At 73.0% G+C, this 43,612-nt stretch carries 18 protein-coding genes; 9 read left to right on the plus strand and 9 right to left on the minus strand.

From position 1 onward, the window contains the following. Window positions 1-1,739 (plus strand): hydroxysqualene dehydroxylase (locus ABD296_RS35010; protein ID WP_344277401.1); only part of this gene is annotated, 1,739 nt, incomplete at its 5' end. 256 nt (window positions 1,740-1,995) lie between these two features. Beyond that, complete coding sequence (locus ABD296_RS35015) at window positions 1,996-2,856, plus strand: hypothetical protein (RefSeq protein WP_344277406.1); 861 nt, start codon at window positions 1,996-1,998, stop codon at window positions 2,854-2,856. On the opposite strand, the gene ABD296_RS35020 is transcribed toward ABD296_RS35015, so the two are convergent. Further along, on the minus strand, window positions 2,787-3,656 hold the full coding sequence (locus tag ABD296_RS35020; protein WP_344277409.1) for an acyl-CoA thioesterase domain-containing protein: 870 nt from the start codon (window positions 3,654-3,656) through the stop codon (window positions 2,787-2,789). The genes ABD296_RS35015 and ABD296_RS35020 overlap by 70 nt on opposite strands. After that, a complete protein-coding gene (locus tag ABD296_RS35025) occupies window positions 3,653-4,276 on the minus strand; it encodes a TetR/AcrR family transcriptional regulator (RefSeq protein ID WP_344277411.1) in 624 nt (207 codons plus the stop codon). The genes ABD296_RS35020 and ABD296_RS35025 overlap by 4 nt, the downstream gene beginning before the upstream one ends. A gap of 212 nt (window positions 4,277-4,488) precedes the next feature. Here ABD296_RS35025 and ABD296_RS35030 point away from each other — a divergent pair, with 212 nt between their 5' ends. From ABD296_RS35030 to ABD296_RS35040, 3 genes are all read left to right on the plus strand, one after another. Then, window positions 4,489-5,784, plus strand: a complete 1,296-nt coding sequence (locus ABD296_RS35030; protein ID WP_344277413.1) for a cytochrome P450 — start codon at window positions 4,489-4,491, stop codon at window positions 5,782-5,784. A 323-nt stretch (window positions 5,785-6,107) separates the two neighbouring features. Beyond that, complete coding sequence (locus tag ABD296_RS35035; protein ID WP_344277417.1) at window positions 6,108-6,884, plus strand: VOC family protein; 777 nt, start codon at window positions 6,108-6,110, stop codon at window positions 6,882-6,884. Window positions 6,885-7,670: 786 nt separating this feature from the next. Next, window positions 7,671-8,864 (plus strand): DUF1996 domain-containing protein, encoded by a 1,194-nt coding sequence (locus tag ABD296_RS35040; protein WP_344277420.1) that lies wholly within the window; start codon window positions 7,671-7,673, stop codon window positions 8,862-8,864. Between the two features lie 214 nt (window positions 8,865-9,078). Here the strand turns inward: ABD296_RS35040 and ABD296_RS35045 are convergent, their stop codons facing one another. Beyond that, window positions 9,079-10,992 carry a class I SAM-dependent methyltransferase gene (locus ABD296_RS35045; RefSeq protein WP_344277423.1) on the minus strand — a complete coding sequence of 638 codons (1,914 nt, stop codon included), beginning with the start codon at window positions 10,990-10,992 and terminating at the stop codon, window positions 9,079-9,081. A gap of 173 nt (window positions 10,993-11,165) precedes the next feature. Next, a complete protein-coding gene (locus ABD296_RS35050) occupies window positions 11,166-12,281 on the minus strand; it encodes a PucR family transcriptional regulator (RefSeq protein WP_344277426.1) in 1,116 nt (371 codons plus the stop codon). A gap of 416 nt (window positions 12,282-12,697) precedes the next feature. On the opposite strand from ABD296_RS35050, the gene ABD296_RS35055 reads away from it, so the two are divergent. Both ABD296_RS35055 and ABD296_RS35060 read left to right on the plus strand, forming a co-directional pair. Continuing rightward, window positions 12,698-13,738, plus strand: coding sequence for an alpha/beta hydrolase (locus ABD296_RS35055; protein WP_344277429.1), 1,041 nt, complete (start codon window positions 12,698-12,700; stop codon window positions 13,736-13,738). 40 nt (window positions 13,739-13,778) lie between these two features. After that, entirely contained in the window at window positions 13,779-15,062 is a 1,284-nt protein-coding gene (locus ABD296_RS35060; RefSeq protein WP_344277432.1) for a PucR family transcriptional regulator, read from the plus strand. 74 nt (window positions 15,063-15,136) lie between these two features. Here ABD296_RS35060 and ABD296_RS35065 read toward each other — a convergent pair whose 3' ends face one another. Beyond that, a complete protein-coding gene (locus ABD296_RS35065; protein ID WP_344277435.1) occupies window positions 15,137-15,805 on the minus strand; it encodes a cutinase family protein in 669 nt (222 codons plus the stop codon). A 308-nt stretch (window positions 15,806-16,113) separates the two neighbouring features. Here ABD296_RS35065 and ABD296_RS35070 point away from each other — a divergent pair, with 308 nt between their 5' ends. Then, window positions 16,114-16,806 carry a hypothetical protein gene (locus tag ABD296_RS35070; protein WP_344277438.1) on the plus strand — a complete coding sequence of 231 codons (693 nt, stop codon included), beginning with the start codon at window positions 16,114-16,116 and terminating at the stop codon, window positions 16,804-16,806. 37 nt (window positions 16,807-16,843) lie between these two features. On the opposite strand, the gene ABD296_RS35075 is transcribed toward ABD296_RS35070, so the two are convergent. Both ABD296_RS35075 and ABD296_RS35080 read right to left on the minus strand, forming a co-directional pair. Beyond that, entirely contained in the window at window positions 16,844-17,146 is a 303-nt protein-coding gene (locus ABD296_RS35075) for a hypothetical protein (protein WP_344277441.1), read from the minus strand. A gap of 111 nt (window positions 17,147-17,257) precedes the next feature. Further along, window positions 17,258-18,394: a cupin-like domain-containing protein gene (locus tag ABD296_RS35080; protein ID WP_344277444.1), complete on the minus strand. Its 1,137-nt coding sequence runs from the start codon at window positions 18,392-18,394 to the stop codon at window positions 17,258-17,260. 147 nt (window positions 18,395-18,541) lie between these two features. Between ABD296_RS35080 and ABD296_RS35085 the strand changes: the two genes are divergently transcribed. Beyond that, window positions 18,542-19,960: an amino acid adenylation domain-containing protein gene (locus ABD296_RS35085; protein WP_344277447.1), complete on the plus strand. Its 1,419-nt coding sequence runs from the start codon at window positions 18,542-18,544 to the stop codon at window positions 19,958-19,960. A 60-nt stretch (window positions 19,961-20,020) separates the two neighbouring features. On the opposite strand, the gene ABD296_RS35090 is transcribed toward ABD296_RS35085, so the two are convergent. Together ABD296_RS35090 and ABD296_RS35095 are read right to left on the minus strand one after the other, a co-directional pair. After that, window positions 20,021-42,127 carry a non-ribosomal peptide synthase/polyketide synthase gene (locus ABD296_RS35090; RefSeq protein WP_344277449.1) on the minus strand — a complete coding sequence of 7,369 codons (22,107 nt, stop codon included), beginning with the start codon at window positions 42,125-42,127 and terminating at the stop codon, window positions 20,021-20,023. Further along, a partial coding sequence (locus ABD296_RS35095) for an AMP-binding protein (protein WP_344277452.1) occupies window positions 42,124-43,612 on the minus strand: 1,489 nt, incomplete at its 5' end. The genes ABD296_RS35090 and ABD296_RS35095, both read right to left, overlap by 4 nt.

The following is a 43,612-nucleotide window of genomic DNA, read 5'->3' on the forward strand; positions in this document are numbered from 1 at the left end:
CCGCCGCCGGCGCCCTCGGCACCGGACGCGCCCCGGCGGCGTCCCCGGCCGCGCGCCGCGCGTCCCGCACCGGGCGCGCCGCCCAGGCCGGACGCCGGGTCGCGATCTTCGGCGGCGGGATGGGCGGCCTGTCCACCGCCCACGAGCTGGCCGAGCGCGGGTTCGACGTCACGATCTACGAGCGGAAGGCCTGGGGCGGCAAGTGCCGCAGCATGCCCGTCCCGAACACCGGCGGCGGGGGCCGCCAGGACCTGCCGGCCGAGCACGGGTTCCGATTCTTCCCCGGCTTCTACCAGAACCTGCCCGACACGATGAGCCGGATCCCGCTGCCCGGCGGCGGGAAGGCCTTCGACAACCTGGTCGCCGGCACCGAGGTCGCCGCGTTCTACAACGGCACCAAGCTCGTCCTGCCCGCCCGCGGCACCATCGAGGGCACGCTCAGCCCCGACTCGCTTCTGGCCTTCCTGTCCACCGGGATCAACCTGCTCGGCACCGTCCAGGCGTGGGAGGCCGGCTACTTCCTGCAGAAGATGATCGCGTTCGTCACCAGCGGTCCGCTGCGCCGCTACAACCAGTGGGAGAACATGAGCTTCTCCGAGATGGTGCACGCGGAGAAGATGGACAAGCCCTACAACGAGATGCTGGTGCAGCTGTTCACCGGCACCCTGGTGGCGGCCAAGCCCGACAAGGCCAACGCGCACACCATGGGGCTGATGGCCGAAGCGTGGGTCTACAGCACCCTCGGCCTCGGCGGCTACAAGGCCCCCGACCGGCTCCTCAACGCCCCCACCAACGAGGCGCTCATCGACCCGTGGGTGGCCTACCTCAAGTCCCTCGGCGTGAAGTTCCAGTCCGACGCGACCCTCACCCGGCTCGACGTGACCGACAAGAGGATCAGCGGCGCGCAGATCAGCGGTAGCGGCGGCACGAGCAACGTCGACGCCGACCACTACGTCCTGGCGGTGCCGATCGAGCGCGCCGTCCCGCTGCTCAACGACCAGATCCTCGCCGCCGACCCGAACCTGAAGAGCCTGTCGCAGATCACGACCGACTGGATGAACGGCATCATGATCTACCTGCGGCAGCCGATCGACCTGGCCAAGGGGCACGTCGCCTACGCCGGGCAGCCGTGGGCGCTCACCTCCATCAGCCAGGCCCAGTTCTGGAAGAAGAAGTTCGGCACGACCTACGGCAACGGCGACGTCAACGAGTGCCTGTCGATCGACCTGTCCTCCTGGGACACCAAGGGCGTCCTCTACGGCAAGACCGCCCGCGAGTGCACCTCCGACCAGATCTTCAACGAGGTCAAGGAGCAGCTGCGCCGGGCGATCCCCTGGGGCGGGGTCGTGCTCAACGACGCCAACATCCACTCCTACTACATCGATCCGGCCATCACCGGCAACGGCACCCCGCAGGCCGCCAACGACGAGCCGCTGATGATCAACAAGCCGAGTTCGTGGAACTACCGGCCCGAGGCGGCCACCGCGCTGCCGAACCTGTTCCTGGCCTCCGACTACGTCCGCGCCGACATCAACCTCGCCACGATGGAGGGCGCCAACACCGCCGGCCGCAAGGCCGCCAACGCGATCCTGGACGCCTCCGGCGCCGGCGGCACCCCCGCCGAGATCTTCAACCTGTACCTGCCGAACGAGTTCAAGGGCTTCTACGACGACGATGACCGGCGCTTCAAGGCGGGCCAGCCCAACGCCTTCGACCTGTACGACCCGGCCAAGCCGTAGCACCGGCGGATCGTCCGTCCCACCCCTCGAGCCGCCGCCCGCGGTCCGGTTCCAGCGCGCCGACCGGCCGGGCCGCGGGCGGCACGGAAGGTCGCGCCATGCACGTGCAGGCCATCCAGGTCCAAGCCATGCACTTCCAGGCCGGGCAAGCGCAATACCAGGCAATCGCCACCCTCTCCACCGGCATCTACCCATCCTGGGTGAGCGCCTCACCCCGCGCGAATGGGGATGCGTTCTCGCCCTGGCCGCCGCGACGGTGCTGTTCCTGGACGCGTCGGACGGCGCGCCGGGAACCGCGCACCGCGGCGGCGGCGCGGCGGTGCTCACCTCGGCCGTCAAGGCGTCCGGCGCCGGCGTGGGTGCCACCGTCCCGTGGTGGCTGCTCGGGACCGTGGCGGCGCTGTCGCTGCTGGTCCCGTGCGCCGGGTTCCTCGCCGCCGACCTCACCCGCAAAGGCGCGCACGCCCGCCCGCTGACCGGCGTCGCGCTCGCCATCGACGTCGGGCTGCTCACCGGCACGGCCGAGCTGATGCTGAAGGGCGCCGCCGCACAGTTCCCGCACCCCTGCACGCCGGCCATCGCCGTCTACCTCGCGTTGTTCGCCGTGACTGCGCCGCTCGCGCTCGGCCAGCTGCAGATCGCCCTCCAGCGCAGCCGGCTGGTCGTCACCGGGCTCGTCGCCACCGCGACCGCCAAGACGTACCTGCTGCTGGTAGGCACGCTGCTCTTCCGCGAACCGTGGCCGGACGGGGCTACCGCCGAGATCGCGGCGGCGCTCACGCTGTCGGTGCTGGCCATCGCCGCAGTTCCGCACCATGAACGGTCGGCGGCCCGCACCCGAATCCACCACTTGCCCAGCCGTGCAACGCCTGGCGCGACTGGGATGATCAGGAAGTGCGGTTCCGGGCTGCAGCCCGTGCTGCGATTGGCCCGGTGTTCTGAGCACCGATCTATCGGTTATGGCCCGGAGCGGTGCGCGCTGCCACTTGCTCGGCCCAGGCGTGTGCCAATGACGACCTGGCGAGGGCCGCGGTGTGCTGGGCGGGTTCAGTCCCTGGGCCTTGCTTCGACCACCAGTGCCTGCGCGGACTGCCCGAGCCGTCCGGCGGAGTCATAGAGGGTCGCGGAGCTGAGCCCGCTTCCGACGGGCTGGACGACGCCGGTGGCCACCAGGCCGACCCAGGGGCCGGCCGGCTCCCGCGAGACGTGCAGGCTCAGCTCCGCGTTCATGAAGCTCCACCGGTCGAAGGGCAGCCGCGCGTTCGTGGCGACGGACCCGTAGTCGGCCGCGGCCGCGACCCGGGCGATGGCGGAGGTGCTCTGGCCGGCGACGACGGGCACCAGAAGGCGGACCCATACCCCGATGGCGCCTTCCCCGAGGTCGGACGACTCCAGCGGATGCACGCGCACCGCCCCGCTGTCGAAGCTGTCCCAGCCGACCGCCTGGCGGGCGCCCGGAGTGGGACGGCTCAGATCCGGCACGGGGACGTCGGCGAACGGGTTGCGGTGATCGGTGACGCCGTCGGGAAGGTCGAGCCGGGTCCGGCGCACCGCCAGGCAGTGCGCGCGCGCCACCGGCACGTCCCCCGCCAGCAGAGTGATCACCTGGCGCTGCACGCGGCTGCCGCCCTCGGGGCGGGTCACGGTCAGCGTCATCGGCGTGTCACGGACCGGCGCCAGCAGGTCGAAGGTGATGCGCACGGGAGTCCATCCCGGTATGTCGATCGAGTCGGCCAGCAGCGCCGCCACGGCGCCGCCGTGCAGGGTGTCCCGGCGCCAGGGGCCGCGCGCGTGGGCCGTCGGCACGACGCGTGCGCCGTCCCGCTCGAAAAGCGCGGTGTCACCCGCGGCGGTTCCATCGGATGCGGCGGATTCCGCGGTGCCGGCGGTGTCGGCGGGCCGGCTTCGGAGGGTCATGAGGCCATCCTCGGGTCGGTGTCGGCGCGGTGCATGGCGGCGTCCACCGCGGGAGCGAGCCAGCGCCGCAGGAAGGCGCGCAACTCGGCCGGACTCCTGACCGGATCGCCGGGATCGAGGAGGAAGGACTGCACGACCCGCAGCGTCCATTCGATCAGCTCGCCGCGTCGGGCGGCGTCGATTCCCGTCGCGTCCCAGTCCACCGCGCTCTGGTCGAGCAGGGAGCGGCCTATGGCCCGCGCGGTGTCGGAGGTGACGTTCGGCAGCAGGGAACTCCCGTTCAGCAGGAGTTCCAGGTAGGGCTCGTGAGGTATCTGCTGAACGGTGTAGGCGACCGACTCGACGAGCGCCTCGCCCGGCTCGGTGACGGAGCGAAGCCGGCGCGCCATGCGCGCCAGGAAGTCCTGGGTTCCGTCCAGGGCGGCGGCGGTCAGCATCGCTTCGGTGCTGGGGAAGTACCGGTAGACGGTCTGCCGGCTGACCCCGAGTGCCGTGGCGACGTGCGCGATGGTGGTGGCGCCGCCGAGATCCCGGACGCAGCGGTGCGTCGTGGCCTTGATCCTCGCGATCGCCTCGTCGTCGCTGGCGGGCGGCGAACCGCCCCATCCGTGTGTCCGCACGCAGCCGAATGTAGCGCACACTCTTGACATGACACAAAAACAAACGTGTATGGTCACTATGTTGGGCCATTTCGTCCACCACCGTCCACAGGGCTCGTTATCGCGCTTCAGCGCCGGCCGGGCCCGCACCCGTCGAACTTTTCCATTCCGACGCAGGCGGGACCCCGGGCAGCGGGGCCACCCAATGCGGATCCCATCCCATTGGACGTGAAATGCAAGAGGTAAAGCAGCCGGAGACCGCTCCCCCGGGCGCCGCGCGGGTCGCGGACCTGTGCGACGCCGACCTGTCGGACGCCCGCACGTTCACGGCGGGCCCGCCGCACGCGGCGTTCGACACGCTGCGGGCCCAGGCCCCGGTCGCCTGGCAGGACGAGCGCCGGACGGCGAACCGGGCGAGCGAGGCGTCCAGCGGCCTGCCCGCTCCCCCGTCCCCCGGCTTCTGGGCGGTGACCGGCCACGAGATCGTGCACGAGATGTCCCGGCAGCCCGCCGCCTACTCCAACTACCTGGGCGGCGTCCAGATGTTCACCGCCGACGAACTCACGCTCGCGGGCCTGCGCCTGATGATGCTGTTCATGGACCCGCCCGAGCACTCCCGACTCCGCAAGATCATCTCGCCGGCGTTCGCGCCACGGGCGATGGCGGCGCTGCGCTCCTCCATCGGCCGGCAAGCCCGTGAGATCGCCGACGAGATCGCGGGAGCCGGGTCGGTGGACTTCGTCACCGCCGTCGCCAAGGAACTCCCGACCCGCGTGCTGGCCGACCTGCTCGGGATGCCGCCGCAGGACCGTCATCTCATCATCCGGTGGTCCGACGCGATGATCGGCTTCGAGGACGCCGAACTCAGCGGCGATCCGACGGCGGCGGTCGAGATGTTCGGCGAGGCCATGGAGTACGGCCGGCAGGTCGCAGCGGACCGCCGCGCCCGTCCCACGGACGACATCATGTCCGCGATCGCCAATGCCGAGGTCGACGGTGAACGGCTCACCGACGAAGAATTCTGCATGTTCTGGATCCTGCTGGTCATCGCCGGAAATGAGACCACCCGCAATTCCCTCTCCGGAGCGGTCATCGCACTTCAGGAACACCGGCTGTGGGGAGAACTCGCCCGCGATCCCGGACTGCTGGCAGCGGGCACCGACGAGCTGGTCCGTTACGTCTCCCCCGTGATGCAGTTCCGGCGCACCGCGACCAGGGACGTCGAACTCGGCGGCCAGCACGTCCGCGCCGGCGACAAGATCGTCATGTGGTACTCGGCCGCGAACCGGGACCCCGCGGTGTTCACCGACCCGCACACCCTGAACCTGACCCGCGACCCCAACCCCCACCTGGCCTTCGGCACCGGACCGCACTTCTGCCTCGGCTCCCGCCTGGCGAAGCTGGAGATCTCCACCATGCTCACCGAACTGGTCACCAGATATCCCCGCCTCAGCATCGACGGCGACGTCTCCCGCATCACCTCCAGCTTCATCGCGGGCATCGAACACCTTCCGGTAACCCTCGGATAACACCGGGCACCACCGCAGACGCCGCTCCGCGAGCACTGCCCACAGCCCGACATCGCCCCACTCGGCTCACCGCCCGCCCCCACTGACGAAGCCGACGACCAGCGGCCGTCCGGCCCACGACTCGATCGACATCGAGAACGGCGCTCCGCGGTTCCCATCGGATCGTTTCAGGTGGGAAGGTCTTGGCAGATTCCGTAATCGCACGTCCGATGCTGTTTGCGTGACCGCTCATAGTGTGGTGTGCATGCGCGCTGCGCGGGCCGGACGATGCCCGGATCGACGTGGTGCGATCCTTGTCCGGCTTCACGGCGGGAGGTTCGAGGATGCCTGAGGCGGCCATCCCTCTCGGCTGGCCGGGGTGGGTCGACCTGGCCAGCCCCGACGTGCCGGTGTCCAAGGGCTTTTACCGCGACTTGTTCGGCTGGTCGGACTTCACCCTGGCCGTACCAGGCTACGGCGACTACGAGATTTTCACGCTCGGCGGCGACCAGGGGCCGGAGGTCGCGGGCATGCAGCCGCTGACCGACGATGCACAGCCGCCGACGTGGACGTGCTACTTCCGGGTCGAGGACCTCCAGGTCACCGCCGACGCCGTCGATGCAGCGGGCGGGCAGGAGTTGATGCCGCCGACCAACGTCGCCGATCTCGGGCAGCTGGCGCTCTTTCAGGACTGCCAGGGTGCCGACTTCGGTGTCGCGCTTCCCGGCATCCTCAGGGTCCGAGCCGGTACCGAGCCGTCAGCCGTGCGGTGGGTCGAGCTGATGTGCCCCGACACCCGGCAGGCGCGCCATTTCTACAGCGCGGTGTTCGGTTGGCAGGCCGTTGACAGCGTCTACCGCGGCCGCCCTTTTATCGACTGGAGGATCGGCGACCGTTCCTTCGGCGGCACGGTCACCACGGACGAACTGCCCCCGCATGCCCCGGCGCAGTGGATTCCCTACTTCCGGGTCACCGACTGCGACGCCTCGGCCGCCAGGGCAGCAGAGCTCGGTGCCCGTATCCAGGTCCCTCCCACCGACACCCAGCCCGGCCGCTCTGCGAGAATGATCGACCCCACCGGCGCCGGCCTCGGCATCATCGCTCCCACGGATGCTTCTTGACCTCCGCCCGGTTGACCTCGACGCCGAGGCGTGCGCGCACCTCGCGCAACCAGACCGATGTGGCGGATCTGCGACGCGTCCGACCGGCCGGTCTTGGCCAGCAGGATCATGCCCTGGAACTGGGCCACCAGGATCTCGGGCAGAAGGCCGGGGTCGGCGCCGTCGCTCAGCACGTCCTGGTCGGCGGCCACCCGGCACAGCACCGCCAGCGCCGTCCCACTCGGCGAACACAGCGGCGAGGTGCTCGCGCATCTGCAGGGTGGCAGACGATCTCACATGCGGGCGGCCGTTCCGCACGGGACCGGTACACGGTCTCGTACGGAAGGCCACCGTAGATCTGCGCCACCTCCAGAGAAAGGACCGACGGCCAGCGCGTCTGGGGCCGGGTGAGGTGGAAGGCGCGTCGGCTGCGTCGGGAGTTACGACATCAGGGACGGTAGCCCGGCGTGGAATTCAGCGGAATTCCTTAAGGCTGTGTTGAAGCAGGGCTGAGTGATCGCTAAGGCATTGCCGCGAACCACGCCGTCCGGAGGTTTTCGCCATCCCCTTGAACCTTCGTGCCGATGCAGTGCGTACCAACGGATTGGAGCCGGGTGGACTTCCTCACACCCTTCAAAATGGAGGAAACTCATGGGGCATGCTCGCCGCCCGCTCTCGGTCCTGCGTTCCCTGGCCTTGGCCGCCGGGAGCGGTCTCGTTGTGGCACCCTTCGCCGTTTTGGGGGTGGCACCGGCCGGCGCTTCGACTCCCACCGCTTCCCGGGCGCAGGCCATCACGTGCCCGACCGTGGCCGATCGGCTGCCGTCAGTGCCGGCGCAGGCCAAGGCTGAAGTGGACCGCAACCTCGCCCTTCTGGACACGCAGATCAAGGAGGCGAATACGCGGCTGGTCTCTTCGGCGGGGCAGGGAGGCCCCAACTTCGTGCAGAACGCCATCCTGGGGCCGCTGAAGGACAAGCGTGTCGCGACGATCAACCGGATCGCGACCGCGATCGGCCGGGTCACTCAGCGCCCCGCCGGCCTTGACGCACTGGCACCCTGCACCCTCACCGGGGGCGGCCAAGCAGGCAACGGGCAGCAATCCGCGGCCAGTCCGACGGCCGCGGACTTCATCGACATCCGGAAGGTGCCGCGTAGCGCCGGCCGCGCCAAGACCACCCGCAAAGGGTCCCGCGGCACGTTCACCTCCCGATGCGGACGCAACCAGAACGGCCATCACAACTCGGCCAACTTCCTCGTCGCGCCCGGGGTCGAGAACGGCGCGCACCATATCCACGACTACGTGGGCAACCTGTCCACTGACGCGTTCTCCACCGACGGCAGCCTCAGCCGGGCCGGCACGACCTGCAGCAACGGCGACAAGTCGACCTATTACTGGCCTGTCGTGCGGCTGCGCAGCGCCGCGGACCCCGCCCAGCACGACTCCAGCGCCGCAGACCTCAACATCGGCCGCGTTCTGGTGCCCGCCACGGTGTCGATCCAGTACCGCGGCAACGCCCGCAGCAAGGTCACCGCGATGCCCCGGTTCCTGCGGGCCGTCACCGGTGACGCCAAATCCCTGACCAACGGCACCGCCAACGCCCGGGCGCACTGGACGTGCACCGGCTTCACCGCCCGGACGACGGCCGACAAGTACCCGATCTGCCCGGGCGGCAGCAGGGTGACCCGGGTCCTGGACTTCCCGAGCTGCTGGGACGGCCAGAACACCGACAGCGCCAACCACCGCGCGCACATCGTGTTCCCCGACGCCGCGGGCGCCTGCCCGTCCGGGACGAAGGCCGTGCCGCAACTGCGCATGACGCTCGGCTACACCATCAAGATCAGCAAGGCGCAGATCGCCAAGGGCACCCTCTACGCCCTGGACACCTTCCCCGAGCAGCTCCACAAGCCGATCACCGATCACGGCGACTTCGAGAACGTCATGTCGACGCGCCTGATGCGCAAGGCCGTCACCTGCATCAACACCGGACGGCGATGCTGAGACAAAGCGCGCGCCGACGCCGGGCACGGAGGTCGTACCCGGCGCCGAACGGTCGGCACCCGCGCTAGGCGTGTCCGGTGGATCATGTGTTGATCCAGAGCAGGGCTGTGACCAGGACGATTGCTGCCCAGTAGTTGCGGGCGAGCTTGTCGAACCGGGTGGCGATGCCGCGCCAGTGCTTGAGGCGGCCGATGCGGCTCTCGCGAGCGCGGCGTCATTCGTGGCCGTTGGGGAGTCGCTGGGCGAGTATCCGGTAGGTGTTGGAGTGCTCGCTTCGTCTAATGACCGGGTGGACGAGCTGGTCGGCCATCGCCGCGGCGAGCATGAGCGGGCCGGCGGCGAGGTAGACGGCGGTGCGGGCGGCGACGCGGGTCCGCCGCCAGCGGGGGTCGCGCCAGGGCTTGGCCGGGTCCGGCACGATCCGGTGCACCAGCAGGTGAACGATCATGAACAGGTCGATCGGCTGGTGGGCGGCGCCTCGGTGCACGGCGACGGGACGGAACCCCAGTTCGGCGAGCATCATCGAGAGATTTCCCAGGGAGACGAGGTTCAGGTGCTGCGGCTGGAACCAGGCGTGCCACCAGCGGCCTGCGAGCCGCGCGATGATCCATTGAGGATCGGGCACCTCGATGAGCAGGTGACCGCCCGGTTTGAGCACCCGCGCGGCGGCGTTCAGTTCCCGGCGCGGCGCGATGGTGTGCTCCAGGTAGTGGTGCATGCTGACGACGTCGTAGGCACCGGTGAGCTTGTCGGCCAGTTCCGGGAACGTGCCGATGTGGCCGGTGTCGATCCACCCGCGGCGTTCGGCCTCTTTGATGCCCTCGTTGAGGTCCAGCGCATCGAAGCGGGTCTGCGGCCACACGTCTCTGGCGGCGTTGCAGAAGTGGCCGTGCCCGCCGCCGACGTCGAGCCAGTTCCTCGGGGCCGCGTGGCCGCACAGCATCCTGGCGCGGTCGCGGTAGATCGGGGCCGCGAGCCGGAAGGCGCGCTCTACTTCGGCCGCGCCGGACCCTTCGTAGTAGTCCCGGTAATAGAAGCCGAGCCCATCGGTGTTCAGCCTCGGGTTCTGGAAGACGTGCCCGCAGGCGCGGCACCTGTGGAGGTGGAAGACACCGGGCCGGTGGTGCTGGTGGTCGCCGCTGGACAGGAATCCGCGCAGGTCGGTGCCGCCGCAGCATGGGCAGGTGCCGGTGGGCTGGTCGAAGAAGCGCCCCAGTCCCCTGCCCAGCTCGTCGGCGTACTCTCGGCGAAGCCGCGGCAGATCGGGATCCGCCGGTTCCGGCGCGGTGGCGACGCGCAGGTACCGTACGAGCGCCCCGAAAGTGCCGGTGAGCGCTGACCGCATCAGATCATCAGGGTGTAGTGGTGTGCCCGCCGTGACGATGTAGGGACGCGCGCACACCCCGGCGAGCGTGACCGCGGCACGTACCGCGGCGCGCCGGCGGCCGCTTCCTCGGTACCGCGTACGCAGGCCGGGTCGTCCTCCGCCCGGCGCCGGGTGTCCGTCCTGCGCGTGTCCGGTCGCGACCGAACCGGCGAGCCAGGCTCCCAGTAAGCAGAGGCCGAGGATGTTTCCCGCCAGGTAGACCGGCAGGTCCGCGACCCACCGGTGGCGCAGGATCATCCTGCGCTCGCGGGGCGTCCACGGCGCCGGCGCCGGACCTGGGACGACCGCGACGTCCGTGGCGACCGGCGCGTAGCACTTCAGCCGGACTGCGAGCTCGTCCATCTCGATCTGGGAGAGCCCGGCGCGCCGCGTGACGTCCGCTTTCTCGAGGACCTCGACGTCGACGAGCATCGCGTATCCCGCCCCGATGCCTCGGGCGAGACGCGCGGTCCGGTACGAACGGGGATGCAGGCGGCGAACCAGGTCCATGGCACGGGCGGTGTCGAGGCCGTCCGGCACCAGTTCCAGCACGGCCAGCCCGTGGTCGCCGGCGTACGCGCTGGCGGCCCGCTTGGTCGCCTCGTCGAGCCGCGTTCCGGCCGCGGTGACGAAGCGATGCCGTGCGGCGACCGGCCGGTCGGAGGGCGGCAGCGCATGGAGTCCGGTAGTCCGGCTCCGCCGCAAGAGCGCCTCGATGACGAAGCCTGCCGGGATCAGCAGCGAAACCGGTCGCATCTGCATGGTGGTCCTCCTGGAACGGCCGGGGCTGGGACGCCCGGTGCCGGCTCGACGTCGCGGTGGTCAGCGATCCTCATCGCGCCCGGGGCCGACGGCCACTGTCACTCGTGCCAAAGCGGACGCTCGTAACGGCTCACCAAGTGAGCGGACAGCGCCGTCCCCGCGGACAGCGGGGATCAGGCCGGCGGCCTGTCCTTGGAGAAATGCAGAAAGGCGTTCAGCGCCAGCATCATGTCGAGGCGGTTGTCGGGGCCGACGAGGTCGTCGTGGTAGAGCTTCTGGATGGTGCGAATCCGGTAACGCACGGTCTGCGGGTGAACGTGCATCCGCTCCGCCGTGGTGATCGCATTCTCACCGCAGCTGAGAAAGGTCAGCAGCGTCGACACCAGGGTCTCCCGGCGTCTGGCGGGAAGGTCCAGCAGCGGGCGCAGATGCCGGGCAGTGGCGGCATGGACCAGGTCCTCGCATTGTGAGGCGGCGAGTACGGAGAGGTGCTCCACGCATCGCACGACGCCCCGCTGTGAAAGCACGCCGCGCTGCATGAGCCGGGCCGCCTCCCGGGCCCAGTGCAGGGAGACGGCGCCCTGGTTCAACGGGACGGTGGGCCCCATCACCCCGGGATGCCCGCGGAAGAGCGCCGACAGCAACCGGTCCTGCCCGGGGCCGTCCGGATCGGGCACCACCAGATACGGCTCCGGGCCGTCCCAGTCGGCGAGGACCGCCGGCGATGTGACGCGTGAGGCCGTGGCCGGTGACGAGAGCAGCGCGACGACACCGATGGTGTGCGGCGGTTCCCAGTCCGCCGCACGGGCCAGGGTGATGAGCGCCTGCCGGCTGGTGGGCGGATCGGCGACCAGCAGGTCGCGCAGCCGGTTGCGGTGGCGCTCGCGCTCGGTCGCCATTTCGCCCTGAGCGGCGGCGTACCCCTCGGCGGCGGCGTTGACGGCCTTTTCCAACAGGAGGAACAGCGAGTCGGTGAGCAGAGCCAGCGTCTCGCTGGTCCAGTCGAGCCGATAGGCCTGCCTGATGAACCGCCTGCAGGCGACCTGACTGCCCAGCCGCATGGCGGCCTGCAGGCTGTCCAAGCTGCGGCCGTTGCGGGCTTCATGCGCGCCCAACCGCCGGTACGTCACGGTCAGGATGCCGATGTCCGCCGCCGTCCCGCCCAGGGAGTCGACGAACTGCCCGACCGTCGCGGAAATGTTGCGGCGCAGCCGACGGCCGTAGTCGCTGTCGGGCGGCTGCGCGTACTCGGGCACGTGCTTCCGGATCTCCCTGACGACCTCGTCCACGACCGAGTTCGTATGGGGCCGGAGCAGGTCACCGAGACCGTCATGCGAACGGCCCCGGTGAGAAATGAAATGGGGCCTTCGGGCCGGCATCCTCCTTGTCGGCACGAGCGTCCTCCCATTGGTCGAAGCCCCCGCCTGACTATCTGACCATGTCAGTGTCATCAGCGCGGCGATCTGGTCAAGGCGGGTGACCGATCTCTGTGCGAGCGCACCGCCGTCGTGGGCGCGGGCATCGTCGCCGGTCTCACCGGCGTGATGCGCGAAGAGGCGTGCCGACCTGCTCGTTGCCTCCCACATTTCTGCCGCTACTGATCAAAATGACAACAAAAACGTCCGATCTTGTCACTGGTGTGCAAGGCGGAACCGTACCGGCGACCTAATGTTTCACCACACGAAAAGCGCGAGCATGGAGGTCGATGATGCTGGGCGTGCGGTCCATGGTCTTCCCGGCCGCGGCGGCCACAGTGATGCTCTCGGCCATGACCGGCCCCGGGGACACGGCCGCGCCGCCGCCCGCATCCGAAGCCGGGGCGACGCCTTCGGCCCTGGTCCCGGCCGATGACGGGGCAAGGATCATCGCCACGGACCAACTGGACGGACGGACCTTCGACCTCACGGTGTCGTCGCCGGCCTTGGCAGAGAAGAGCAAGGTGCGCGTGCTCGTTCCGAAAGGATGGTCGCGCGACGCCACCCGGCGGTGGCCCGTCGTCTACGCCTACCACGGCGGTCGGGACACCTACGTCTCATGGACCCGGAGCACCGACATCGAGGAGGTGTCCGCCCGCTACGACGTCATGGTGGTGATGCCCGAGTCCGACGACGGCGCCTTCACGGATTGGTGGAACTACGGCAAAGGGGGCCCGCCGAAGTGGGAGACGTTCCATACCGCGGAAGTGCTCCAACTCATGGAGCGCAACTACCGAGCCGGTCAGGACCGCGCCGCCATGGGCATTTCCTCGGGCGCCTACGGCGCGATGATCTACGCGGCGCGCCATCCCGGCATGTTCCGGTACGTCGCGTCGTCGAGCGGAACCCTGCACCTGACCAGGCCGGGAATCCCATTAGTGACGCTTTTCGTCCAGGGCTTCCTCACCGACAGCGGCGACCCGTTCCGGGTTCTGGGCGTCCCCGGGGTGGACGAGAACAATTGGAGGGCGCATGACCCCTACGTGCTCGCCGAGAACCTGAGAGGAACCGGCCTGTACGTCTCCAGCGGCACCACCGGCCTTCCCGGTCCTGCCGACCATCCGGAACCGGGACAGGAGCACTCGGTTCAGGTGCAGGAGGTCTTCTGCGGGATGACGTCGGTCGACTTCCTTCAGCGCCTGCGCGAATTGAACATCCCGGTCACCGCACACGTATATGGCGATGGATGGCACAACTGGGAGATGTGGGAGCTCGAGATGCGCCGGTTCTGGCCCCTGATGATGGCAAGGCTCGGTGTCCCGCAGCAGTGAGCCGGCCCGCGATGCTCGCTCCGGGGAGACAGATGTGACGATGCCCGGACCATTCCAGGACGAACGACAGCACATCATCGTCCAGAGCGCGGTTCGAGCACTGCACGACCGGCTTCCCGAAATGTCCGACCAGCTCGTCCTCCGGCTTCAGGAAGCAGAGGGCCCAGACGGGCGGCGGACCTTCGGCAGCCCGGCGTTCCGGAAGTCCGCGCGTTCCGGCCTGCGATCGGTGCTCGAGGCCATCGCCACACGCGGCCTGAAACGTCCGGACATCTCCTTCGCGCAGCGCATCGGACGCCGCTCCGCCGAATCCGGCCTGCCGCTGGAGACGGTCCTGCGCACCTACCGGCTGGCCGGCGGCCTCCTGTGGGAGCACCTGGCGGACGTGGTCACCGAGCGGTATCCGGACGACCTGGCGGTGCTCGTGACCGGAGCCCGCCGAACCCTGACCATGATCGAACAGCTCTCGGACTCGATCACCGAGTCCTACCACCAGACCTGGCGCGACATGCGGAAAGCCGAGGTGGAAACCGCCCTGGAGGCGCTCGACGACCTTCTGGACGGGCACGAGGACCACACCGACCGCGTCCGTTCGGTCGGCGGGCTGCTGGGCCTTCCCGAGCACGGACGCTACGTGGTCGTCGCCGCGAGCGCCCGTACGGAACCGGCTCCGCCCGATGAAGTGGCGGGAACGCGACTGATCTGGCGGTCCCGTCCCGGCACTCTCCTCGGTGTCGCCCTCCTCGACGCCATCGGTATGGACCGACTCGCCGCTGACCTGCGCCCGTTGATCCGTAAGCCCGCCGGGATCGGCCTGCCGGTCGACCGCCTCGCGGACCTGGGAAGGGCACGTTGGCTGGCCGACCTCGCCCGCTCGGTCGCCGCCGCGGAGGACTGCGGCGCGGAGGGCGGCGAGCCCGTCGGGACCGGTCCCGAACCCGGCACCCGGCCCCTCCGCGCGAACCGGCTCGTGCGCCTGGACGAGCATCTGCCGGCCGCACTCGTGGCCGCCCAGCCCGAACTCGCCCGCCATCTGCGCGACACCGTGGTGGGGCCGCTCCTCGATCTCGATCGCGGCGAACGCGAGTCGCTCATGCGGACCGCGGCGGCATGGCTGGACTGCCATGGGTCGACGGCGCGCGCGGCCCAGCGGCTCTTCTGCCACCGCAACACCGTGCTCGGCCGGCTCCGCCGGATTCAGCGGTTGACCGGCCGGAGGCTCGACCATCCGCGCGAGGCCACGGAACTCGTCCTGGCTCTGGAGGCGGTCAAGATCTTCCAGGCCCCGGGCGCGATCCCCGAACGCGGAACGGACGGCCATTAGCGGACCGGCCGCCCACCGCCGTTTCGACCGCGGTTCGCACGGCGGCTCGTCGGCGGCGGGCGGAGTCGGAACGGTCAGAGCTTCCCGGCCGCGAACGCGGCGGCCTGGGCGGCGTCATTGCCGTAGCTCAGGTGTGCGGTGATGTCGATGCCGTTCCCGCAGATCGGGTCACCGGTGGCGCAGGTGTCGAGAGTGCGGCCGGCGTACGCCCCGGTCACCTTCCGCCCGATGGCCCGGATCGGGTTGCCGAAGAGCAGGACGGCGGCGACGCGGGGCTCGGCGGAGGCGGGGATGGTGGCGGTGATGGGGCCGCCGACCAGAGCGCCGTCGCTGCTGACCCCGATGGAGTTGTCGACCACGTTGGCGCCCTGGGAGTAGCCGACGAGGACGAACTTCTGGTTGGGGCAGGACGCCGCCTGGCTCTTGATGTGGTTGACGAGGTCGGTGTTGCCCTTGGAGGCCGACCCGATGCTGAGGTCGGCAGGGTAGTTGACCGGATACCCCATGAACGACTTGAAGGCGATCTTGTTCTTGAGCGCGGCGTAGACGGGGTCGCCGACGATCCAGCCCAGGGTTCCGGGCTCGCCGGTGCCACGGGCGACGACCACGTCGATGTCGGTGCACGCCGCGGAGGCGGGAGCGGCGGTCACGGCCGCGGTCGCGGCGGCTCCGGACGCGACGCAGGCCAGGACCGTGAGCTTGGCGACCAGACGCGACCGGACGGTGGGGCGGGAAAGGCGCATGAGGGGCCCTTTCTGAAGCGGTTCCTCGCGGCTGTGGCGATCGCCGCGAGATGTGCTGCAGATGATCAGCCTTGGCGGGGAGGCCGAAAATGCGCCTCCCTCTAAAGAGCTGGCCCTTCACCACTCATCCAGATGACTAGTGGACGACGTCGAGCACGGCGAGACCGCGTATGATGATCACGAGGCGGGGTGAACGAGAATGGCCGCGGCCGGGTGGCGGGAAGCCGAGCCGATCAGCCGGGTCGGCATCAGCGCTGCTGGTCGCGCCGTCCCGGAAGAGGTCGATCGCACGGAACGAGGGCCGACTGATGGATGCCTCAGTCCCATCGCCCGCCTGGCGCCCTCCCTACCTGTCCTACCGGACCCTGGTCTGGTTCCTCGACCACGAGATCCGCAGCGCGCCGGTGCCGCCCCGGATCGACCGCAGCTACCTGCACGGCTACGCGGTGACCACCCAGGCGCAGCTGCTGAAGATCCTCGGGCTGCTGGGGCTGGTCGACCTCGCGACCGGAACGGTCCGGCCGCGGCTCGGGACGGTGACGGGCAAGCCCGACGTGCGCCGCGACGTGATGCGCCAGTGGGCCCGGTCGTTCTACCGGGAGCAGCTCGAGCTCGCCGACGAGCACGCTTCCTCGATGGCGCTGTACGCCAGCTTCACCCGGCATGGGATCACGGGCGCCACCTTGCGCAAGGCCGTGGCGTTCTTCCTGGCCCTGTGCGGCGACGTGGAGCTGGCCTGCAGCCCGCATTTCCGGCCGGTTCCGCAGAACGGCGCGCTGATCCAGGCCCAGCCGGTCGCCTCGCTGGGCTCGTCCGACGCCTCGATCCGGCACGAGGAGTTCACGTTCGGCCCGGCCGGCGGCATCGCCGTGTGGACCGACCTCGACTGGTCGCAGCTCCCGCAGGAGACCGTTGATCGCCTTCAGCGCCTGCTGAGGGAGCTCGGGCGGCTGGCGGGCCCGCCGCCGGCCGGGAACGGCGACCCGGCCGGTACCCCATAGTTGAGCCTCCAGGCCGTTCAGATCCGGCTGTGCAGTACTAGCGGGTCAGCCACAGCGCACCGGGGACGGGGCGGTCCGCGAGCTGGACGTCGCTCGCCGGCCAGTTGACCGACGGCGCGTCCGGCCCGTGCTCGCGGTAGTCGTCGATCGACGCCGTCGGCACCGACAGCCAGCACAGCAGGTAGGCCGAGTCGTCGTCGTAGCGCAGGCCGCCGAGCGCGACCCGCTTCACCCAGCCGCGTCCGAGGGCGTCACGGCACCAGACCCGGTCACCGGCCGCCAGCACCGGCAACTCTCCGGTGAACGCCTCCCGCGGGCGTCTGTGCCTCTTGCCTGCCAACGTTCTCGCTCAGCTCCGCTAGAACATCCCGGTCCAGCCAAACTACGCGAACTTTTACATGAAGTAGAAGCAGGTCCGCAGAAGAGGTCCGTCGGTGCAGGTCGTCTCGGATCAGCCGGTCGTCAAGGTCGGGTTGGAGACGCGGAGTTGGGCGATCAGGTCGGCCGCCTCGGAGGAAGGACGGCCCGGGCGCGCCCGCAGCGCGGCGGTGATGCAGCGGCGGGCGGGATCGTGCTCGGGCCCCAGGGCCGCCACGAGGGAGGGCACGTCGGCCTCGGGGAGGCCGAGGCCTTCGCGCAGGGACGCCACCGTGATGCCGCCGCAGATGCGGGCGGCGGCTCCCGGTTCCCCGTGGGCCAGGGCCATCTCGGCCAGCGCGAGAAGTGCGGCGGAGCCGGTGCCCAGTGCACTGAAGTCGAACGCCTCGAAGAGTGCGTTGACGTCCTCCAGGTTGAGGTTCAAGTAGAGCTGCCGGAGGAACGCGGGGCAGAGGGCGTCGCGGACGTCGGGCCGCCACCAGTAGTTGACCGAGACGGAGACGTCCTGGGACGAGACGTGGTGCCACCAGTAGGCCGGCATGAAGAGCAGGTCGCCGGGCCGGACGACCGCCTCCCAGTACTCCACGTCGGCCAGCTTCGGGAACCGCTGGAAGTCGGGCTTTTTCAGATCGACTCTGCTGAAACTCTCGGACCGGGTGTTGAGCGGCCCGGGGTAGAGGTCCTCGAACTGGCCGGGGTTGAACAGGACGAACCTCTTCCGGCCCTCGATCTGCGCGAAGAGGTTGTGCATGTCGTCGTAGTGGAGCGGCGTCCTGGAGTCCGGGGACGCCATCCAGAGGTTGATCTCGTTCAGCTCGGCCGCCGGGACGACGGGCGGCACCGACATCTCGCCGGCCAGTTCGGGCACCCGGGCGTCGATCGGGAGCTGCTGGAGGCAGAGCTTCCGGGTGACGGGGACGCGCCGGAACTCGGCCGCGAGCGTGGCACCGCGCATCGTCTCGAAGCGGAGGCCCGTCTCGGAGTCCGGGTCGTATCTGAACGTGCCGTCCGGGTCGGCCACGCTGATCGAGACCTCGCGGTCGGCGAACCGCTCCGAGATGTATTCGGGGGTCCAGCCGGCGACCCTGCCCAGGGCGCCGGAGCCGCGAATTATCACCGGCGTGGTGGTCGTGACGGGGGCACGCTCTATCGGCGTGCCGGGAAATGTGGACGTGACTTCGACATGGCCAAGCCTGGTCGGTCTCCGCATTGCGTCAGCCCATCCTCGGGAAAGCCCCTCAGGCAATCTAAAATCCCTCCCCGAGCCGGCACAAGCCGCCACCAGCAGGGCTCCAGCCAAGCGCCACCGAAAATATTGGGTCTGTACGCATAAAAAGGAGTTGGATAATATTCTGCCGTGACCATTGAGAGCCGTCTCCTCGATGTCGAACGACTTCCGGAATTGAATGTCACCGATGCCGGGCGGGCGTGGCGGCTCCGTTCGCACCGGGCGGAGGACCTTCCGCTCGACCGGCCCCTGATGAGCTGGATCCGGGGCGACCGCGTCGCAGTACGGGACGGGGAACGGGTCCTGACCTACGACCGGCTGGGAGAAGAGGCCCGGCGGATCGCGGGGCTGCTGGCGGAGGCCGGGGTCGGCCCCGGCTCGGTGGTGATGGTCGGCGGACGGCGCGGGGGGATGCTCGTCCCGGCGTTCCTCGCGATCGAGCTGCTCGGTGCCGTCTACCTGCCGTGCGACGCCTCGTGGCCGGCGCGCCGCGTCGAGTCCACGCTGATCAGGACGGACGCGGCCGTGGTGTTGACGGTCGATGACGATCCGGACGGTTCGCCGGAGGTGGTCGCCGGCGCCGCGGCGGCGGGACGTCCGTTGCTGAGGGCCGGGGACGCCGCGAACGCGTGGGAGGGCGAGGCGCGGCTCGGCGATCCGCGCGCGCCGCGCTACGTCCTGTTCACCTCCGGGTCGACGGGTGCGCCGAAGGGCGCGGTGGTCGAGCACCGCGGCATGCTCAACCACCTGTTCAGCAAGGTCCGCGACCTCGGGCTCGGCCCGGACGACGTCGTCGCGCAGACCGCGCCGCTCGGGTTCGACATCTCGATCTGGCAGTTGCTCGCGCCGCTGCTGGCGGGCGGCCAGGTGGTGGTCGTCGGCGACGAGACGGTGGCCGATCCGGAGGCGCTCGCCGCGGTGGTGCGGCGAGAGGGCGTGACCGTCCTGGAGCTGGTCCCGGCGATGCTCCGCCTGCTGCTGGACGTGACGGCCGAGGCGCCGCCGGCGCTGCGCTGGCTGATGGCCACCGGCGAGGAGCTGCCGCCCCGGCTCGCCCGCCGGTGCCTGGCCCGGCTCCCCGGGGTCGGGCTGATGAACGCCTACGGGCCGACCGAGTGCTCCGACGACGTGACCCATCACGTCGTCACGGCCGGCGATCTGGTGCTGCGGCATCTGCCGGTCGGCACGCCGGTCGCCAACACCGACCTGTACGTCCTCGCGCCGGAGGGCGATCGGTGGCGGGCCTGCGGGCCGGGCGAGGCCGGCGAGCTCTTCGTCGGCGGAGCCGGCGTGGGGCGCGGCTATCTCGACGAGCACGACCGCACGCGCGAGGCGTTCTTCCGCGATCCGTTCGGCGCCGCGGACGGGCGCGTCTACCGCACCGGTGACGCGGTGCGCATGCTCGGTCCCGGCGGCCCGCTGCAGTATCTGGGGCGCGTCGACCGGCAGGTGAAGGTCTCGGGTGTACGGATCGAGCCGGGAGAGGTCGAGGCCGCTCTGCGCGCCCACCCCGAGGTGAGCGACTGCGCGGTCGTCGCCCGGGAGTGACCGCGGTCGCGGGCGCCTGAGGAGGGACGGCCACCCGGACGGGTGGCCGGCCCTCCTTCCTTACGCCCGACCGCCCATCTGTGCCTCGCCGCTCAGGTGGGCCGCTATGGCGTTGGCCCCGAGCCCGTGGATCACGGTCTTGTGCTCGCCGGGCACCCAGACGATCTCCGGCTCGGAGGCCAGCGCCGGCCGCCACTGGGCGAGCACCGCGTCGTTCAACGCCTTCGGGTCGCCCTCGGGCAGGTACAGGACGACCCTGCCGCCATAGGGTTCTCCGCCGCGCATGACGGTGTCGGAGTAATGGCGGGCCGCGTGATGGTTGATGACGCCGATCCGGCCGGTGCGCAGCACCTGCGGGTCGCCCACCCGGAGACCCTCGTGCCCGCGGTCGTCGACGTCCCACACGTCGAGCAGCCGCTTCCGGTAGGCCGGTTCGAGCGGGGTCCCGTCGCGCAGAGCCCGGTCGATGCGGTCGAGCAGCCTCCGGGTCGGACGGTCGATCGGGCGCCTGCGCGGACGGCCGGGGTCGTTGTTGGGCGGCCCCGCCATGAAGACCCCGGCGACCTCCAGGCCCGCCTCCCCGGCCTGGCGCGCCATCTCCACCGCGACGTAACAGCCCATCGACCAGCCCGCGAAGAAGTAGGGCCCCGCCGGCTGCGCGGCGCGCACGTCGGCGAGGTAGACGGCGGCCATCTCCTCGACGGTCTCCAGCGGCGTCCGGTCGTCCACCAGGCCCCGCGCCTGGAGGCCGAGGACGCGGCGGTCGAGGGCCCGGGCGAGTTCGGTGAACTCGGTGACACCGCCCAGGCCCGTGTGGACGACGAACAGCGCGGGCGGCGGCCCGTCCCCGAGTTCCACGACGCACGAGGCCCCGGCAGGGTCGCGGCGGCGCAGCCGCGCGGCGATTCCGGCGACCGTGGGGTGGTCGAAGAACTCGTCGACGCCCACCTCGGCGCCGAGAGCCCGGAGCCCGGCCACCGCCTGGGCGACGAGCAGCGAATGGCCGCCCAGGTCGAAGAAGCCGTCGTGGATCCCGACCCGGTCCAGTCCCAGGATCTCCGCCCACAGCCCGGCGACCATCTCCTCCTCGGGGGTACGGGGCTCGACGGCATCGCCCGCCACCGGGTTCTGCACGCCCTCGGGCGAGGGAAGGGCCGCACGGTCCACCTTGCCGTTGGCGGTCAGCGGCAGCGCGTCCACCTCGGCCAGCAACGACGGAACGAGGTGGTCCGGCAGCACGGAGGCGAGCGCGTCCCGGTCGGCCTTTCCGACGACGTAGCCGACGAGGCGGTCGTCCCGGACCACGACGGCCGCCGCCTCGACGGCGGGCTGGGCGCGGAGCGCCGCCTCGACCTCGCCCGGCTCGACGCGGAATCCGCGCACCTTCACCTGCTCGTCGAGCCGTCCGAGGAACTCCAGGCGGCCGTCCGCGCGCCACCGGGCGCGGTCCCCGGTCCGGTAGAGCCGCGTGCCGTCACCGGCGAACGGGTCGGCGACGAACCGTTCGGCGGTGAGGTCGGCGCGGCCGCCGTACCCGCGGGCGACGCCGGCGCCGGCGACGAGGAGTTCTCCGGCGACCCCGACCGGCACGGGGTGCATGAACCGGTCGACCACGTACAGCCGCGTGTTGGCGATGGGCCGCCCGATCGGCACGCCCGGCCCCAGGTCGTCGCCGGCCCGGATCTCCTCCACGCAGCATCCGACGACGGTCTCGGTCGGCCCGTACTCGTTCACCACCACCGCGTCCTTCGCGCGCTCCAGCCAGCCGGTGACGGTGGCCGCCGGGAGCGCCTCGCCGCCGACGACCAGCATGCGCGCCGCACCGGCCACGGCCTCGTCGTGGAGGAGGTCGTCCAGCAGGCCCAGATGGCCGGGGGTCAGCTTCATCAGCGCGAAGCCGCCGCCGTCCGCGCGCAGCAGGGCGGCGAGGTCGTCGGTCATCGTCACCGGCGCTCCGGCGGCGAGCGGCACGAACAGGCTCGTGACGGTGAGGTCGAACGCGGCCGACGAGTGCACCGGGGCGCCCCGCCCGCCGGGCTCGACCCCGTAGGCGTCGCGCGCCCAGGCGAGATAGTTGACCAGGCCGCGATGCGTCACCTGGACGCCCTTCGGAAGGCCCGTGGAACCGGACGTGTAGATGACGTAGGCGAGCTGGTCGGGCGAGGTCTCCACGGCCGGGGCCTCCGGCGGCGCGGCGTCGAGGAAGGCCCGCGTGACCGGGTCGTCCAGGTTCACCACGCCGACCCGGCCGACGGGCAGGTCGTCCAGCGTCGCCGAGACCCCGATGACGGCCCGGGCCCGGCTGTCGGCGAGCAGGTGGCCGAGCCGCTGGGCCGGGTGGTCGGGGTCGAGCGGCAGGTACGCGCCGCCCGCCTTCCACACCGCCAGCAGCGCCGCCACGAGGTCCGGACCGCGCGGCAGGCAGACGCCCACCACGGTCTCGGGGCCGACGCCCAGCCGCCGCAGATGATGCGCGAGCCGGGCGGCCCGCGCCTCCAGCTCCGCGAAGGTGAGGGCCGTCCCGCCCTGCACGACGCACGCGGCGTCCGGCCTTCCGGCGATCAGCTCATGCGCGCCGCCCACGGCGGGCACGGGGCTCGCGGTGTCGTTGAACCCGGTCAGCAGCCGGTGCCGTTCGGCGGCGCCGAGCGGGGACAGCTCCGACAGGCGCCGGTCCGGGTCCGCGGCGACGGCGGCCAGCAGGCCGGTCAGGTGGCGGGCCATCCGCGCGGCGGTGCCCTCGTCGAAGAGGTCGGCGCTGAACTCCAGCGCTCCGTCGAACCGGTCACCGTCGTCGGCCACGATCAGCCGCAGGTCGAACTTGGCCCGCACCACCGGCGGCTCCATCGGTGCGGCGCCGAGCCCGGCGGGCCCGTCGCCGCCGCCCGCGTCCGGCCGCCCGGCGTCATAGTCGAACAGCACCTGGAAGAGCGGATGCCGCGAACGGTTCCGCTCCGGCCGCAGGGCCTCGACGAGCTGCTCGAACGGCAGGTCCTGGTGCGCGTAGGCCTCCAGCGCGGTCCGGCGCACCCGCCCCACCACCTCGGCGAACGTCGGGTCGCCCGACAGGTCGGCGCGCAGCGCCAGCGTGTTGAGGAAGAAGCCGATCAGGTCCTCGGTCTCGGCCCGGCCCCGGTTGGCGACGGGCGTGCCGACCACGACGTCGTCCTGGTCCGCGTACCGCGCGAGCAGGACGGCGAACGCCGACAGCAGGGTCATGAACATGGTCGCGCCCGAGTCCCCGGCCAGCGCGCGCAGGCCGGCCGCGACCCCGTTCCCGACCTCGAACTCCACGACCCCGCCCGCGGCCGAGCGGACCGCGGGGCGCGGCCGGTCGGTCGGCAGCTCCAGTACCGGCGCCCCGGCGAGCCGGTCGCGCCAGTACGCGAGCTGCCCGTCCAGCACTTCTCCCCGGAGCCGCTCGCGTTGCCAGACGGCGTAGTCGGCGTACTGCACGGGCAACGGCGGCAGGTCCGCGGTCCGGCCGAGCCTGATCGCCTCGTAGGCCGTCCAGAGTTCGCGTTGCAGCACTCCGGCCGACCATTCGTCGAACACCGCGTGGTGCACGACCATGCTCAGCACGTGGTCGTCCGCGCCGAGCCGCAGCAGCCGCGCCCGGAACAGGGGTCCGGCGGCGAGGTCGATCGGGGACAGCACGTCGCCGGCCACCAAGTCGCCGGCCCGTTCCGGCTCGGCGTCCGCGACCGGCAGGTCGATCTCGGCCGGCGGGTCGATCACCTGGTGGGGCGTGCCGTCGTCGGCGGCGACGAGCCGGGTGCGCAGCGCCTCGTGCCGCCCCGTCACGACCCCGAGCGCACCGCGCAGGGCCCGCACGTCGAGGTCGCCCCGCAGGCGCACGACGATCGGGATGTTGTATTCGGAAGTGCCGGGTTCGAGCCGGTCCAGGAACCACAACCGCTGCTGCCCGAACGACAGCGGCAGCGGCCCTTCCCGTTCCACCGGCGCGAGCGACGGCGCGGTCCCGTCCCCCGGCTCCGCGCCCGCCCCGCTCCGGGCCGCGTCCACGGCGCCGGCCAGCCCGGCCACCGACGGATGGTCGAACAGCGCGGCCAGCGGCATCTCGACGCCGAACGCGGCGCGCACCCGGGCCATGATCCGGATGGCGAGGAGGGAGTGCCCGCCGAGCGAGAAGAAGTCCGTCGTCGCGCCCACCCGCTCCAGGCCGAGCACCTCGGCCCAGACGCCGGCGATGATCTCCTCGGTCGGCGTGCGCGGCTCGGTGAACCGCGCGCGCGGCGACGGCGCGGGCAGCGCCGACCGGTCGATCTTCCCGTTGGGGGTGAGCGGCAGCCCGTCCAGCTCCACGAAGTCCGCCGGGACCAGCTGCCGGGGCAGGACGGTCCGGAGGAACGCACGGAGCTCGGCGGCGGGCGGCGCACCCGCGGCCCCGTCGGCCGGCACGACGTACGCGACGAGCCGCCGCCCCGTCCCGTCCGTTCCGTCTCCGCCGTCCGGCGACGGGGCACCCGGCACCGGCACCCGGCCGAGGATCTCCAGGCGCCTGTCCCGGCGCCACCGGGCCCGTTCGCCGGTGCGGTACAGACGCGACCCGTCCGCCGCGAACGGGTCGGGAACCAGCAGCCCGGCCACCGCACCCGGATGGTCGTGCTCCCACTGGGCGGCGTCCGCGCCGCGGACGAACAGCTCGCCCGTCACGCCCGCCGGGACGGGGTTCAGGCAGGCGTCCAAGACCAGCTCGCGGGCTCCCTCCACCGGTACCGCACCCGTCAGCGCGACGGCCGCGGGGCGCGTGCCGGGGTCGTCCGCCACGGCCGCCAGCAGCAGCAGGAAGTGGTCGATCAGCCGGCGGACCGTCGCCTCGTCGAACAGCTCGGTGCTGTACTCGACCGATCCGCCCAGCCGCCCGCCGCCGTCCTCGCCCAGCGCCATCTCGAGGTCGAACTTGGCGGTGGAGTGGGGCAGATCGAGATCCCAGACGTCCAGCCCGCCCAGGTCCTGTCCGGCGTCCCTGTCATCACCACTCCCCTGGCTGTAGTCGAACATCACCTGGAAGAGCGGGTGGCGGGACCGGTGCCGCTCCGGCTGCAGCGCGTCGACGAGCTGCTCGAACGGCAGGTCCTGGTGGGCGTAGGCGCCGAGCGCGGCGGTGCGGGTCCGGCCGACCAGCTCGGTGAACGTGGGGTCGCCGCTCAGGTCGGCGCGCAGGACGAGCGTGTTGACGAAGAACCCGGCGAGGCCCTCCGTCTCCGCCCTGCTCCGCCCTGCGATCGGCGTGCCGACGGCCAGGTCGTCCTGGCCCGCGTACCGGCCGAGCAGAGCACCGAACGCGGCGAGCAGCGTCATGGACATCGTCGAGCCCGTCCGCCGGGCCACCTCCCGCAGGCCCTCGGCCGTCGCCCCGGGGATCTCGAAGCCGACGACCGCGCCCGCCCCGGTGCGGACCACCGGGCGGGGCCGATCGGTCGGAAGGTCCAGCACCGGCACCCCCGCCAGGCGTCCCCGCCAGTAGGCGAGCTGCCCGTCCAGCACCTCGCCGTGAAGCCGGTCGCGCTGCCACACCGCGAAGTCGGCGTACTGCACCGGCAGGGGCGGCAACGGCGACGGTTCGCCGCGCCGGAACGCGCCGTACAGCTCCCACAGCTCGCGGCGCAGCACGCCCGCCGACCACTCGTCCGACACCACGTGGTGCAGGCACAGGCTCAGGACGTGATCGTCGGGGCCGAGCCGCAGCACGCGCCCGCGCACCAGCGGCCCGGCCGCCAGGTCGAACGGCGCGTCGGCGTCGGCGGCCAGCAGTTCCCCGGCCAGGATCTCCGGATCACCGCCCCTTGCCGTGAGATCGACCAGCTCCAGACCGGCGCCGGCCTCCGAGGGCGGGTCCACGACCTGCCAGGGGACGCCGTCCTCCTCGACCAGCCGGGTGCGCAGCACCTCGTGCCGCTCCACGAGGGCGCCGAACGCGGCGCGCAGGGCATCGACGTCCAGGGAGCCGGCCAACCGCAGCGCGACCGGGATGTTGTACTCCGGCGAGCCGGGGTCGAGCCGGTCCAGGAACCACAGCCGCTGCTGCCCGAAGGACGGCGGCAGCGGCGCCTCCCGGCCGACCGGTTCGATGGGCGGCACCGCGAGCCGGGGCGCGGACGAGGCGAGGGCGGCGGCGAGCCGGCGCACGGTCGGGTGCTCGAACAGCAGGGACAGCGGCACCTCGACGCCCGCCGCGGCCCGGATCCGGGACACCACCTGGGTGGCCAGCAGCGAGTGGCCGCCCAGCTCGAAGAAGTCGTCGCCGGTGCCGACGCGGTCCAGGCCCAGCACGTCGGACCAGAGCGCGGCCAGGAGCTCCTCCATCGGAGTGGCCGGGGCGCTGAACTCCCCGGCCAGGTCCGGGCGGGCGCCGTCGGGCTCGGGCAGCGACCTGCGGTCGATCTTGCCGTTCGGCAGCATCGGCAGCGCGGTCAGCTCGACGAACACGGCGGGGACCAGGTGCTCGGGCAGGGTTGCGCGCAGCGCGGCGCGCAGCTCCTCGGGAGCGGGCACGCCGCCCGCCGGGTCGGCGGGCACCACGTAGGCCACCAGCCGCCTGCCGTCCGCCTCGCCGTGCGCGGCGACGACCGCGAGCGCGATCCGCGGATGCGCGCGCAACGCCGCCTCGACCTCGCCGGGCTCGATCCGGAAGCCGCGCACCTTGAGCTGGTGGTCGACGCGGCCCAGGAAGTCCAACCGCCCGTCCGGCCGCCACCGTGCGCGGTCTCCGCTGCGGTACAGCCGCGAGCCGTCCGCCGCGAACGGGTCGGGCACGAACGCCGCCGCCGTCAGGTCCGGCCGGCCGCCGTACCCGCGGGCCACCCCGGCGCCGCCGATGTAGAGCTCGCCCGGGGTGCCGACCGGCGCGGGGGCCAGGTGCCGGTCCAGCACGTACAGGCGCGCGTTGGGCAGGGGGCGCCCGATCGGCACGCCGGCCACCGTCCCGCCGAGCGCGGTGGCCGCGACGCCGACGGTGGTCTCGGTCGGCCCGTAGTGGTTGATCACCGTCCGGTCGCCGGCCGCCTCGACCAGCTCGCGCAGCCACTCCTCGGGCGCAGCCTCACCGCCGAGCATCAGCAGCGTCCCGGGGAGGACGCCCGGGAGACCGTCCTCGGAGCCGTTGGCGAGCGCCGCCAGGTGCGAGGGCACGATCTTGAGGTAGTCGATCGCGTGCTCGCGCAGGTAGGCGCGGACGGCGGCGGGCTCGACCGCCTGCCCGGCGTCCAGGACGTGCAGGGTGCCGCCCAGCGTCAGGCAGCAGAGGACGGTCGTGTTCCCGAAGTCCGTCGCGGCCGACTGCAGCAGCGCGTAGGCGCGTCCGGGGCCTTCCAGGCCCGTCCGCGAGGCCACGCCGTGGACGTACGCGGCCAGGCCGCCGTGGGTGACCAGCACGCCCTTCGGCCGTCCGGTGGAGCCCGAGGTGTACATGACGTAGGCGAGACCGCGCGGGTCCACGGCGACGCCGGGCGGGCCGGCCGGCGCGAGGCCGATGAGGGCGGCGGTCGCCGGGTCGTCCAGCTCCACCGTGCGCGCCCGTCCCACGGGCAGGTCGCCGAGGCCGTCGGCGGTGCCGACGACGACCGCGGCGCGGCTGTCGGACAGGGCATGGGCGAGCCGCTCGGCGGGGAGGTCCCGGTCGAGCTGCAGGTGGGCGCCGCCGGCCTTCCATACCGCCAGCACGGCGACGACCAGGCCGGCGCCGGGCGGCAGGCAGAGGCCGACGACCGTCTCGCGCCCCACGCCGACACTCCGCAGATGGTGGGCGAGCCTGTTGGCCCGCGTCTCCAACTCGCCGTAGGAGACCGTCTCGCCGCCGCTCACCACGGCGATCGCGGCCGGGGCACGCGCGGCGACGGCCGACACCAGCTCGTGCACGGCGCCCGCGGGCACCGGCCGGGCGGTGTCGTTCCACTCGGTGACGACGCGCCGCCGTTCCCGCCCGTCGAGCGCCGGAAGCTCCGACAGCGGCCGGTGCGGGTCCTCGGCGACGGCGCCGAGGAGCACCTTGAGCTGGCGGACGAGCCGTTCGGCGATGGACCGGTCGAACAGGTCGGTGCTGAACTCCACCGCACCGACCAGGCCGTCCTCCTCGGCCAGGATCAGCCGGAGGTCGAACTTGGCGAACGTGGCGCCGGGCGGGCCGAGCGGTGCCGTGTCCAGCTCGCTCTCCCGTCCCGAGCCCGCGCCCGCGGCGGCCGCCTCGTAGTTGAAGAGCACCTGGAAGAGCGGATGCCGCGAACGGTCCCGCTCCGGCCGCAGCGCTTCGACCAGTCGCTCGAACGGCACGTCCTGGTGGGCGTAGGCGCCCAGCGCCGTGCGCCGAACCCGCCCCACGAGCTCGGCGAACGTGGGGTCGCCGGACAGGTCGCCGCGCATCACGAGCGTGTTGACGAAGCAGCCGATGAGCCCCTCGGTCTCGGCGCGGTTGCGGCCCGCGATCGGGGTGCCGACCACGATGTCGTCCTGGCCCGAGAAGCGGCCGAGCACGGTCTGGTACGCCGCCAGGAGCACCATGAACATCGTCGCTCCGGCGTCCTGGGCCATGGCGCGCAGCCGCTCGGCCACCGGCTCGGGCACGGCGAACCTGACCACGTCCCCGGCGGCCGAGCGCACGGCGGGACGGGGGCGGTCGGTCGGGAGCTCGAGCACGGCCGCGTCCGCGAGCCGGTCCCGCCAGTAGTCAAGCTGCCCCTCCAGGACGTCACCGCGCAGCCATTCGCGCTGCCAGACGGCGAAGTCCGCGTACTGCACCGGCAACGGAGGCAGCGGGGACGGCTCACGGCGGCGATACGCCTCGTACAGTACGGCCAGTTCGCGGTGCAGGATCTCGGCCGACCACTCGTCGGCCACCACGTGGTGCAGGCAGATCACCAGCGCGTGGTCGCCGGGGCCGAGCCGGAGCAGGCGCCCGCGGAACAGGGGCCCCGCCGCCATGTCGAACGGGGTGGTGGCGTCAGCCGCGGCCAGCGCCTCGGCGGCACGGAGCGGGTCCTGCTCCGCGGTCAGGTCGGCCGCCTCCAGGCCGAACCCGCCCGGCGCGGCCACCACCTGGCGCGGGACGCCGTCCGCACCGGCGACCAGCCGGGTCCGCAGCACCTCGTGCCGCTCGACGACGGTGTCCAGCGCGGCGCTCAGGGCGGGGGCGTCGAGGGGGCCGGTCAGCCGGAGCGCGATCGGGATGTTGTACTCCGGCGATCCCGGTTCGAGCTGGTCCAGGAACCACAGCCGCTGCTGCCCGAACGACAGCGGCGGCGGGTCGTCCGCGCGCTCCCGGGGCAGCACCGGCGGCGCGGCGACGGCGCGGACCGCGGAGTCGACCGCCTCGGCCAGGCCGGCCAGGGCCGGATGCTCGAAGACCGCGGCGAGCGGCAGCTCGATGCCGAACGTCGTCCGGCACCGGGAGGCGACGCGGGTCGCCAGCAGGGAATGCCCGCCCAGCTTGAAGAAGTCGTCGGCCGCGCCGACGCGCGGCACGCCCAGCACCTCGGCCCAGATGCCCGCCAGCAGCTCCTCGGTCCGGGTGCGGGGCGGGACGTGGGAGGCGCCCGTGTCGCGGTGGACGCCCATCGGGTCGGGCAGCGCCGTCCGGTCGACCTTCCCGCTCGGGGCCAGCGGCAGTCCGGCGAGCTCGGCGAACACGGCCGGGACGAGGTGGCCGGGGAGCCGCGGCGCCAGGAACTCCCTCAGCTCGTCCGCCCCCGGCGAGTCCGGGCCCGCCGGGACGAGGAAGGCGGCGAGGCGCCTGTCGCCGCCCTCGCCGAAGGCCGTGACCGCCGCCGCCGCGACGCCGGGGTGGGCCCGCAGCGCCGCCTCGACCTCGCCCGGCTCGACCCGGAACCCGCGCACCTTGACCTGGTCGTCGTCGCGTCCGACGAACTCCAGCTGGCCGTCCGCCCGCCACCGCACCCGGTCGCCCGTGCGGTACATGCGCGAGCCGCGGCCCGCGAACGGGTCGGCGACGAACCGCTCGGCGGTGAGATCCGGGCGGCCCGCGTAGCCGCGGGCGAGGCCGGCGCCCGCGACGAGCAGGTCGCCGACGACCCCGATGGGCACCGGGTTCAGCGCGCGGTCGAGCACGTACAGCCGGGTATTGTCGACCGGCCGCCCGATCGGGAGGTGGCCCTGCGCCCGGACCGGGCGGTGGCACCAGAACGAGGCGACGTCGATCGACGCCTCGGTCGGGCCGTAGATGTTCTCGACGACGACCATCCGGTGGGCGATGTGCAGGAGCGCCACGTCGTCGGCGGGCAGGGCCTCGCCGCCGCTGATCACCAGGCGCAGCGCGGTGGCCGAGATGAACGCCGGGTGCCGCACCAGGTGGTGCAGCAGTGCCGGGACGACCTCCAGGACGCCGATGCCCTCCGCCCGGACGGTCTCGGCCAGGTGGTCGACGTCCGCCAGGTTCCCGGCCGCCACGACGACCTGGGCGCCCGCCGCCAGCGGCCAGAAGATCTCGCCGCTCGCGACGTCGGCCCCGAGTGGCGTGCGCTGCAGCACGCGGTCGCCGGGCCGCAGGCCGAAGGCGCGCTGCCGCCAGGCGATCACGTTGGCCAGCCCGCGGTGGGTGAGCCAGACCCCCTTCGGGCGGCCGGTCGATCCGGACGTGTAGACGACGTACGCGAGCCGGTCCGGGTGGGTGCGGTCCGGGGGCGGCCCGGCCTGGCGCGCCGCCATCGCGGCGGCCGTGGCCGGTCCGTCGAGTGCGACGACGCGGCACGGCACCGACGGCGTGGCCGACCGCAGCCGCTCCAGGCCCGCCCGGTGACCGACCAGGAGCGCGGCGCGGCTGTCGGTGAGCATGAACGCGAGCCGTTCCGGCGGCTGGTCCGGGTCGAGGGGCAGGTACGCGCCGCCCGCCTTCCACACCGCCAGCAGTGCCACCACCATGTCGGGCCCGCGCTCCGGGCAGACGCCGACCACCACGTCCGGGCCGACCCCGAGCGCCCGCAGATGGTGCGCCAGCCGGTCGGCCCGCCGGTCGAGGTCGCCGTAGCTCAGCGACCGGTCGCCGAACACGACCGCCGGGTCCCCGGGCCGTTCGGCGGCCCGCGCCGCCACGAGCTCGTGGACGCCGGACGCGGGCAGCGGCCGGCCGGTGCCGTTCCAGGTCTCCATGACCAGCCGCCGTTCGCCGGGGGGCAGCGACGGCAACCGGGACAGCCGGCGGCCGGGATCGGCGGCGACGGCCGTGAGCAGCGCCGTCAGATGCTCGGCGAACCGCCGGATCGTCGCCGGGGCGAAGAGATCGGTGCGGTACTCGATCGACCCGCGCAACCCGCCGTCCGGGTCCCCCTCCGAGAGGGCGAGGGCGAGTTCGAACTTGGCCTGCCCGCCCGCGACCTCCAGCTCACCGACCCGCAGCTCGCCCGCCTCGCCGGTGCCCTCCCGGGCGGCGGCGACGGCGTAGTCGAAGAAGACCTGGAACAGCGGCGTGCGCGACCGGTCCCGGCGCGGCCGCAGGGCCTCGACCAGCTGCTCGAACGGCACGTCCTGGTGGGCCTGGGCGTCCAGCGCGGTGCGGCGGACCCGGCCGACCAGCTCGCGGAACTCCGGGTCGTCCGACAGGTCGGTGCGCAGGACCAGGGTGTTGACGAAGAACCCGACCAGGCCCTCGGTCTCCGCGAGGGGCCGGCCGGCGGCGGGCGCGCCGACGACGACGTCGTCCTGGCCCGCGAACCGGCCGAGGACCACGGCGAACGCGGCGAGCGTCGTCATGAACATGGAGGCGCCCGCGGCCTTCGCGACGTCCCGCAGACCGGCGGCCACCGGCGCGGGGACCTCGAACTCGGCCAGCGCGCCCGCGGTGGAGGCGACGGCCGGACGCGGGCGGTCGGTGGGCAGCTCCAGGACGGGCGCGCCGGACAGCCGGCCGCGCCAGTACGCGAGCTGGTCCTCCAGGACGCCGTCGCGGAGCCGTTCGCGCTGCCAGAGCGCGTAGTCCGCGAACTGCACGGGCAAGGGGGGCAGCGGCGACGGCTCGCCGCGCGTGCAGGCCTCGTACAGCAGCCGCAGCTCGCGCAGCAGGATCCCGGCGGACCACTCGTCCGAGACGACGTGGTGCAGGACGAGGCAGAGGACGTTGTCGGCCTCGCCGAGGCGCAGCAGCCTGCCGCGGAACGGCGCGGCGGCGGCGAGGTCGAACGGGGTGCCCGCGTCCGCCTCGGCGAGCTCGCGGGCGCGTTCGAGCGGGTCGCTCTCGGCGCCGAGGTCCAGCACGTCGAGCGCGAAGCCGCCGGGCGGGTCGATCACCTGCCGGGCGGCGCCGTCGGCGTCCTCGACCAGCCGGGTCCGCAGCGGCTCGTGCCGTTCCACCAGCGCGCCGAGCGCGGCCCGCAACGCGCCGGTGTCCAGCGGGCCGGTGAACCGCAGGGTCAGGGGGACGTTGTACTCGGCCGAGCCGGGGTCGAGCCTCTGCAGGAACCACAGGCGCTGCTGCCCGAACGACAGCGGGAGCGGCTCGTCGCGGCCCGCCGGCACGAGCGGCGGCAGCGCGGGCCGGGGCGGGGCGGCGTCCAGGACGGCGGCGAGCGCGGCGACGGTGGGATGGTCGAAGACCAGGCCGATCGGCACCTCGGCGCCGAACACGGCCCTGATGCGGGAGGCGACCTGGATCGCCAGCAATGAATGGCCGCCCAGCTCGAAGAACCCCTCGTCGACGCCGACCCGGTCCAGCCCGAGCACCTCGGCCCAGATCGCCGCCAGCGCCTCCTCGGCGGGGGTGCGCGGCGCCGCGGGCTCCCCGGCCCGCTCCCGTGCGGCGGCGGGCGACGGCAGCGCGGCGCGGTCGGCCTTGCCGCCGGGGGTCAGCGGCAGTTCCGCGAGCTCGACGTAGGTGGCCGGGATCATGTAGTCGGGCAGCGACCGCGCCAGCGCCGACCGCAGCGCGCCCGTCCCGGGCAGGCCCTCGCCGGGGTCGGCGGGCACCGCGTAGGCGACGAGCCGCCGGTCGGCGGCCTCCCCGGCGGCGGTCACCGCGGCGGCCGCCACCTCGGGCAGCGCGGTCAGCGCGGCCTCGATCTCGCCGGGCTCGATCCGGAAACCGCGCACCTTCAGCTGGTCGTCCGTGCGGCCCAGGTACTCCAGGTCCCCGTCGGCGTTCCATCGGGCCCGGTCGCCGGTCCGGTAGACCCGCGATCCGTCGGCGGCGAACGGATCGGGCACGAACCGTTCGGCGGTGAGGCCGGGGCGGCCGCCGTACCCGCGGGCGACGCCGGCGCCGCCGACGAGCAGCTCGCCGGGCACGCCGTCCGGCACCGGGTTCAGGAACCGGTCCACGACGTAGAGCCGGGTGTTGGCGACCGGGCGGCCGATCGGCACCGCGGCGCCGACCTCGTCGCCCGCGCGGATCTCGGCCGCGCAGCATCCGACGACCGTCTCGGTCGGGCCGTACTCGTTCACCACCACCGTGCCGGGTGCGCGCTCCAGCCAGGCCGCGACGGTCCCGCCGGGCAGCGCCTCGCCCCCGACGACCAGCCGCGCCGCGGCCCCGGCCGCCCGTTCCGCGTCGAGTTGCTCGCCGAGCAGCGCCAGGTGCCCGGGGGTCAGCTTCACCAGGCCGAACCCGCCGTCGGCGCGCAGCAGCCCGGCCAGCCCGCCGGGCCCGCCGTGTTCGGCCGGGACCACCACGCCGCCGCCCGCGACGAGCGGACCGAGCACGCTGGTCACCGACAGGTCGAAGGCCAGCGACGAGTGCCACGGCACCCGTGTCCCCGCGCCGAGCCCGTACGCGTGCACGGCCCAGCACAGGTAGTTGAGCAGGCCGCCGTGCGGCACCTGGACGGCCTTCGGCCGGCCGGTCGAGCCGGACGTGTAGATCACGTACGCGAGCTGCCCGCGGTGGGTCGTCAGCGCGGGAGGGGTGCCGGGCCGGCGGCCGATCGCCGGGTCGCCGACCGCGATCGGCAGGGCGCGCCCGGCGGGGAGGTCCTCCAGCGTCGCGGTGTCGCCGAGCAGCAGCTGGACGCGGCTGTCGGCCAGCATGTACCGGAGCCGTTCGACGGGCAGCCCGGGGTCCAGCGGAAGGTAGGCGGCGCCCGCCTTCCACACGGCCAGGAGCGCGACCACCAGGTCCGCGCCGGGCCGCAGGCCGAGCCCGATCACGGTCTCGGGCCCGGCGCCCGCCGCGCGCAGGTGATGGGCGAGGCGGTTGGCGCGCGCGTCCAGGTCGGCGTAGGTCAGGACGGCGCCGCCCGCCTCCACGGCGACGGCGTCCGGGCGGTCCGCGGCGTGCCGGGCGATCAGCTCGTGCACGCCCCCGGCCGAGGGCAGCTCGCGCGCGGTGCCGTTCCGGTCCACGGTGAGGCGGCGGCGTTCGGCGGCGTCCGGCCGGAGCAGCTCGGACAGGTGGCGCGCGGGTTCGCGGGCGGCCGCGTCCAGCAGCGCGGTGAACCGGTCGGCCATCCGCCGGACGGTCGGCTCGTCGAACAGGGCCGTGCCGAACTCCAGTACTCCGGTCAGGTCCGCCGCGTTCTCCTCCACGACCAGGCGCAGGTCGAACTTGGCGGCCACCGGCGGCAGTCCGAGATCGGCCCCCGCCAGATCCGCGCCCGCCTCCGGGCCCGTGCCGCCCGCGGCGAAGTCGAAGACGACCTGGAACAGCGGATGCCTGGACCGGTCGCGGGGCACCGCCAGGGCGTCCACGAGCTGCTCGAACGGCAGGTCCTGGTGGGCGTACGCGCCGACGGCGTCCGCCTTGACGCGGCCGAGCAGCTCGGCGAAGGTCGGGTCGCCGGTCAGGTCGGTCCGCAGGACGAGCGTGTTGAGGAACAGGCCGATCAGGCCCTCGGTCTCGGCCCGGTCGCGGTTGGCGACCGGTGTGCCCACCAGGACGTCGTCCTGGCCGGCGTGGCTCCCGAGCAGCGCGGCGAACGCGCCGAGGAGCGCCATGAACAGGGTCGCGCCGGACTCGCGGGCCAGCGCGCGCAGCCCGTCGGCCGTCTCCGCCGGGACCCGGAACCCGACGGTGGCGCCGTCCGGCTGGTGCACGGCCGGGCGCGGGCGGTCGGTCGGCAGGTCGAGGGGCGCGGCGTCCGCGAGCCGGTCCTGCCAGTAGGCGAGCTGCTCGTCGAGCACGTCGCCGCGCAGCCGGTCCCGCTGCCATACGGCGAAGTCGGCGTACTGCACGGGCAACGGCGGCAGTGGCGACGGCTCGCCGCGGCGGAACGCCCCGTACAGCACGGAGAGCTCTCGCCGGAGGACGTCCGCCGACCATTCGTCGCACGCGACGTGATGCAGCACAAGGCTCAGCACGTGCTCGCCGTCGGCGATCCGGATCAGCCGGGCGCGCAGCGGCGGGCTCGCGGCGAGGTCGAACGGCGTCCGCGCGTCCTCGGCGAGCAGCGCTTCGGCGGCCTCCCAGGGGTCGGGCTCCCCGCCGAGGTCGGTGCGGGCGACGTGCGCGCCGTCCGCCGGGACGATCACCTGGTGCGGCGTGCCGTCGTCGCCCGCGACCAGCCTGGTGCGCAGCACCTCGTGCCGGGCCACGAGCGCGTCCAACGCTCCGGTCAGCGCGCCGGTGTCCAGGCCGGCGCCGAACCGGATCGCGATCGGCACGTTGTACTCGGTGCTCTCCGGGTCGAGCCGCTGCAGGAACCACAGCCGCTGCTGGGCGAACGACAACGGCAGCGGCCCGCGCCGGTCCATCGGCACGAGCGGCGCCGCCGGGCCCTCGTCGTCGCCGTCCGCCATCCGGGCCAGATCGGCCACGGTGGTGCGCTCGAAGAGCGACGCCAGCGGCACCTCGACGCCGAAGACGCTCCGGATCCGCGAGACCAGCCGGGTCGCCAGCAGGGAGTGGCCGCCCAGCTCGAAGAAGCCGTGCGTCACGCCGACGCGGTCGAGGCCGAGCAGTTCCGCCCAGATTCCGGCGAGGATCTCCTCGGTCGGGGTGCGGGGCGCGACGTGTTCCCCGGCGGTGGCCGGACGGCCGGCGGCGGAGTCCACCGCGGGCAGCGCGGCGCGGTCGATCTTGCCACTGGGGGTGAGGGGCAGCGCGGTCAGCTCGACGATGACCGACGGGATCAGATGCTCGGGGAGGGAACGGCCGAGCAGGTCACGCAGCTCGCCGAGGTCCGGGAGCCCCTCCCCCGGGTCCGCGGGCACCGCATAGGCCACCAGGTGCCGGCCGTCCCCTTCACCGCGGGCGACCACCACGGCCGCCGCCACGGCGGGATGCGCCCGGAGCGCGGCCTCGATCTCACCCGGCTCGACGCGGAAGCCGCGCACCTTGACCTGCTCGTCCACCCGGCCCAGGAACTCCAGCCGCCCGTCCCGGCGCCACCGCACCCGGTCGCCGGTCCGGTAGAGGCGCGTCCCGTCCGCGGTGAACGGGTCGCACACGAACCGTTCGGCGGTCAGGGCCGGGCGGTGGGCGTAGCCGCGCGCCACGCCCGGCCCGCCCACGTACAGCTCGCCCGGCACGCCGGGCGGCACCGGCCGCAGCGCGCGGTCCAGCACGTACACCCGCATGCCGCCGATGGGGGCGCCGATCGGCGGCGGTCCCGCAGCATCGGGTTCGCAGCGGGCCATGGACGCGCAGACGGTGGTCTCGGTCGGGCCGTAGGCGTTGAAGAGCCGGCGGCCGGGCGCCCAGCGGGCGGCGGCGTCCGCGCTCAACTCCTCGCCCGCGGTGACGAGCGTCGTCAGGCCGCCGAGGCCGCCGGGATCGAGCGCGCCGAGCAGCGACGGCGGGACCGTCGCCGCCGTCACCCCGCGCCGCTGGATCAGCGCGGTCAGCAGCGCGGGATCGGCACGTTCGGCGGAGGTCGCCACGACCAGTGCCGCTCCGGCCGTCCAGGCCATCAGGACTTCCCAGACCGCGGCGTCGAAGCTGAACGGGGCGAACTGCAGCAGCGCGTCACCGGGCCCCGCGCCGAAGGCCTCCCGCTGGGCGGCGGCGAGGTTGATCGCGCCCCGGTGGGTGACCTGGACGCCCTTCGGGCGCCCGGTCGAGCCCGAGGTGTAGATCAGGTAGGCGAGCCGGTCCGGATGCGCGGGCACGGCGAACGGTCCGGCGGGCACGGCGTCGATCAGCGCCGTCGTGACCGGGTCGTCCAGCGCCACCGTGCGGGCCCGGCCCACGGGCAGGTCGTCGATGAGCGCCGCGTGCCCGACCAGCACCGAGGCCCGGCCGTCGGTCACCATGAAGCCGAGCCGGTCAGCCGGGTAGCCGGGGTCGAGCGGCAGGTACGCGCCGCCCGCCTTGAGCACGGCGAGCAGGGAGACGACCATGTCGATGCCGCGCGGCAGGCACAGTCCCACGACGACCTCGGGCCCGACGCCGACGTCGTGCAGGTGCCGCGCCAGGCGGCCGGCGCGCTCCTCCAGTTCGGCGTAGGTGAGCGACTCCTCTCCGCAGATCACCGCGGTCTCGGCGGGATGCAGCCGGGCCTGCTCGGTCACCAGTTCGTGCACGCCGCCCACCTCGGGCGACGGAAGCGCGGTCGCGTTCCAGTCGTGGACGATCGTGCGTCGCTCGCCGGCGGCGAGCAGCGGCAGTTCCGACAGCCGCCGGTCGGGTGCCGCCGCCACCGCCGTCAGAACGGCGGCCAGGTGGCGTGCCATCGCGCGCGCGGTGGGCTCGTCGAACAGGTCGGTCGCGTACTCGATCTCACCGCCGAGCAGGTCGCCGTCGCCGCCGAGCGTCACGGTCAGGTCGAACTGGGCGACCGACCGGTCCACGGGGCCCGGGTCGATCGCGAGCCCGTCCGGCCGCGGCGCGGGCGCGTCCCGCCAGTCGACGCCGAACATGACCTGGAAGAGCGGGTGGCGGGATCGGTCGCGGTCGGGTTGGAGGGCGTCGACGAGCTGCTCGAACGGGAGGTCCTGGTGGACGTAGGCCTCCAGCGCGCCTCGGCGCACCCGGTCCAGCAGTTCACCGAACGTGGGGTCGCCCGACAGGTCGGTCCGCATCACCAGCGTGTTGACGAAGAACCCGATCAGGCCCTCGGTCTCGGCCCGGTTGCGGCCCGCGATCGGCGTACCGACCACGACGTCGTCCTGATCGGCGTACCGGCCGAGAAGCACCGTGAACGCGGCCAGCAACGTCATGAACATCGTCGCGCCGCGGTCGCGGGTGAGCTCCAGCAGGCCCTCGGCGACCTCGGCGGGCAGGTCGAAGTCGACCACCGCGCCCCGGGACGACCGGACCGCCGGGCGCGGCCGGTCGGTGGGCAGTTCCAGCATCGGCAGCCCGGCGAGCCGATCCCGCCAGTACCCAAGCTGGCCTTCCAGCACCTCGCCACGCAACCACTCGCGCTGCCACACCGCGAAATCGGCGTACTGCACCGGCAACGGCGCCAACGGAGACGCCTCACCACGGGAAAACGCCTCGTACAGAGCCGAGAGCTCGTCCCGCAACACACCCGCCGACCACTCATCCGACACCACATGATGCACACACAGACCCAACACATGATCATCAGGAGCCAGCACGAACAGCCGAGCCCGCAGCAACGGCCCCACCGACAGGTCGAACGGCGCCTCGGCGTCCGCGGTGACCAGGTCGTAGGCGACCGTCTCCGGGTCCGCCTCACCCGTGAGGTCGACCAGAGGCAGATCCACCGCGTCCGGCGGGTCGATCACCTGGTGGGGCACACCGTCGTCGTCGGTGACCAGGCGCGTCCGCAGCACCTCGTGGCGTTCGACCAGTTCGTCGAGCGCCGTGCGGAGGGCCCTGACGTCCAGCGTTCCGGTGAGCCGCAAGGCCAGCGGGGCGTTGTACTCCGCTGAGCCGGGTTCGAGCCGGTCCAGGAACCACAACCGCTGCTGCGCGAACGACAACGGCAACCGCCGATCGTGCCGGTCCACGGGCACGATCGGCGGCGCGGACCCGCCCGGCGACGCCCCGGCCACCACGGCCGCGAGCCCGGCCACCGTCGGATGGTCGAACAACTCCGACAACGGCACCTCGACGCCCAGCACGCCCCGGATTCGAGAAATCACCTGCGTGGCCAGCAGCGAGTGCCCACCCAGCTCGAAGAAGTTGTCATCGACCCCGACACGCTCCAGGCCCAAGACCTGAGCCCACAGTCCCGCCAGCACTTCCTCGACGGGCGTGCGCGCCACCCGCGAACCGGCCACCTCGCCACGTGCCGAATCCGGATCGGGCAGCGCCTTCCGGTCGACCTTCCCGTTCGCCGTGCGCGGCAGCGACGCCAACTCCACGAACACCGCCGGGACCAGGGGATCGGGCAAGGTCCGCGCCAACTGCGCGCGCAGCTCACCCGCCCCGGGGACGCCCTCGCCCTCGTCGGCCGGGACCAGGTAGGCGACGAGGCGACGCTCCGCGCCCTCGCCATCGGCGACCACGACCGCGGCCGCGACTCCCGGAAGGGCGGTCAGTGCCGCCTCCACCTCGCCGGGCTCGACCCGGAAGCCGCGCACCTTCACCTGGTCATCGACACGACCCAAGAACTCCAACTGCCCGTCCGCCCGCCACCGCACCCGATCCCCACTGCGATACATCCGCGAACCGTCACCAACGAAACGATCAGGCACGAACCGATCCGCCGTCAGGTCCGGACGACCGCGATAACCACGCGCCACCCCCACACCGGCGATATGAAGCTCACCCACCACCCCCACCGGCACCGGATTCAGGAACCGATCCAGCACGTACAAACGCGCATGCGGCAACGGACACCCGATCGGCACACCACCACCCGGCTCCAACCGAGCCGTAGCCACACCAACCGTCGTCTCCGTCGGCCCATAGTGATTGACCACCGCACACTCAGCGGCCTCCAGCGCCTCGTCCACCAGACCCGCCGGGGCCGCTTCCCCACCCAGGACGAGCACGCGTGCGGGCAACAGCTCCGACAGCTCCCCGCCGGCCGCGAGAGCGGCCAGATGCGACGGCACGATCTTCAGGAAGTCGATCGGGTGTGCCAGCAGGTAGGCGCGCAGGGCCGCGGGGTCGGCCGCCACTTCGGCGTCGATCAGGTGCAGGGTCCCGCCCGAGCGCAGCGCACCGAACAGCACCGTGTTGCCGAAGTCCGTCGCCGCCGACTGGACCATCGCGTACGAGCCGGGGCCGAGGCCGACGCGATCGATCACGCCGTCCAGATAGGCCGCGAGGCCGCCGTGCGTCACCTGGACGCCCTTGGGCCGCCCCGTCGAGCCCGAGGTGTAGATGACGTACGCCAGGCGGCCGGGATCGAGCGGCTCGGGCGCGGGCGGCCGGGCCGCAGCCGACAGCGCGACGGTGGCGGGATCGTCCAGCGTCACCAGCCGGACCCGGCCCACCGGCAGGTCGCCGACCGAGTCGACCGTGCCCACCACCACCGACGCCCCGCTGTCGGCCAGCATGAACGCCAGCCGTTCCACCGGAAGCCCGGGATCCAACGGCAGGTAGGCGCCGCCGGCCTGCCAGACCGCCAGCAGCGTCACCACCACGTCCACGCCCCGGGGAAGGCACACACCCACGACGGTCTCCGCGCCCACGCCGAGGTCGCGCAGGTGCCCCGCGAGCCGTCCCGAGCGTTCGCGCAGTTCCCCGTACGAGAGCGTCGTGTCGGCCGCCACCACGGCGGCGACCTCGGACGGCGCGGCGGCCAGCGCGTGCGGGTCCACCGCGCGGGGGACGGCACCGCCGGTGCCCGCCCACTCCCCCAGCGTCCGCGCACGGTCGGCACCGTCCAGCAGCGACACCTCCGACAGCGGCAGCGCCGGGTCGGCGGCCAGCAGCTCCAGCACCGTCACCAGGCAACGGGCGAACCGTTCCACGGTCGCCCGGTCGAACAGCTGGGTGCTGTACTCGATGGAGCCGGTGAGGTCCTGGTCCCGTTCGACGAGGAAGAGCGTCAGGTCGAACTTCGCGCTGATCCCGACCGCCGGGCCGTCCGCCCCTGCCTGGAGCCCGCCCTCGTCCGCGCCCGGCGCGGCATCGATCTGGTCGTAGTTGAAGAGCACCTGGAACAGCGGCGTGCGGGACCGGTCGCGGTCGGCGGCGAGCGCGTCGACGAGCTGCTCGAACGGCACGTGCTGGTGGGCGAACGCGTCCAGCGAGGTCGTCCGGGCGCGCGCCACCACGTCGGCCAGCGCCGGGTCGCCCGCCAGATCCAGCCGCAGCACGAGGGTGTTGACGAAGCACCCGATCAGGCCTTCGAGCTCGGCGCGGTCGCGGTTGGCGACCGGGGTCCCCACGACGACGTCGTCCTGCCCGGCGAACTTCCCGAGCACGACCGCGAACGCCGACAGCAGCGTCATGAACATGGTGGCGCCGGAGGAGCGGCCGAACGCGCGCAGCCGCGACACGGCCTCCGCGGAGACCTCGAACTCGACCGCGTCGCCGTCGGACGAGCGGACGGCCGGGCGGGGCCGGTCGGTGGGCAGTTCCAGCGGCTGGGCCCCCACGAGGGTGCGCCGCCAATGGCCCAGCTCGGCGTCGAGCACGGCGCCGCGCAGCCACTCCCGCTGCCACACCGCGAAGTCGGCGTACTGCAGCGGGAGCGGCGGCAGCGGTGACGGCTCGCCACGGGAGAACGCCTCGTACAGGACGGTCAGCTCGTGCCGCAGCACCTGGATCGACCAGTCGTCCGACACCGCGTGGTGCATGCAGAGGCTGAGCACGTGGTCGTCCGGGCCGACCTTGATCAGGCGGGCGCGCAGCAGCGGGCCCTCGGCGAGGTCGAACGGGGTCACCTCGTCGGCGTCGACGAGTTCCCGCGTCGCGGCGACCGCGTCCGGCCGCCCGCTCAGGTCCCGGAACTCCAGTACCGGGCGGCGGCCGGGCGGCTCGACGTGCTGGTGGGGCACGCCGTCCGCGCCGGTGACCAGGGTCGTCCGCAGCACGTCGTGCCGTGCCGTGATCGCTTCCAGGGCGGCGGTGAGGGCGGGCACGTCCAGCGGTCCGTGCAGCGGCAGGACGAGCGGCATGACGTACTCGGCCGACCCCGGTTCGAGCCGGTCCAGGAACCACAGGCGCTGCTGCGCGAACGACAGCGGCGGCGGCCCGGCGCGCTCCGCCCGCTCGATCGGCGGCGGCCCCGCGCGCCCCTTCAGCAGCCCGATGATCTCCTCGCGGAGGTCGGCGACGTCCCGCTTGTGGCCGTCGGTGAGGGCGTCGACCGGGGCGACGACCCGGAGCCGGCCGTCGTTCAGGTACAGCCGTACACCGCGGCCTTCCAGGTCGCTGATCAGGTCTTCGGCGGAGATGGTCACCGGGTCGCTCCGTCCTCGTCGGTCCCCGCGGGCAGGTCGAGCAGGTCCAGTGCGCGCGTCGCCTCTTCGTCCGACATCCGCTCGATCTCCTCCAGCAGCCGTTCCTCGACGGCCTCGCCGAGCGCGGCGACGGTGGGCCGGTCGAACAGGGCGACCAGGCCGAGCCGCACCCCGAAGGCGGAGTGCAACCGGGCGAGGACCCGGGTGGCGAGCAGCGAATGGCCGCCCAGGTCGAAGAAGTCGTCGTGCACGCCGACGCGTTCCACGCCGAGCACCCGGGCCCAGATCGCGGCGACGGCCTCCTCGGTGGGAGTGCGCGGCGCGGCGAACCCGGTGCCGAGGTCGGGCCGTGTTCCGTCCGGCGCGGGCAACGCGGCCCGGTCGACCTTGCCGTTGGGCGTGACGGGCAGCGCGGCCAGGTCGACGAAGGCGCCCGGGATCATGTGGTCCGGGAGCGTCCGCCGCAGGAACGCCCGCAGCTCCGACGCCGGTGGCGGGGGCGCGGCATCGCCGGGTACCACGTAGCCGACCAGCCGGACGTCACCGTTCCGGCCCCGGGCGGCGACCGCGGCCGCGGCGACGGCCGGGTGGGCGGTGAGGGCCGCCTCGACCTCGCCGGGCTCGATCCGGAAGCCGCGCACCTTGACCTGGTGGTCGACCCGGCCGAGGAACTCCAGCTCGCCGTCCGGGAGCCAGCGCACCCGGTCGCCGCTGCGGTACAGCCGCCCGCCGTCCCCGCGGAACGGATCGGGCAGGAACCGCGCGGCGGTCAGATCCGGCCGCCCGGCGTAACCGCGCGCGAGGCCGGCCCCGGCGATGAACAGCTCGCCAGGGACGCCGACCGGCACCGGGGCCATGTGCCGGTCCAGGACGTAGACGCGGGTGCCGGCCAGGGGGCCGCCGATCGGGGTGGCACCGTCCGCGCCGACGTCGAGTGCGGCGAGGTCGCTGGACGTGGAGTCGACCGTGGCCTCGGTGATCCCGAAGGCGGTCCGCAGTGTGACGGCCGGTCCGAACGCCTTCCGCGCCCGTGCGGCCGAGGAGCGGCGCCAGGTGTCGGTGGTCACGAGCAGCAGCCGCAGGGACGGCAGGGACCGGCCGGTGCGCTCGACGTGCTCGACCAGCTCGTCCACGAACCGGGGGGCCGACTCGAAGGCGTTCACCTCGTGCGCGGCCACCGCGTCGGCCAGGTCGGCCACCGAGGCCTGCAGGCGGGACGCCGCGAGCACCAGGGTCCCGCCGCTGCCGAGCGCCCGCACCAGATCGCCGGTGAAGACGTCGAAGCTGGCGCTGGCCATCGACAGCCACCGATGGCGCGTGCCCTCGGGCAGGAACGCGGCGGACCAGGCGCCGTGAACGGCGAGCAGGGCGGCGTGGTCGATCAGCACGCCCTTCGGCGACCCGGTCGAACCCGAGGTGTAGATGACCGCGGCGAGCTGGCCCGGCGCGCACGGCGCGGCGGCCGGGCCGCGCGCGGCGGGGCCG

The sequence above is a fragment of the Actinomadura napierensis genome (assembly GCF_039529375.1).
In the GTDB taxonomy this organism is placed as follows: domain Bacteria; phylum Actinomycetota; class Actinomycetes; order Streptosporangiales; family Streptosporangiaceae; genus Spirillospora; species Spirillospora napierensis.

Bases quoted from the DNA above. Each gene is read 5' to 3' on its own strand.
- ABD296_RS35020 (WP_344277409.1), bottom strand. From the start codon at position 3,656: ATGACCCTCCGAAGCCGGCCCGCCGACACCGCCGGCACCGCGGAATCC.
- ABD296_RS35030 (WP_344277413.1), top strand. From the start codon at position 4,489: ATGCAAGAGGTAAAGCAGCCGGAGACCGCTCCCCCGGGCGCCGCGCGG.
- ABD296_RS35035 (WP_344277417.1), top strand. From the start codon at position 6,108: ATGCCTGAGGCGGCCATCCCTCTCGGCTGGCCGGGGTGGGTCGACCTG.
- ABD296_RS35045 (WP_344277423.1), bottom strand. From the start codon at position 10,992: ATGCAGATGCGACCGGTTTCGCTGCTGATCCCGGCAGGCTTCGTCATC.
- ABD296_RS35055 (WP_344277429.1), top strand. From the start codon at position 12,698: ATGATGCTGGGCGTGCGGTCCATGGTCTTCCCGGCCGCGGCGGCCACA.
- ABD296_RS35060 (WP_344277432.1), top strand. From the start codon at position 13,779: ATGCCCGGACCATTCCAGGACGAACGACAGCACATCATCGTCCAGAGC.
- ABD296_RS35065 (WP_344277435.1), bottom strand. From the start codon at position 15,805: ATGCGCCTTTCCCGCCCCACCGTCCGGTCGCGTCTGGTCGCCAAGCTC.
- ABD296_RS35070 (WP_344277438.1), top strand. From the start codon at position 16,114: ATGGATGCCTCAGTCCCATCGCCCGCCTGGCGCCCTCCCTACCTGTCC.
- ABD296_RS35080 (WP_344277444.1), bottom strand. From the start codon at position 18,394: ATGCGGAGACCGACCAGGCTTGGCCATGTCGAAGTCACGTCCACATTT.